The sequence below is a fragment of the Streptomyces aurantiacus genome (assembly GCF_001418335.1).
Classification (GTDB): domain Bacteria; phylum Actinomycetota; class Actinomycetes; order Streptomycetales; family Streptomycetaceae; genus Streptomyces; species Streptomyces aurantiacus.
Genome location: NZ_LIPP01000022.1, coordinates 1 through 57,671 on the forward strand (window position 1 = coordinate 1; position 57,671 = coordinate 57,671).

Below are 57,671 nucleotides of genomic sequence, written 5' to 3' on the forward strand. Positions count from 1 at the left end.
GAGTCCGGGAAGTCCGCGAGTCCCCCGACGTGGTCCGCGTCGAAGTGGGTGACCACGATGTGCGTGACGTCCTCCGCCCGGAAGCCGAGCTGCCGGATCTGGTGCAGCGCGGTCTCCCGGAGGTCGAGAGCCGGGCGGAGGACGTCACGCACATCGTGGTCACCCACTTCGACGCGGACCACGTCGGGGGACTCGCGGACTTCCCGGACGCGCGGGTCCACGTCACGGCAGCGGAAGCACGCGGGGCCCTGTCACCGGCCACACGACTGGAGAAGGGCCGGTACCGGCGCACACAACTGTCGCATCATCCCAAGCTGGTCCGGCACGACCCGACGGGAGAACAGTGGCGGGGATTCGCCGCCGCCGAGCAACTCACCGAGATCGACGACGGCTTGGTGCTGGTGCCGATGCCCGGCCACACCAGAGGCCATGCCGCCGTCGCGGTCGACGCCGGCGACCACTGGGTCCTGCACTGCGGAGACGCGTTCTACCACCCGGGCACACTCGACCGTGCGACGCACGTCCCGGCCTCGCTGCGCATCCAGGAACGCCTCGTGGCCCACGACATCAAGGCCCTGAGAGCCAACCAGGACCGCCTCGCCGAACTCCGTGAAGGCGACCAGGCACACCTGATGGTGGTGTGCGCCCACGATCCTGCTCTGTTCGAGGCTGCCCGTGCACGCGGCGAGTCGGCTCGCTGAGGGCGGGGAAAGGGGAAAAGGGAAAGGGGAGTACTCACCTCTTTCCACTCTCAACGTATAGCGCACCAGGGGCCTTGCGGCAAGGCCCCTGGTGTACCGCAGAATCTCCCACCGAGGTCAGGACCTGCGGAAACGGGAGTACGGAATGCGTGTGTTGCTGTCGGTCTATGATTCGCGCGGAGGCGTCGAACCGCTGGTGGGTCTCGCGGTGCGGCTGCGGGAACTCGGCGCGGAGGTGCGGGTGTGCGCGCCGCCGGACGAGGAGTTCGCGAAGCGGCTGGCCGGGGTCGGCGTGGAGATGGTGGCGACCGGCCGGTCGGTGCGTCAGCTGGTCACCGGGAAGGTCCCGCCGTCACCGGAGGGAGTACCCCGGCGTGCGGCCGAGCTGGTCGCCGCGTTCTACGACAAGGTCACCGCGGCGGCGGCGGAGGGTGGGTGCGACGTGCTCGTCGCGACAGGCCTCGTACCGGCCGTGGCAGGCGTGAAGGCGGCGGCCGAGAAACTGGGCATCCGTTACGTGTACGCGAGCTACCAGCCGGTCAGCCTGCCGTCGCCGCACCACCCGCCGATCCCACGGCCGGGCCGGCCGCTCCCGCCGGACGTGACCGACAACCGCGTGCTGTGGGACGGGGACGCCCAGGACGCGCAGGCGATCTTCGGCGAGGCGGTCAACACCCACCGCGTGTCGGTCGGCCTGCCACCGGTGGACAACGTCCGCGACCACGTCTTCACCGACCGCCCGTGGCTGGCCACGGACCCGGTCCTGGCCCCGTGGCAGCAGCCGGCGGATCTTGAGGTGGTGCAGACCGGCGCGTGGCTCGTGCCGGACGAACGCCCGCTCCCCGCCGAGCTGTCGACCTTCCTGGACGCCGGCACGCCACCGGTGTACGTGGGCTTCGGCAGCATTCCCCTGCGTGATCCGCAGGACGTCGCCCGGATGGCCATCGAGGCGGTCCGCGCGCGGGGCCGCCGTGTGGTCGTCTCCCACGGCTGGGCCGACCTGGCCCCGATCGACGACCAGGACGACTGCTTCGTCGTGGGCGAGGTCAACCATCAGGCACTGTTCAGACGCGTGGCCGCCGTCGTCCACCACGGCGGCGCGGGCACGACGACGACGGCCACCTGGGCCGGCGCGCCCCAGGTGGTGCTGCCCCAGGGCGGCGACCAGCCGTACTTCGCCGGCCGGGTGGCCGACCTGGGCATCGGCGCCGCGCACTACAGTCCGACGCCGACCGTCGACTCGCTGTCGGCCGTCCTCAAGACGGCCCTGACCTCCGAGGTCCGCGCCCGAGCCACCGCCGTGGCCGGCGCGTTCCGTGCCGACGGGGCGACGGTGGCCGCCGAACTGCTGCTGGCCGCCGACAGCCAGGACAGGCCGCCCGTGTCCGTGTGAGCCGGGCCGGTCGCCCACCGGTGACGTCCTGCCGTTACTGTCACTGACATGGAGCCCGTCATGACCACACCGCGCGACCTGTTGATCAGCACCATGGACGTCGAGGCCGGTCGTCCCGTCGAGCAGGGCGACCTGTCGCTGGCCCTCGCGGGAGCCGAGCTGATCGACCTCCGGGACGCCCAGGCCATCACCCTGGACGGCGACCGCATCGTGCCCGGCGCACAACAGGCCCTGGGTGACCGTCTGTTGGACGAGGCGGCGTCTTCGGTCACCCGTCAGGAGCCGTACGAGTCTGTCGAGGACTGGCTGTGGCGCCGGGGCCAGGGCCTGGCCGCGGCCTACCTCGCTGCCCTGGACGCGGAAGGACAGACCACCCGGCCACGCCACCAGTGGATCCCGTTCCGGGGCGACGCGGCGGCTTTGGCCGACTCACCGGCCCGCCGTCACGCAGCCGACCGCCGGACGTCGGGCGAGCCCGTCCTCGCCTTCCTCACGGCCGCCGTGGGCATCCACGACGAGCCGGCCGAGGAGGCCGCGGACCTCGTCGACGACGCGGTCGTGACCGTACTGGCCGCCGTCAACGACGCGGTGAGGGAACTGGAAGCCGTCCGGCAGCGCCGAAGCATCGAGAACGCGGCCTTCGACAACGTCTGGCGCGGCCTGTAGGGAAGTCAGGCCGGCCAACGAGCCAACGAGCCGTGTGGTCCAACGGCCGTGCCTGTGGCTCGGGTTGTTGTGTCCTGGCGGTGGACATGCCCTCCGTGCGGCTCATTCCACGGGCCGCGCGGAGGGTCCCGGGCGAGTGCGTGCCTCCCTGGGAGTGAGTGGGCCATGACCGTCGGCGCAGACGACCACCGTGCGGAGGGGTTCGCCGCAGTCCTTGTGGAGGACGTCGAGTGGTGGGCCCTCCGGGTCGGCGGTGTACGCGTCTCCCCATTCCTTGAGGGCGAGCATGACGGGCCACAGGGCCCAGCCCTTGTCCGTGAGCCGGTACTCGTGCCGGGTGCGCCGACCGGACTCCTGGTAGGGGACGGTACCGAGAATCCCAGCTCCGACCAGCTTGCGCAGCCGGTCCGAAAGCACCGCGTCCGAGAGTCCGATGTGCCGCCGGAAGTCGTCGAAGCGCCGAACTCCGTTCATGGCGTCCCGGAGCACCAGGAGAGACCACTTCTCGCCGACCACGTCCAGTGTTCGCTGGACGGTGCAGTTCTCGGTGCTGACCTCAACCCACTCCATGTGACGACCCTAGGGCAGCGTGGCCATTGACAGCCAGACGCGGGACTGGCTAACTTCGGATTTCATAGTCAACGGGGCGAGGAGAAGCCATGGACAGGTCGCGGACGTTCACCTGGGAAGATCCGACCGTGTCGGCGGGTGCCGTAGGCAAGGGCACCGGCCTGGACTTCCTGCGCGACATCGTCGCCGGACGCCTTCCTGCGCCGCCCATCTCCGAGACCCTGGGCTTCACCTTGGAGGAGGTCGAGCACGGACGGGCCGTGTTCGCCCTGGCTCCGGGCGAGGAGCACTACAACCCGATCGGAAGCGTCCACGGCGGTGTCTACGCCACGCTCCTCGACTCGGCGGCCGGCTGTGCCGTTCAGTCGGTGCTGCCCCAGGGCATGGCGTACACCTCGCTCGACCTCACCCTGAAGTTCCTGCGCCCGATCACGGTGGACACGGGCAAGGTCCGCGCCGTCGGCACCGTCCTGAACAGTGGCCGCCGCACCGCCCTCGCGCAGGCCGAACTCCTTGACTCCGCCGACCGGTTGCTCGCCCACGCCACCAGCAGCTGCCTGCTCTTCCCGCTGCCTGCGGCGAGCTGAACCTGTGCCGTGGCGGGATGTCCCACGCCAGTCCGGTCGAACTGTCCTGTCTGATCCGTCCGGCCGGTCGCTGTGGGCCTCGCCGGCCCGATCGTGAAGAGAGTCGCCGGACGGATGAGTTGACGTTACGGCGTGACATCAAGGATGATGTCACGACGAGACGACGAGACGACGAGACGACGAACGGGAGAGAGGGTGCGGCACGCGCTCGCCCAGGGGTCCGGCGCTTGACGTTCGACCCGATCGGCCCCGCCTGCCGACAGTCAACCGTCATCGCGAAACCCTTCCGTTCGCCCGGTTCTTCGATGCCGATGTCTACCCGACCACGCCCCCGGACGCCGCGGAGCTCGCGCACCGTGAGTGTCTGTGAGTGTCTGTGAGTGTTTCTCCGTGTCCTGACTGACGCAGCGTCAAAAGAGTGCACGGGATAGCGAGTTGTCGACGCCCCGCGAAGGCCGCGCACCGGCCGGCGGGCACCGCCCCGCACCCCGCCCGTACGTCTACACTCTCGGCCCATGATCTCTTTGGACGACCCCCGTTGGCCCGCCCTCGACCACCGAGGCTGGTCAAAAGGGCGGGGCGTGCCGGACGCCCCCTTCATCCCGGACGAGTTGCGGCAACTGGTTGCCGATCCCACGAACGGCGAGCGGTTCACCGACCTGTGGCCGTACCTGTGTTCCGAGGGCACCGCCTGGCCGGCTGCCTACGCCGCCGTTCCTCACCTCGTCACCATCGCGCGCGGCCTCCCCGCGGCCGCGTCCGAGCGTGACGACTACCTCTACGTCGTCGGCCTCGTGGCCATCTGCTCCGGCGAACTCGGAGAGGCCCCGGCCGGCATACCCGACGACATCGCGGACGCCTACCGTCAAGCCCTCCCCGAGGCCCTGACGCTCCTGGCGGAAACGCTGGCCACGGGGGAGCACGACCAGATCTCGACCCGCTACCTGCTCGCCGCCGTGTCGGCCCTCAAGGGCCATCTCGAATTCGCCGAGATACTCAACGAGCTCGACGTCTACGCCGAGTGCCAGTCCTGCGGTGAACCCATGCTCGAACTCCCCGAATAGCCGGGTCGGGTGAGCCGTCCGCTCGTCCGCCCGTCCGACGACCCGCTGCTCCGTGAGGACTGGGTGAAAACTCGGATGCGGGCGGCGCCGGCTCACCCGTAGGCTCCCGTCCGACGGTCGGAGAAGGCATTCCTGGCGTCGACGGTCAGCCAGCCAGTGAGTCAGTGAGTGAGTCAGTCAGTGGATCGGAGCTGCGTGGGGTATGGGTTGTCAACTGTTCGCGCTCTGCTTCGACGCGAGCCGGCCCCTGGGCCTCGCGCGGTTCTGGTCCGGTGTCCTGGGCTGGGAGTTGGTCGACCATCCGCAGGACGGCGTCGCGCTGCTGCCCAGCGATGACACCGGATTCCGCCTCCGCTTCCTGCCGAGCCAGGAACAGAAGGCCGGCCAGAACCGGATGCACTTCGATCTGACGAGTACGTCTCTGGAGGATCAGCGGCAGACGGTGGCCAGGGCGCTGGAGCTCGGCGCACAGCACATCGACATCGGCCAACTCCCGGAAGAGGGTCATGTGGTGCTCGCCGATCCCGAAGGCAATGAGTTCTGCGTCATCGGGCCGGACAACAAGTTCCTCGCCGACTGCGGCTTCATCGGGGCGCTGGCCTGCGACGGTTCGCAGGACGTCGGGTACTTCTGGAGCGAGGCGCTCGGGTTTCCGTTGGTCTGGGACCAGGACGAGGAGACCGCGATCCGCTCCCCGCACGGCGGTCCGAAGATCACGTGGGGTGGTCCACCGCTGATGCCGCAGGCAGGCAGGGACCGGCTGCGTTTCGATGTCGCTCCGCCTGTCCATGGCGACCAGCAGGCAGAGGTCGACCGTCTGCTCTCCCTCGGGGCGACGCTCATCGACACCGGCCAGGACGGGACCGGGCACGACGGGGCCGGACAGGTGGCGATGGCCGACCCGGACGGCAACGAGTTCCGCGTGCTGACACCCCGGTAGCGCGCCGCCAGGGGCGCGCAGGCGGACAGGTGGGCGACAGGTAGGTAGGCCGGCGCGGGTCAGGCGGGGCGCCTGGCCGAGCCGCGGCTTCGTGACCTCCGGTCAGTGCTGTAGATCGCCGGCAAGCCGTGGGGCCGGCCGTTCAGTCGGTCCGACCCATCGGTCGACACAACACTTAGCCCTTGCGCTAACCATTGCCGCCCGGCAATACTTAGCCCCATGGCACAGTATTCGGCGCAACTGGACGGCGTGTTCGTCGCCCTCGCCGACCCGACCCGGCGCGCCGTCGTCCGGCGCCTCGGCCGTGGTCCCACGAGCGTGGGCGACCTCGCCCGCGACTTTCCGATGACCCTCCCTTCGTTCATGAAGCACGTGCGGACGCTCGAAACGCACGGGCTCATCCGTACGGTCAAGTCCGGCCGGGTGCGCACCTGCGTGCTCAACCGCGAGCGGCTGGCCGTCGTCGACGACTGGCTCGCGGAGCAGCGCCGCATATGGGAGCAGCGCACCGACCGCCTCGAACAGTTCGTCACCGGCCCGGAGGAGAACAGACAGTGAATCCCGACCTCGACCTCGGTTTGGAGCGGATCATCCGCGCCCCGCGCGCGACCGTGTGGCGCGCCTGGACCGACCCGTCCCGGCTTGAGCAGTGGTGGGTCCCGGCGCCGTCCCGCTGCCAGGTGGACCGCCTGGAACTGCGCCCCGGCGGAGCGTTCGTGACGCGGCTGAGCGACGACGGGACCGAGTTCGTCCCGCACCTGGACGCCTGCTTCCTCGCTGTCGACGAACTCCATCGCATCGTGTTCACCAACGCGATCGACAGCACATGGCGTCCCGCGCGTCCCGCCCCGGTCTCGATGACCGCGACGATCACGCTGCACGATCACCCGGACGGTACGGACTACCGGATGGTCGTCCGGCACGGCGACCCGGAGTCCCGCGACCGTCACGACAAGCTCGGCTTCGCCGACGGCTGGGGTTCGGTCGCCGGCCAGCTGGCCGCGTTCGCCGAGAGGACGGACCCGCGATGAAGATCAGCCTCACCGAGTTCGTGACGCTCGACGGCGTCAGCCAGGGCCCCGGCTCGCCGGACGAGGACACCAGTGACGGGTTCGGTCGCGGCGGCTGGCTCGTGCCCCACATCGACGAGGTGTTCGTCCGGCGCGCCTCCGACTGGCTCGACCTCGCCGACGGCCTGCTGCTCGGGCGGCGCACCTACGAGGCGTTCGCGCGCGACTGGCCGAAGATCACCGACCCGGCCGATCCCTTCACCGGGCGGATGAACGCGCTGCCGAAGTACGTCGTGTCGAACACCCTCACCGAGGGGACCTGGCACCCCACGACCGTCCTCAACGGCGACCCGGTCCGGACCGTCGCGGAGCTCAAGGCACGACCGGGACGGGAACTGCAGATCCACGGCAGCGCCCGCCTGGGCGAAGCCCTGCTGGTGGCGGGCCTGGTCGACACGCTCCGCCTCGTGGTCGCGCCCACGGTGCTCCGTACCGGCCGACGCCTCATGACGGACACGGGTGTTTCCTCCGGTCTGCGGCTGCTCCACCACGAAGCGACGCCGAACGGCCTGCTGCTTCTCGAATACGAGACAACAGGCCAAGCACCCGTGGCCGACTACCAGGGCGTCACCGACTTCGTCTAGAGCTCGACGGGCCCGGGCGGAGCCTGGCCAGTGGTCCAGGACAGGCAGGAGTTGTCCGGGCTGGTCGTAGACGTGGCCGGATGGCGTGCCGGACAGGGGGGTGCATGGCGGGATCCGCCGTTGTCCCCGGTGTCATGGCCGCAGCAAGATGATGCCCATGGGGACTCAGGGGGAGTTATCGCCGTACGAAGCCCGGAACGCCGCGGGTTTCATCGCGTTGCTGCAACAGCTCAAGGAGCGTTCGGGGCTGACGTATCGCCAGTTGGAGGAGCGGGCAGCCCGAAGCGGTGATGTCCTGGCGCGCAGCACGCTGGCCGACATCCTGCGCCGGACGAGCCTGCCGCGGCCTGACGTGCTGGCCGCGTTCGTGCGCGCCTGCGGGGACGGCCGGCGGGTCGACGCCTGGCTGGATGCCAGGGCGCGGATCGCCGCGGATGCCGCTGCCGAGCCCGAGGGGGTGTTCGACGCGGCGGCCGACACCGTGTCCGACGTGGTGCCCGGCGCGGCGGCCGGTGCCGTGTCCGACACCGGGTCCGACGCCGATGCTCGCCCGCGGGCCGCCGTTTCGACCAGAACATGGCTCCGCTGGACCAAGGGCCGTACGGTCGCGCTCGCGGCCTCGGCCCCGCTGCTCGCTCTGGTCGCCTGGGGCCTGCTCCCGGACAGTTCCGGCGGGGCCGGTGCTGTCGTGAGTCCCGCCGACGGCTGGGTCACCATCCGCCCCGCCCGTACGTCCGACCTCTGTCTGACCGACGGACGCGACCGGGGCGGTGTCTACGGCAGCGCCGTCGCCGTCCAGCTTGCCTGCGCCCGAGCGACCGTGCCGCGTACCTTTCTCGAACCGGCCGGCGAGGGTCTCTACCGCATCCAGTGGCATCACCCCCAGCTGGGAAAGGGATGCCTGACGGTCATGAGTACCGGCAAGGTGAAGGGCATGCTCGAACCACGGGACGACTGCGACCAGGCCACCCTGTTCCAGTTCGAAGCCACCGGCGCCGACAGCACGGGGGGCTTCCGGCTGCGCCCGGCCACCAGCAGCCGGTGCGTCGGCATCGCGGGCAACGACACGGCCGAGGGTGCCGAGGCAGTCGAAGAACGGTGCACCGGTGCGGCCGATCAACGGTTCCTCGTCCGGGCGGGCTGAGGGCCCTCACCGCGGCCGACCACGGAGGCGTGCCGCCGGACGTACCCGTCTGCGCCGGTCATCTCGCCCTGGGTTCCGGGCCCGCCAGAATCCTGGCCTCGATCCGCTCGTAGTCCTTCTGCCGCTGCCGTGCCTCCCGGCGCCCCGAGAGCAACGTGCCGAGCCAGCCGAACGCGAAGCCCAACGGGATGGACACCGCACCGGTCGTGGTGAACGGGAACCAGTTGAAGTCGGCCTGGGGAAAGGCCGCCGTGGGCGTCCCGGACACCAGCCGGGTCCCCGGCATCAGTACGAGGACCGTGAGCGAGCCGCCGATGAGCGTGCTCAGCAGGCCGGTACGGGTGTAGCGGCGCCAGAAGAGGCTGTAGATCAGCGCCGGGGCGATGGCCGAGGCGGCCAGGCAGAAGGACAGCGTCGCCAGGGGCTGGAGGCTGCGGTGCTGGATGAGACCGGCGAGCACGATCGTCGGGATGCCGACGGCGAGCGCGGACACGCGTGCGACGGTCATCTCCCGCACCGGTGAGCGGGGGGTCGCGCGGCTGGCGTAGACGTCGTGGGCCAGGGAGTTGGCGCAGGCCAGGATCATGCTGGCGACCGAGGCGAGCAGGGTGAGGAAGATCGCCGCCGTGACCGTGGTGAACAGGAACGTCTCGGGGCGTGAGACATGCGTGCCGAAGACCGCCCGCGAGCCGAGGAGATAGGCCGTGTTGCCGCGCGGGTCGGCCGCGGCGATCCCGGCCCGGCCGATGAGCGCGGTCGCACCGATCGCGACGACGGTGATGATCAGCATGAACAGTGCCACCGACGACACCGCCCAGGACATCGAGCGGCGTACCTGCCGTGCGCTGTCCGCCGTGAACATACGCATGGTGACGTGGGGCAGGCAGGCGCCGCCGAGCACGATGGCGAACTGGGTGCTGATCATGTCCGTACCGGCGTGCGGGCCTCCGGCGAACTGCAGGCCGGAGTGCAGGAACGCCGGGCCCACGCCGCTGCGTTCCGCGGCCGTGCGGAACAGTGCTCCCGGGTCCCACGAGAAGGCGCGGAGCATCAGGAAGGCGACCACGACGCCCGAGCCGAGGAGCATGACCATCTTCAGGATCTGGATGAGGGCGGTGCCCTTCATCCCGCCGATGGCCGCGTACGTGATCATCAGGCCGCCGACCCCGATGACGCACCCGGTCTTCATGGCGGAGCCGTCGAAGCCGAGGATGAAGGCGAGCAACTGACCGGTGCTGGCGAGCTGGACCAGCATCATCGGCATCAGCGAGGCGATGGTCACGACGCACGTGGTGATGCGCACGGCACGTCCGGGCATGCGCCGGGCCAGGGCGTCTCCCGGAGTGAAACGGCCGGTGTTCCGCAGGGGTTCGGCCAGCAGGAACATCAGGAGCAGCAGCGACAGAAGGGTGCTGAGAGCGAGGACGACACCGTCGTAGCCGCTCAGCGCGATGACGCCGCCGATGGTGAGGACGGTGGCCGCGGAGATGTAGTCGCCCGCGATGGCGAGGCCGTTGCGCATCGGGGACAACGAGCGGTAGCCGGTGTAGAACTCGTCGAGGTCGTCACGGTCCGGGCCCGCGACGACGCAGAGCAGCAGGGTCACGGTGACCACGGTGCAGAAGGCGACCAGCGACCACGTCTGTGCGGTGCCGCCGAAGTCCGTCATCGTCCGGGCTCCCGCTCGGCGAGCAGGGCCGTGCGCTGCCGCATCCGGCGCGCGAGCGGATCGACGTACCGGCTCGCCGTGTACTCGAAGAGCACGATCGCCAGCCAGGTGACGGGGAGTTGGACCAGTCCGAGCACCATGCCGGTGGACAGTCCGCCGGTGACGGGCTTCGTCATGAACGACGGGTCCAGGACGGAGAGGGCCAGGAAGAGGGTGAAGTAGCCGAGGACCGTGCAGGCGGCGACGCGGCGCTGTCGGCGGTAGGCGCGGCGCAGGATGCGCAGGTCTCTGTGGTGCCCGGGTGCGGGTCCGGAGGGGAGCGCCGCGTGCTCGGGTAAGGACTCCCCGGACGCGGCCCAGGCGGGCCGTGCGGTGTCGTGCCTGGCGCGGTGCGGCTGAGCGGCGTACTCGTCCGAGGGGTCGTCGGACATCCCGGTTCTCCTAGCGCGGCAGGGGTCCGGCAGATGCGCGGACCGCAGGGAGGTGGGAAGACGTGTTCGAGTTCTCGCACGTTATTCGGCTGGATCCGCGATGTGAGGGCTTTTGCGCGATCTGGCTCGTTTGTGCGTGTCGGTGGCGTCGGCCGTGGACGGTTGCTCGGTCAACCGGTGAGAGATGTGCCAGGAGGTACGGGCGAAGCCTCACGGGAGCTGTCCGGGCCTGCGAGGGCAAGGGCTTTCGGCCCCCGGGACGCTCGCGGGGCAAGGGCGTTCGGTCTCCAGGGCGCGCGCTGAGCCGCACGGCCCCGCGTCCGGCATGTTCCGGTCTCCCGCATAGGGCTCATGAGTACCCTTCCGCGGGCTCCGCGAACCCGTCGCCGGCCCTACTGCCTTGCCCGCGACGGAAGTTGACGGAAGAGGCTCGCGTGCTCCTTGTTATGGGCGGCACAGGCGGCACAGGCGGCACAGGCCACCGTCACGGGCGGGGCCAGGGCCGCCCGCCGAGCTGCTCGATGCTGGTGTTGAAACGCCTCAGATAGCCGGCGAACGCGGCGATGTCCTCGTCGGGCCAGTCGGCCATGACCCGGTCCAGGGCGCCGACGGTCCGCTCGCGCTCCTCGTCGAGAATCCGCGCCCCCTTGTCCGTGATGCGGAACTTGCGGGCCAGTCCGCCGTCGGGGTCGGCGATGCGCTCCGCGAGTCCGGCGCGCATGGCCGAGGCGGTCTGCCGGTTGAGGGTGGAGGCGTCGAGCCCGAACGCGTCGCTCAGCTCTCCGATCGACATGGGCCCCTGGACGCGAATACGGCTGAGCAACGTGTACGAGCTTCGCTCCAGGACGCTGTCCTTGCTGCGCCCGCCGTGGGCCGCCAGCGCGTGCCTGCCGAGCAGCATCTGCTCGTACTCGACCTCGTACGTCGGCTTGACCATGCGCTCCTGCCTCCCGCTTTCCCGACGGGGCCGACGCGGCTCGTTCTGCGGTGGCCCCGGCTCCATCTTCCCATGGCTATGCACTAGGCATGCGACGTGCATGATGCACAAGATATGTACACTGCATGCTCACTGGTCCGAACGAGCTGCGAATAGCCAAGCCGAGCCAAGCGGAGCCAGGCCGAGCCAGGCCGAGCCAGGCCGAGCCAGGCCGAGTCAAGACGAGCTGCGAACAGATGCGAAGAGAGGCGAGGAGTCCCGTGCCGGGAGCCCCCCGAACGTCCCCCCATACCAATGGCGTGATCGCCACGCTGGCCTTCGCCGGCACCACCGCGGCGATCATGCAGACCCTGGTCACGCCGCTCATCGCGGACCTGCCACAGATCCTGCACAGCTCGTCCTCGAACACGGCATGGGTGATCACGGTCACGCTGCTGGTGGCGGCGGTCTGTGTGCCTGTCACCGGACGCCTGGGCGACCTGCTGGGCAAGCGGCGGATGCTCCTCGCCTGCTCGGTTCCCCTCATCGTGGGTTCGGTGGTGTGCGCGCTCTCGTCGTCCGTCGTGCCGATGATCGTCGGTCGCGGTCTGCAAGGTATGGGCATGGGCATGGTGCCGCTCGGTATCGCGCTCCTGCGTGACGTGGTGCCGGCCGAGAAGCTCAGCTCGTCCATCGCGCTCGTGAGCGCGTCCATGGGCATCGGAGGCGGCCTTGGCCTGCCGATCGCCGCGGCGGTCGCCCAGTACGCGAGCTGGCGCGTGCTGTTCTGGGGCTCCGCCGTCCTGGCCGTGGCGATCGCCGTCCTGATCTGGTTCCTGATCCCGGACGTCCCCGCCGGAGCCAAGGGACAGCGCTTCGACGCGCCCGGCGCGATAGGGCTCGGCGTCGGCCTGGTCTGCCTGCTGCTCGCGGTCTCCAAGGGCGCCGAGTGGGGCTGGGGCTCGGCGACGACGCTCGGCCTGTTCACCGCCGCTGTCGTGGTGCTGCTGGCCTGGGGCGTGTGGGAGACGCGCACCCGGGACCCGCTGGTCGACCTGCGCACCACGGCCCGCCCCCGGGTCCTGCTCACCAACGTCGCCTCGCTCTTCGTCGGCTTCGGCATGTACGCCGGCATGCTGATCGTTCCCCAGCTGCTGCAGTTCCCCGAGGAGACCGGCTACGGCCTGGGCCAGTCGATGCTCGCGGCGGGCCTGTGGATGGCCCCCGGCGGCATCATGATGATGGTCGTCTCCCCGCTCGGCGGAAAGCTCACCGACGCGCGCGGCCCGAAGTTCACCCTGATCTCCGGCATCCTCGTCATCGCCGCCGGTTACGGTCTCTCGCTCGCGCTGATGGGCTCCGCCTGGGGGCTCATGGTGGTCCTCATGGTGACCAGCAGCGGAGTGGGCCTCGCCTACGGGGCGATGCCCGCACTGATCATGAGCTCGGTCCCGCTCTCCGAGACCGCCGCCGCCAACGGCTTCAACACCCTCATGCGCTCGCTCGGCACGTCCGTGGGCGCCGCCGTCGTCGGCGTGGTCCTCTCCCAGATGACCGTCACCATGGGCGGATTCAGCATCACCTCGGAGAACGGCTTCCGTACCGCACTGATCATCGGTGCCGGGGTCGCCCTGGTGGCCGCCGTCGTCGCGGCCGTCATCCCGGCCGGCCGGCCCGCCGGGGCCGACCGCACCACGACCGACCGGGCCGAGGCGTCCGAAGAGGCCGCGGTCGAAGCCTGACGCCCGCGGAGCGTGCGGCGGCCCCGGGACTCCCGCAGGAGTCCCGGGGCCGCCGTGTGTCCACGCCGCCGCGCGCACGCCGGGGTTCGGCACGCGCGTTCCTGACCGTCACCTGGACTCCCTCCGCACCTGCCATGCCCCCAAGGTTGTCCGGGGATTCACCAACAAGTGCCATATAGGTGACCAATTCGCGTGATGGCATGCAGGAGGAATATGACTGTACAAGTCTCGATTTGGTTGCGTCACAGGACGCGCAGTGACAAGCGGGGTGCGCGTACTTAGCATGAGCCTCCCGCTCACCCCCTGAAACTCCCGTGTGACGGGGCGTCATGAACCTCGGCGCCGACGGCCTCATGGTTGGTCTTCGGCGCGCGCGTCAGTCGTGCAGAAAGGTTTCTTCAGCGTCGGCTCCCGTACGGGGCCCGCGGTCCGAAAGGCATTCGGTGAACAGTTCGGTAACCCAGTTCAACTACGGAATGGTCACTCCTGTCATCGCGTTCCTGATGGCCTGCGCCGGTTCGGCACTCGGTCTGCGGTGCACGACGCGGTCGGTCCGCATGGGTATGCGCGGGCGCAGGGCCGCATGGCTCGCGCTGGGCGCGGTCTGCATCGGATCAGGCATTTGGACGATGCACTTCATCGCCATGATCGGATTCACCATCCGCGGTGCGGCGATCGAGTACGACCCGGCCTTCACGTTCCTCAGCCTGGCTGTCGCGGTGGTCGTGGTCTTCTTCGGCGTCTTCGTCGTGGGTTACCGCGGCGCCTCTCCGATCACCCTGGGCATCGCCGGGGTGATCACCGGTGCGGGCGTCGCGGCGATGCACTACATCGGGATGCACGGCATGCAGTTCGCCGGGCACACGACGTTCGATCCCGTGACCGTCGGCCTGTCGGTGCTGATAGCCGTCACGGCGGCGACCGCCGCCCTGTGGGCGGCCGTGTCCCTGCACAGCCTGGCGTCCGCGGTGGCCGCGAGCGTCATCATGGGCGTCGCCGTGACGGGCATGCACTACACCGGAATGGCCGCGATGAGCGTCCACGTCGACGCCGACTCAGCGGTCCTCGGCCAGTCCTCGCTGGATCTGCTCGTCTCCCTTCTCCCCATGGTGGGGGGACCGATTCTCGTGATGGTCCTGGCGTCCGTGATCGTCATGTTCGATCCCGACATGCTCATCGGCAGCGAACCCGTCCGAGGCCACCAGGCCCAGCACAGCCACCAGGCCCAGGAGCCGCAGCCCACCCACGCTTCGGACGAGCGACCGGCAGCGTCCTCGTCCTGGCCCCCGCTCTGACCCACGGACCTGCTGTCCGTCCCGCTGCGTCGCCGGGCTGCCGGGCCGCCGGGCGGCAGCCGCGCGTCAGAGCGGGGCGGGGCGGGGCATGGGGTCGGCTCCGGGCAGGGGACATTGTTGGGCCCTGGCTCCTCGTCGGCTCAGACGTCGGTGACGCGCAGCCCGGCGTGTGCCTTGTAGCGGCGGTTGACCGAGATCAGGTTGGCGACCAGCGACTCGACCTGGTGGGCATTGCGTAGCCGTCCCGCGAAGATGCCGCGCATGCCGGGGATGCGGCCGGCCAGCGCCTGGACGATCTCCACATCACTGCGGACGTCGCCGAGAACCATCACGTCGGTGTTGATCCCGTCGATCTCCGGGTCCTGGAGCAGGACCGCCGAAAGATGGTGAAACGCCGCCGTCACCCGCGAGTCCGGCAGGAGGGCGGCGGCCTGCTGGGCAGCGCTGCCCTCCTTCGGCTTCAGCGCGTAGGCGCCCTGCTTGTCGAAGCCCAGCGGGTTCACGCAGTCGACGACCAGCTTGCCGGTCAGCTCCTCGCGCAGGGACTCCAGGGTCGTGCCGTGGCCCTCCCACGGCACGGCGACGATCACGATGTCGCCGCGTCGCGCGCACCCGGCATTGTCGGCGCCCTCGACGCCGTACTCCAGCTCCTCGGCCGCGGCCTGGGCGCGCTCCGCCGCCCGCGAGCCGATGATCACCTTCTGGCCGGCCCGGGCGAGCCGGTAGGCGAGGCCCTTGCCCTGCGGCCCGGTCCCGCCGAGCACGCTCACGATGAGCCCGGAGACGTCGGGGAGGTCCCAGGGGCCCTTGACCGGGGCTTTCGCGGGGGACCCGGCGGGCTGCTGTGCACTGTCGATGGATGTCATGAGCCGACTTTCGGTTCGATGGCTGCCTCGCTCAGGTGAGGTCTGTCGCAGGTGTCCCAGGGAAGGTGACGGCTCGTACGGGCCGTAGTCGCCGGTCTCCCGTGAGGAGTGCAGGGAACGAGGGCCGCGTACAGCAGGGCGTGGTGTCGGCGGGGCGCCCGCACCTCACCAGGATCGACCGACTTCCCGGCGGCTGCCCTGGAGGCCGCGCGAGCAACCTCGCAGGCGGTTCGAGTGTCTCGCAGGGACGTCCCCGCGTCGTGCCATCAGCCCTGCTCGTCGACCACGAACTGGACGCTCCGCACGGACTCGATGTGGTCTTGGGGCAGGGCGAGGTGCGCAGGGTGCTTGAGGTAGGTGTAGAAGTCCTCAGTGTTCTCGAACTCGGTGACGATCGCGTAGTCGGCGTTTGTCGGACGTTCACCGAGGTCACGGCCTTGGCGGATGCGCAAGGGGAAGTCGGTCCGGTCCGGCAGTGCTGCCAGTGCGTCGCGGAACGCCTCGATCTGGGCCGCGCTCGCCGACTCCTTGAACGTGAGGGTGACGCAGTGGATCAGCATGCGGGCTCCCGCGTGGACGTGGTGACGCTCTCGGTTGGTCTGTCGGGCTGACGCCGGGTCATCGGCGAAGCCCTCTCTGCGAGTGGGCGATGGAGAGAGGCGCCGGGCCGCAGACGACAAGTCCATGAACGCAAATATGTTGAATGGCGACTGTGGGTGCCTACCGCCTGCTTCACAGTGCCCAGAGGCTTCCATTTTGTCAATGGTCACTAACTTGATCAAGCGCCCGTGGTGCATCAGGGTGCCGGAGGTGCGGTGGCGTGGCGGGTGCCCGGCCGCGGTCGGCTCCGGTGAGCTCCGGTGAGCCGACTCTGCGGTCTGCCCTCGGTCTGCCTCGGGCGGGCGTGGGGCGCGTGGGTGCGGGTGTCAGGGGCGTCTGACATGTGCGGCTTACTTGTTAGCAGTGATGGACATAGATCGAGTTGTTGCACGATCAACCCGCGCTGCCGAGGGTTGACACGCTCCTTGGAGAGTCGACGTGATGTCAGTGACCAGCAGGTTTCTAGTGGCTGCCTATCGATCCGAGGACCTTGCACCTGCTACAGATGAAGACCTTCTGGTTTCGAATAAGTTACTAGTGATTGACGTGACTGGGTCTGTCGCCTAACACTGTGACGCGCGGCACCATGATTCCGAGGGCGTGTGTCGCCCCCGACCGAGAGAGACCTGATCATGAAGCTGGGATGCTCATTCGCAACGTCGCTGGAGACCCCGGAGCACATCCGCATAGCCGAGGAACTCGGTTACGAGAGGGCGCTCTGCTATGACTCGCCGGCGCTCTACCCGGACGTCTGGATGGAGCTGAACCGGGCCGCGGAGCTCACCGACCGGATCGTGCTCGGGACGGGAGTGCTGATCCCGAGCTTGCGGCATCCGATGGTGACCGCTTCGGCGATCACGACCCTGGTGCATGCCGTGGGGGAGGAGCGCGTGATGGTGGGGATCGGCAGTGGTTTCACCGGTCGCCTGGCCATGGGGCAGCCCCCTGTGCCGTGGGCGAAGGTCAAGCACTACGCGCAGACCGTGCAAGCCCTCCTGCGTGGTGAGCAGGTCGAGTGGGAGGGGTCGATCATGCAGGTGATCCACCCCGACGAGCGTTTCGGGCCTGCGCTTCCGATCTCGGTCCCCTGGGGTGTGGCCGGAGAGGGCCCCAAGGGACTCCAGGTCGCGCGGGACCTCGGTGCTGAGCTGTTTCGGATCAGCGCTCCCGAGCCGGGGTACGGCCGACAGATGATGATGCTCATCGGAACGGTGCTCGACGAGGGCGAGGATCCCGGATCCGAGAGGGTGATCGACGCGGCTGGTCACGCTGCCGGGCTCTACCTGCACTGGGCGGTGGAGCACGGCATGGTCGACGAACTGCTCGGCGAGGGTGGCAAGGCCTGGGCGGCGGCCTACGACCACATCCCGGAAAACGTACGCCATCTCGCGATGCACGACCGCCACGTGATCGGGGTCAATGACGTCGACCGGCCCTTCATCACCGGTGAGGTGATGGCTGCCGCAGGAGTCGCGCTCGATGCGCGGAAGTGGCGGGACAGGTTCGCCGAGCTCAAGGAGGGCGGGTGCTCCTTCGTGCACTTCCAGCCCGCCGGCCACGACATCCCGCGCGAACTCGCAGCATTCGCAGCCGCCTTCAACGGCTGAACGGACCGATAAGAGGACCCCGACGACGATGAGAGACATGACGTTCCTGGAATGGCAGGAAGACGGCCCGATCGCCACTGTGTGGATGAACCGGCCACCGGTCAACGCGACCGACCAGCAGCTGTACAGCGAGCTCCGCGAGTTCTTCAGTCATGTGGCCGACTACCTGCCGCAGGCTCGGGTCGTAGTGCTCGCCGGCAGGGGCAAGCACTTCTGCGCGGGTAACGAACTCGCTGAGTTCCAGACCATGGACCCGGACAACGCGCCGGAGCGGCTGAAGCTGGCCCGAGAGGCGTTCTGGGCGATCTACGACTCACCGTTCCCGGTGATCGCAGCGGTCCAAGGGGTCGCGGTGGGGTCCGGTCTCGCGATCGCGGCCTCGTGTGATCTGGTCGTCGCGGCCGAGGGCGCGCAGTTCGCGACGCCCGAGGTCAACGTCGGTGTGCTGGGCGGCGCCAAGCACCTCTCGCGGCTGGTGCCCCAAGGCATGGTGCGGCTGATGCACTACACGGGCGACCTCTACCCGGTCGAGAAGCTGCTGCCGTACGGCGGGATCGTCGACATCGTTCCGCAGGAACAGTTGCTCGGGGCGGCGCAGGCGCTGGCGCGGTCGATCGCCCGGCACAGCCCGGTCACGCTCGAACTCGCCAAGCGCAGCCTCAACGGCATCGAATACATGGACCTGAAGCCCGGCTACGAGTTCGAGCAGGGGCTGACCCGCGAGCTGTCCGGTTACGAGGACTCCAAGGAGGCGGTCAACGCCTTCCTTGAGCGGCGCCCGCCGATCTACACGGGAAGTCGAGCGTGGCGATGACGACACAGGACGAATCCCTCGACGCGTTCCGAGCGCGGGCCAGGGCATGGCTTGCGGAGGCGGAGCCACCCGAGGCGCCGCTCGATCTCGACGCCCGGTTCACGGTCCTGCGGCAGTGGCAGAAAACCCTGTTCGAGGCCGGGTGGCTCGGCATCGCGTGGTCCGAGGAAGCGGGCGGCCAGGGGCTCACCCACATGCATCAACTGGTGTTTGTCGAGGAGCTTGTCCGAGCCAGAGCCCCACAGCCCATCGGGATCATCGGACTGGAGGTCGTGGGACCGTCGATCGACCGCTATGGAACTGACTGGCAGCGCAGGGAACTGCTCCCGCGCCTGCTGTCCGGCGACGACATCTGGTGCCAGGGCTTCTCCGAGCCGAACGCGGGCTCCGACCTGGCCTCGTTGCGGACCCGGGCCGTGGTCGACGGTGACGACTTCGTGGTGTCGGGCCAGAAGGTCTGGACGAGCTGGGCACACATGGCGCAGTGGTGCGCCCTGCTGGTCCGCACCGACACGTCAGTGCGCAAGCAGGCCGGCATCAGCTACCTGCTGGTCGACATGACCAGTCCCGGCATCACGGCCCGCCCCATCGAGCAGATGACCGGCGACCGGGAGTTCTGCGAGGTCTTCTTCGACGACGTCAGGGTGGATCGCCGGAACCTGCTGGGCGGCCTGAACGAAGGGTGGCCGATCGCCACGCACACGCTGGGCACCGAACGCGCGGGCGCGACGCTGCGACGCCGGGTGGAGTGCGAGGTGGCGCTGGACGACGCGGTCGCTCAGCTCCGGCGGCACCGCGCTGACGGTCCGAGCGGCAGTCCAGAGGCCGACCGCCGCACCCGGGCGGCCATCGGCCGCTGCCATGTCGCCTTGCGGGTCCTCGATGCCCAGACGCGACAGACCACCACCCGGCTGGTCGCCGGCGCGGGACCGAGGCCGGAGGACTCCGTCGACAAGCTGCTGCTCAACGAGATCGAGCAGATCGTCTTCTCCGAGATCGCCGACCTGCTCGGCCCCCTGCGTGCGGTACCCGGCTCGCGTCCGCGCGGGCTGCGGTCCGAACGCTGGGTCCACGAGCACCTTTTCTCGCGTGCCGCGTCCATCTACGGCGGAACCTCTCAGATCCAGCGCAACATCATCGCCGAGCGACTTCTAGGACTTCCCCGTGGCTGACAGCGATCAGGACACTGCTCAGTACGCCGCCGCCGTGGACGAGTACCTCACCCGCACCTACGAGGGAGACCGGCGCCGCGAGCTCCTCAACAGCGAGGGCTGGGACCCGGAGTTCGCGGCCGAGCTGGCCGACATGGGCTGGTACGCGCTCGCCGTGCCGGAGAGTCAGGGCGGTCTCGGCGCGCCCCTCTCGGCGCTCGGCCCGGTCTTCATGCAGCTTGGTCGGCACTTGGTCGTAGGGCCGCTGCTGGAGGACATCCTGCTCCCGGCGATGCTGCGGCGCCCGGGCGACTGGGTGTCGGCACCGGCCATCGCGGCAGCCGTTGGGACCGGAGTGCCTCTGGCGCTTGTCGACCCTGGTGTCACCGACGACTGGGCCGACGACTTCGGGTCGGTGACGCTGAACGGGCAGCAGCTCTTCGGTACGGTCAACGCCGTCCGGTTCGCCCGGCAGGCGAGCTTGTTGGTGGTGGTCGCGGATACGGGCACCGGTTCCGCGGTGTGTCTGGTCGACCCGGCAGAGCCCGGCGTGCGCATCGAGGACGTCGACAGCGCTGACCCCACGATCGAGTTCGCGCGCGTGGTCTTCGACGGTGTCCGCGCCGACGGCGTGGCCCCAGCGGGACCCGCCGACGGTGAGCTCGTCATCCGCATCCGCTCGTGGGCCAGGCTCCTCATCGCGTGCGAGCTCAGCGGGGTCGCGCAGCGCAGTCTTGAGCGCACCGTCGAACATGTCGGGCAGCGCGAGCAGTTCGGCCGGCCGATCGGGAGCTTTCAGGCAGTCAAGCACATGGCCGCCGACATGCACACGCGGTGGGCGGCCCTGCACAACCTGTGCCTGGCGACCCTCGCCGATGCCGACCGGGCGCCCGTGGCCGACCTGGAGCTCCTGGCGGCGACCGCGAAGGCTCACGCCGCCGAAACGGCGGTGCGCGTCTGCGAGGACGCGATCCAGCTGCACGGCGGCATGGGCTTCACGACCGAGAGCGACATGAGCTGGTACTACAAGCACGCGCTTGCCCTGCGTGGGTGGTACGGCGAGGAGACCGAGCTCCAACTGCGGATCGGCGCCGCCCTGTTGGAGCGCGGCTCCGCGGACCACACAGCCGACATCGACGACTCCGCACGCGACGGCGGGGACCATCCCACTGACCGAGCCTGAGAGGCAGACATGAAGGCAACGAGGCTCGATGAGGAGCGCGTCCGCCGAAACACCGAGAGGGGGTTCTGGGCGGAGAACCTGATCGACGACTACCTGGCCGACGTCGCCACCAGGACGCCGGACAAGATCGCGGTCATCGACCGCGGCCGGTCCTGGACGTATCGCGACCTGGACCGCGCTGTGAACCGCTTCGCCTCCGCGCTGAGGGCACGCGGGGTCGGGCACGGCGAAGTGGTGTCGTGGATGCTCCCGAACTGGGGCGAGGCGATCGTCGTCCACCTTGCCGCGATCCGGATCGGGGCGGTCAGCAACCCGATCATCCCGATCTACCGCCACAAGGAGACGGCGTTCATCCTGCGTCAGGCGGCGTCGAAGGTGGTCGTGGTCCCGAGCACGTTCCGTGGCTTCGACTATCCGGGCATGATCGACGAGATCCGCGCCGAGGTTCCCGAGCTGCGGACCGTCGTCGTGGTGGGCGCCGAGTCCGGCGACGCCCACGTCCGGTTCGAGGACCTGCTCGACGAGGGCCGGGCCGATCCCGTCGAGCACGGCCCGCGCGACGCGAACGACATCGTGTTGCTGCTGTACACCTCCGGCACGACCTCGGCGCCCAAGGGAGCGTTGCACAGCCACAACACGCTGGACCACGAGAACCGCAGCATCATCGACTTCTTCGGACTCTCGGCATCCGACGTCGTGTTCATGCCGTCCCCGGTCGGCCACATCATCGGGGTCCTCTACGGGATGCAACTGCCGTTCATGCTCGGCACCACCGTCGTCCTGCTCGACATCTGGCAGCCCGAGCGGGCGCTGGAACTCATCGAAAAACACGCATGCAGTTTCGTCGTGGCGGCGACGCCGTTCCTCTACGGGATTCTCCACCACCCAGGACTGTCCGACCACGACGTCAGCTCGCTGCGGGTCTTCGCGTGCGGCGGCGCCGACGTGCCTCCGGAGCTGATCCGGGCCGCGACCTCGACCCTGCGGTGCATGGTCAGCCGGGGCTACGGGTCCACCGAGTACCCCACCGCCACCGCCAGCTCCGCTTCGGACGCCGCGAGTAAGCGAGCGCTGACCGACGGTCGTGCCATCGGCGAGGCCGAGCTGCGTCTGGCGCCGGACGGTGAACTCCAGTTGCGTGGGCCGGAGTTGTTCCTCGGTTACCTCGACAGCTCCCTCAACGCCGACGCGTTCACCGATGACGGCTGGTTCCGAAGCGGCGACCTCGCCCGCATCGACTCCGACGGATACGTCGAAATCATCGGCCGGCAGAAGGACATCATCATTCGCGGCGGGGAAAACATCAGTGCCAAGGAGATCGAGGACCACCTTTTCGAGCATCCCAGGATCGCCGAAGCCGCGATCGTGGCCTCCCCGGACCCGGTGCTGGGGGAACGCGTCTGCGCGGTCGTCGTGCCCGAGTCGGGGCAGAGCGTCACGCTGTCCGACCTCGTGGAGTGGCTCACGTCCCGGCGGATGGCACGGCAGAAGATCCCCGAGAGCATGCTCCTGCTCGACGAACTTCCCCGCAACGCGAGCGGCAAGATCCAGAAGTTCAAGCTCCGTGACCTGGCGCGCGCGAGTGCCGAGTCCGGCAAAGACGAGCGCGTCGTCGGCTGACAGGCCGATCAACCCATCAACCACCGGGGTGAAATGATGAAGGTGCACACTTCCACCGCATTCGCAGCGGGTCACCAGTTCCTCGAAGGCCTGCGCTGGCACGACGGCACGCTCTGGGCCAGCGACTTCTTCAGCAAGAAGGTACTGACCTTCGCCGCTGACGGAACGGCCACGGCGGTCACCGAGGTTGCCGGTGCTCCGTCGGGCCTGGGCTTCCTGGCCGACGGGTCGACGCTCGTGGTGTCGCAGGCCGACGCCACCATCCGACGGATCGCCGCGGACGGGGAAACGAGCACGTACGCCGACTTCAGCAGCATCGCCGGCGGACCGGGGAACGACATGCTCGTCACCTCGGACGGGCACATCTACGTCGGCAACTTCGGATTCCACCTCGGAGCTGAGGACCCGAAGCCGACAGCCCTGGCCCATATCGACCCCCAGGGCAACCTGAGCCGCGTCGACGGCGACGTGTTCTTCCCGAACGGCATGGCCGTCACTCCCGACGGGCTCCTGCTGGTTGCCGAGACGTTCCGGCACCGGATCACCGCCTTCGACATCGGACAGGACGGAGCGCTGTCGAACCAACGGGTCTGGGCCCAGTTCGAGGAGTCGTTCAACCCCGATGGCATCGCTCTCGACAACGACGGCGGTGTGTGGTTCGGCAACGCCCTTACGACGGGCGACGACAGCGGCTTCTACCGCGTGGTCCAGGGCGGCGAGATCACCGACAAAGTGCCGGTTTCCGGAGCCCAGGCGATCGCGTGCGCCTTCGGCGGCGACGACCTCGGCACGCTCTACATGAGCTGCAACTCCACCACGCTGGAGGAGTTCGTCCAGGGGCGTTCGAGCGCGATGATCGCGACCGCCGAGGTCGGGCGCGCGGGGGTGCCAGGCGCGTCCGGCACCTGACCCCTTCCGCCTGCGGCGCAGCTCTCCGCCAGGTCCGGGACCGCGCTGCCGGCCTGCACCTGGGCAGGCTCGCCCCCTCGATAGGATGGCGAGGCAGGCGGAGAGGAGACCACCACCATGGACGCTGCCGCTGCAAAGTCGCAGCACCCCAAGTCCCGGCCTCGCGACCGGCGAGCGGAGATCGCCAAGAACGCCAACGACCTCTTCAGCACGCGCGGCTTCCACGCCGTCCGCATGGACGACATCGCTGAGGCGAGCGGCATCACCGCGCGGGCCCTCTACCGTCACTACGAGAACAAGCAGGCTTTGCTCTCCCACGTGGTGCGTGAGGACCAGCGGCGGGTTATCGAGACGCTCACCGCTCTCACCGAGCAGGCAGCCGACGAACGCAACTTCGACGCCAGTCTCACCGCTCTGACCAATGCCGCGCTGGACAGCCGTCACCTGTCCCTGCTGTGGCAGCGCGAGGCCCGTCACCTCGACGCCGACGACTACCGGCTGGTCCGGAGTCAGACCCGGTGGATCGCCAAACAGTTCGAAGACCTTCTCATCCGCTCCGAGCGGGCGGACATCGACGAGTCCGCTGCCGACATCAGGAGCTGGGTCGTGGTCAGCATCGTCTCCGGTCCCGGCCTGTACGACACCGCACTCTCGCGCCAACGACTTGCCCAGGATCTGATCGCGGCGAGCAAGCGGGTCATCACCGCGCCCGCGGCGGTCGCGGCGCCCGCAGCGGTCGCGCCGGCCGGCGACGAGTCCGGCAGGACGCCGATCTCGCGGCGTGAGCAGCTGATCTACGCCGGAGCCAGGGCATTCCGCGAGAAGGGGTTCGGCGGCGTCAACATCGACGACATCGGCGGTCAGCTCGGCATCGTCGGCCCCGCTCTCTATCGGTACTTCGACAACAAGGCCGAGATCCTGGTCGCCGCCGTGAACAGGCTCCACGAATGGCTGGCGTTGGAGACGGCGCGAGCTTTGCGTACGCCGTGCCCCGACGAAGCGGTGCTCGCCCAGCTGATCCAGGGCTACATCCACATCGCGCTCGACGCGACCGACCTGCTGGCGGTCTCGCTCACCGAACGGCTCTACCTACCCGCCGCCGCCAGAGAGCGTTTCGACCGCGCCCAGGCCGACTACATCGCGGAGTGGCAGCGCTGGACGTCGGCCGCCCGCCCCGATCTGTCCGAAGCACGCGCGGTAGCACTGGTCAAGACGTCCAAGACCATCATCGACGACTGCGTGCGGATCCCGCACCTCCGGCACCATCAAACCCTCCCCGCAGAACTCTCGCGCGCCGCCCTCGCGACGCTCGGCGTTGAGAACACCTGATCCAGTGTCCTCCGCGTGCACCAGAGCCTGGTGGAGCAGATGCGGGCCGGCGCCGCTGTAACCCCCGCCGAACACCGTGCCTGAGCAGAAGTGTCGCCGTTAGCATTGACCGGTGATGGGCAACCTTGAGTCGTTCCAGGACGAGTTGGCGGCCAGCGGGTTTCCGCCGCTGGTCAACAAGCTGGCCGGGGCGGGCTTCCGGGGCCGGATCGCCACCCGTGACCTCGGGCCGCTGCGGCTGGTCTCCCTCGACACGCCCGAGAGCGCCTGCGTCGGGCGGGAGCGCGACGCCTCCGACGGCGAGAACCTGGCGGTCAAGGTGATGACCCGGGGCCGGACGCGGATCGAGCAAGGGCCCGGCGAGGCCGAACTCGGGCCGACCGACCTGGTACTGCTCGATCCCACTCGTACGCTCCGATTCGAGAGCACCGCCGCGGCGCACGTCACCATCCTGGTTCCGCGCCGGGAGCTTCGGATCCGGCCCGCGCAGATCGACCGGCTCATCGGCGTACGCATCGACGGCAGCCACGGCCCGGGCGCTCTCGTCTCCGTGCTGGCCCGGGAGTCGGCGTGGTCGGCGACCGAGTTCCGCGAGGCGGAGGCGCTGCGGTCGGCGGCGGCCGTCGTCGAGCTGATCGCGGTCGCCCTGGAGGCTCGGCTCGGCGACGAACAACCGGCCCCGGACGAGTGGCTGCGGAGCCGGATCGCCGGCTACATCGAGACCCGGCTGGCCGATCCCGATCTGTCCCCACCCGGCATCGCCGTCGCCCACAACATGTCCGTACGCCGGCTGCACAAGCTGTTCGAGGACCAGCCGCTCACCGTCGCAGCCCTGATCCGCCGTCGCCGCCTGGAGCGCTGCCGGGCAGAGCTGACCGGAAGCGGACGTACGGTCACCGCCGTGGCCGCCCGGTGGGGATTCTCCGATCCCACCCATTTCAGCAAGCTCTTCAAGGCGACGTACGGCTACAACGCCCGTGCACTGGTAACCAGCAACCGTGCACAGACGACCAAGACGCGCACAGCCGGCCCGGACAAGGATGGTGGTGACCAAGGCAGGCAAGAGCAACAGGAGAAGTCGTGGCGAAGGTAAACATCGTCCGCCCCGGTGAGGGCGAGATCCTCGGCAGCGGGGCACAGCAGATCCGCATCCTGGAGAACGGCGAGCACACCGACCACCGGCTGGGGTTCGCCGAGGTCACCATTCCGCCGGGCACCCCGAGCCCGTTGCAGCACCGCCACGCCCAGCATGACGAGGGCTTCTACGTGCTGGCGGGAACTTTCCGGTTCACCGTCGGCGAGGACCAGTACGACGCCGGGCCGGGCACCTGGGTCATCGTGCCGACCGGGGCGCCGCACACGTTCGCCAACGTCGGCGACGAGAACGCGGTCATGCTGAACACCTTCACGCCGGACCTGTATGTGCAGTACTTCCGCGACTTCAAGGCCATGATCGATTCCGGGCAGCCGGTCAACGCCGAGACCATGCAACCGCTCTGGAAGAACTACGCCACCGAGATCTCGAACGAATACGCCTCGTGAAGCGCCTTCAATACGCGCAGCTTCCACAGGATCGCGTTGATCACCTGGCGGTGATCACGCCATCGCCTGCCGCGGGTGGCGACCGGCGGTAGCAGCGGCTTGATCCGTTCCCGACACGAGACGCCCTACGCGTGCGCGCTCAGAGCGATGTACTTCTCCTCCAGGAACTCCAGGATGCCGTCCGAGCCGCCCTCCCGGCCGAGTCCGCTCTGCTTCACCCCGCCGAAGGGCGCCGCCGGATCGCTCACGACCCCGCGGTTGACCGCGACCATGCCCGCGTCCAGCCGGCCGGCCACCGCCATGGCTTCACGCTCCTCGCCGAACACGTACGCCATCAGGCCGTAGACGGTGTCGTTCGCCATCCGCACCGCCTCGTCGACGTCGTCGTACCGCACGACCGCCACCACCGGGCCGAAGATCTCCGTCCTGGTGATGCCCGAACCGTGCCGCACGTCCGTCAGGAGTGTCACGTCGTAGAAGGCGCCCTGCTCGGCGGACTTGCCGCCGTGGACGAGGGTGGCTCCCTCCGAGACGGCGGTCTCGACGAGCGCCGCGACCTTGTCGCGCTCGGCGATCGAGACGAGTGCTCCGACCTGTCGTGAGCGGTCGAGGCCGGGACCGACGGACAGCGCGGCCAGCTCGGCGGTCAGCCGCTCCACGAACTCGTCGTGCCGCGAGCTGTGCACGTAGACGCGGTTGGCTGCCGTGCACGCCGCGCCGCCGTTACGCATCTTCGCGAGCAACGTCCCCTCGACGGTCACGTCCATGTCGGCGCCGGGGAGTACGACGAGCGGCGCGTTCCCGCCGAGTTCCATCGAGGCGCTGACCACGCTGTCGGCGCAGACGTGCAGCAGATCGCGCCCGACCTCGGTCGATCCGGTGAACGACAGCTTCCGTACCTCCGGCCTGTTGATCATCTTGGCCACGGGCGCGGCCGTCGGCACCGGCGTCACCAGGTTGACCACGCCGCTGGGCACCCCGACACGGCGCAGCACCTCGACCATGTACGCCGCCGTCAGCGGGGTCTCCCGGGCGGGCTTGAGGATCGTCGTGCAGCCGGCCGCCAGCGCGGGAGCGAGCTTGCGTGTCGCCATGGCCGCGGGGAAGTTCCACGGGGTGATCAGCAGGGACACACCGATCGGCTGCCGGTCGACGACGATGCGCTTGTCCCCGGCCGGCGAGAGGCGGTACTCCCCGGGAATCCGCACCGCCTCCTCGGCGAACCAGCGGAAGAACTCCTTGGCGTAGTTGGCCTCCCCGATCGCGTCGGACCAGGACTTCCCGTTCTCGCGCACGATGATCTCCGCGAACCGCTCGACCTCCTCGGTGAGCACGTCGTAGGCGGCACGCAGCAACTCGCCGCGCTCCCGCGGAGCGGTTGCCGCCCAAGAGGTCTGCGCCTCGGCGGCCGCGTCGACTGCGGCCATGCAGTCGTCCTCGGTGGCGGCGGCGAAGCGGGTGATGACGGACAGGTCGCATGGATCGATCACGTCGAAACGCTCACCCCCACCGCCCGGACGCCACACGCCGTCGATGAAGAGGTCGGCGAGAAGGGTCATGAGTCGCTCCGTTCCGTGCGAGACGTGCGAGACGTGCGAGACGTGAGAGAGCCGGCGTGGGCCTGTTCGAGGATGTCGAGCAGCAGAGCCGGCGGTGCGGGTATCGGCGCTATCGCGACCAGCCGTGCCGAACGCGACGCCAGTTCGGCGAGCTGAGGCAGTTGCCGCCGGGAGATCCCGATCTCCTCCAGTGACGCCGGTACGCCGATCGCGCGGCCCAGGGCGGCGATCGACGAGATGGCGTCCCGGGCCCTGGCGTCGGGGGTGCTCGCCGTGGACCCCAGTGCGCCGCCGACCACGGCGATCCGTTCGACGGCCCCGGCGTCGGCGAGGCACGCCTGCAGCACGTACGGGAGGAGCATTCCGGTGCCGAGCCCGTGCGGCGTCTTGGTGGCCGCGCCGATCGGGTACTGGAGGGCGTGCGAGAGGTGGGTGCCGGTGGCACCGAACGAGATGCCGGCGAGGAGGCTGCCGAGGGCGACCTCCTGCCGGGCACGGCGGTTGCCGGGATCGTCGACCGCCACCGCCAGCGAGGTGCCGAGAAGCTCCACCGCACGCGGCGCCATGACGTCGGAGAAGACGTTCCTGCCGGTGAAGACGGGAAGGGTGGAGCCCCACGACGGTTCGGGCTCGACCGCGGTGAACGATTCCACCGCGTGCACCAGGGCGTCGATACCCGCGAACGCGGTCACGCTCCGGGGCGCGCCCATGGTGAACTCGGGGTCGACGATCGCCGTGGTGGGAATCAGGTACGGGCTGGAGATCCCCACCTTCGTCTCGCGTTCCGGGTCGGACACCACGGCGACGGGGGTCACCTCGGAACCGGTTCCGGCGGTGGTGGGGACGGCGACGAGCGGCAGCGACGGGCCGGGGACCAGGTTCTCCCCGTAGTACCGGCTCAGCGGCCCGCCGTGCGTGGCGAGCAGCCCGACCAGCTTCGCCGCGTCCAGCGCGCTTCCCCCGCCGACGGCGAGGACGACGTCGGGTCCGTATCTGCGCGCGAACGCCGCGGCGGCGTCCAGCGACGCGATCGGGAGCTCGGGCAGGATGTCGCTGTACACGGCGACGTCGAACCCGTCGGCCTTCAGCCCCGCGATCGTCTCGCCGAAGATCGGGGCATCGTTCAGGAACGGGTCGACGATCGCGAGGACCCGGCGGCCGGACAGGCGCAGTACCTCGCCCAGTTGCGCCCGCGCCCCGAAGCCGAAGTGGATGCGCGTCGGAAGCCGGAGTGTTCCGGCCGTGCCGTACGTCATGGTTCTCCTGTTCGTGCGATGCCTGGGGTGCTTGCTTGTGCATGCGGGGATGCGGGGATGCGGTGGAGGCGCCGGCGGTCGGCTGTACGAGTGCCGGAGCGGCTGCGGCCGGCGCCCTACTTGAGCGCGAGCGCGTTCGGCGGCGAGCCCACTCCGCCGACCAGGTTCAGCGGCTTGCACGTCAGGAAGAACTCGTAGACGCCGTCGGCGGCACAGTCGGCGGCGAGGTCGTCGAGCTTCCACAGCTCGCCCAGCGCCATGCCGAGCAGCGCGATGAGCGGACGGTGCAGCATCCCGCTGTGATCCACGCCCCGCTCCGGGGGCCGGTCGCCGGCGGACCGGAAGTCGGACTCGGTCACGGGATCGGCCTCGACCGCCGGATTGTCGCCGGCGACGAGCGCGATCTCGTGGTCCCAGAGCCAGCGCACGACCGACTCCCGCTGGGCCAGGCCCGGCGACTTGTTGCGCTTGTTGAACTCGACGCGTTCCTCGGCCGACTTGGCCGTGTAGTTCTCGGCCCACCCGGTGCGCAGCAGCAGCATGTCTCCGCCTCGCCAGGTGACGCCCTGCGACCGCGCCACCGCCTCGATGGTCACGTCGTCGAGCGCGATCGTCTGCTCGCAGTCGTACGGCCTGCCCTCCCGTGCGAAGAAGCGCGGGACGTCGAGCAGAACGCCACGCCCTGCGATGCCCGACCTGGCCCAGTTGTGGATGCCGAGCGACGTGGAGTTCTCGTCGTTGCCGGACGCCGGGAGCCCTCCGTAGAAGCCGTGCTCCGGATGCCCGATGTGCCGCAGCGAGTCGAGCTGCGAGGTGGACTGCAGATAGAACGAGTCGAGCCAGTCGTCGCGGTGGAACTCGTTGTTGGCGAAGATGTGGTGCTCGGTACGGGGCCTGGTCCCCGTCGGATACGGCTCGAAGGCGTTGACGGGGTAGTCGAGGCCGAACCGGCGGCCGGTGCGGACCAGGCGGGCCGCCGCGGCCACCCGCTCGGGGGTCAGGAAGTTCACGGTGCCCAGCTGGTCGTCACGTCCGAAGACGTCCCAGCTCGAACCGGCGACCTCGGCCGCGGCCAGCTCGTCATAGGTTGGCAACTGGATTCCTCTCTCGGCTGCGGCCCATTTCCTCGCTGAGTGCGGCAGCGGTGTTCGTGAGCGTGGTGAGTGTCGGTGACCCGGCCGAGAGGTCGGCCATCTGGTCGGCCCCGAGCAGTGCGACGGTCGCGCAGATGCCGTACTCGTCGAACACGGGCGCCGCCGCGGCGAACAGGCCGTCGGAGTGGCTCACGATGCTGTAGCCGGTGCGCCGGACCATGAAGACCCCGGCCTCCAGCTCGGCCCGCTTGGCGTCCGAGATGCCCTCGGTGGCCCGGGCGAACGCCTGCTCGTCCTGGAAGGCCAGGAAGACCCGCATCTGCGCCGAGGTCAGGTCGAGTTGGGTGCCGGCGTGCACCGTCACGACGACGGTGCGGCTGAGGTCCTCGTGGACGAGCGCCACGACGGGTCCGCGCGCCCCCCAGGCGGCGAGGACCGTCGTCGTCCGCACGGACGTACTGAGCTTCGCCAGGTACGGCGGCGCGATCTTGATCACACGTCGTTGCAGGGCGTGCATCCCGAGCTGCAGCATCAGACCGCCCAGGACGAAGGTGCCGCGACGGTGCCCGCGCTCCAGGATGCCGGCCGTGACGAGCGAGGTGCAGTAGCGGTAGGCCGTCGTCCGGTTCAGGCCCAGGCGCTCGGCCACATCGGCCGCGGTCAGCTCTGTCGTCTGCGGGTCGAAGAGCGCACAGATCTGGCCGACCCGCTGGACCGCCTGGATGTCGGAACCGGAAGCCTCGCCACTGGAATCAATGTTCACCATGGCTGAACTGTAGTTCACATCAAGGGATGAACTGGCGCGATGCGTGGGTGTAGGGGGCACATCTCAGCCCACCAGCCAGTTGGTGACCTTGGTCGTGACCGTGTCCCAGTTCTTCGCGTACCACTGGACATTCTGGTACACGACCTCGCCGGTGTTCACCGGTCCGCCCGCCTCGACGAGCTTGGCGTTCGCGCTCAGCTGCGGCTTGGCCTTGCGGTTGACCGGCACGGTCCCGAGGAGCTCGGAGATCTTCGCCGACGCCGCCGGCTGCGCCACCGACTCCAGGAACTTCTCCGCGGTGGCCTTGTGCTTCGAACCGCGCGGCACGGCCAGTCCGTTGACCGACGCCACACTCATGTCCCACACCATCTTGACGTTCTTCTTCTCGTCGAGCAGCGCGATCATCCGCGAGTCGGGCGCCAGGAACAGGTCGACCTGGCCGGAGGCCGCCGCCTGCTGGATCGCGCCCACGTTCGGCGCGAAATAGGTGTCCTTGCGGATGGTGGACCACTTCTTCAGGGCGCGGTCGATGTCGAGCGGGTAGAGCTTGTCCGGCGCGACACCGTCCGCGAGCAGCGCGAACTCCAGGAGCCCGTTCTGCGGGTTGCTCAGGACGCCGCGCTTGCCGGGGAACTTCTTGGTGTCGAAGAAGTCCTTGAGCGTCCTGGGTGCCTTCGCCGCGTCGGAGTAGGCGTCGGCGTTGTAGCCGAAGATGTTCGCGTTCGTGAAGTTGCCGACGTAGCACTCGCCGACTCCGTCGGCGACCAGGTCCTTGGGGTCGAGCTTGGGCACACTCAGCTTCTCGAAGAGCTTCCCGCAGTGCTGCTCCGCCGCCGCGGGCGCCACCGAGACGACGTCCCACTTGACGGCACCGCCCAGTACCTGGGCCTTCACCTGGGCGACGTCGGCCGGCGACGAGTTGATGAAGGTCACGTCGGGGTTCGCGGCGGTGAAGGGCTTCTGGTGAGCCTTGATCATCGCTTCCTGGCCGGAGCCGCCGTACGCGACGTAGGTGAGCTTCTCCGGGCCGCCGTCCGACCCCGTCCCGTCACTGGACCCGCAGCCGGCGAGTAGTGTCGCCACCGCGGTGAAACTGACGCCCACAAGGGCGGTTCTCGATCTGGACAGCATGGTCTTACCTCTCCTGAAGGGCTTGTCGGATCACGTCGATCCGGTGATGTTCACTATCCGACTATCAGCACCGTGATACGAACACGACGGTCAAGGGGTGCTGATCCCTGCCGGGTCGGCCTGCTTGCCGGCCGGGCGGGTGTGCCGTGAGGTGGTCGGTGCGGGGCCGGTGCGGGGTCAGGCCGCGACGATCCGCTGGGCGCGCGGCCACCACCAGATGACGACGGTGTCGCCGATGGCGTACTCGCCGCGGAGCGCGCTGGTACGCGCGCGGCCGGGGAGCCCGCCGGCACCCATGGCGAGCAGCAGTGTGCGGTACGAGCCCATGTACTCGACGTCGCGCACCGTCGCCCGTACGGCGTTGGCACCCGAGGGCACGGCGTCGCGGCTGCCCGCGACCTCGACGTCCTCGGGCCGCACGACGATCGCGCTGCTCGCGCGCACGCCGGGATGCGCGGCGACGGTGCCGGGCTCGACGATCCAGCTCTCGCCGTCCTGGGCGACCTTCTCGTCGAGTGCGGCCTGCCCCAGCTCGAAGACGTTCGAGTCGCCGAGGAACCGTGCGGTGAACAGGGTCTCGGGCTCGGTGTACAGCTGCTGCGGTGTGCCGATCTGTTCGATGTGGCCGTTGTTGAACAGCGCGATCCGGTCGGAGAGGTTCATCGCCTCCTCCTGGTCGTGCGTCACGAAGACGAACGTCGATCCCACCTCGCGATGGATCCGCCGGATCTCCACCTGCAGCGCCGACCGCAGGTTGCGGTCGAGCGCGCCCAGCGGCTCGTCCAGCAGGAGCGCCTTGGGCTCGAAGACGATCGCACGGGCCAGCGCGACGCGTTGCTGCTGCCCACCGGAGAGCTGCGAGGGATAGTCGCCGTCGCGCCCTGTCAGCTGCACGAGTTCGAGTACGTCCGCGACCTTGCGGGCGATCTCCTCCTTGCCGGCCTTGCGTTCGCGCAGCGGGTAGGCGACGTTCTGCGCGACCGACATGTGCGGGAACAGCGCGTAGTTCTGGAACAGCATGCCGAGGTTCCGCCGGTGCGGCGGCACGTTGCCCACATCGGCCCCGTTGAGCGAGATGGTGCCCGCGGTGAGTGTTTCGAACCCGGCGACGAGGTTGAGGGTGGTCGTCTTGCCCGAGCCGCTCGGTCCGAGCAGCGTCATGAACTCGCCGGGTTCGATCGTCAGTGAGATGTCGTCGACCGCGGGCGAGGCGAGCCCGTAGTCCTTGGTGACGCCGGCCAGCCGGATCTCGGTGCCGAGTCCGGTCCCGGACGACGGCTCGGTGGCCTTCACCGTGGTCTCACGTGTCATCGGCATGGCTCTCCTGTCGGCGGCCACGCCGGCCGCGACGCAGTTGGGGCAGGATGAAGATGATGGTCACGGCCGCGACCATCAGGCTCGACGCCGCGGAGATCGTCGGGTCGATCTCGACGGTGACGCTGTTGTACATCTGCACGGGCATGGTCTGGAAGGTCGGGGACCGCAGGAACAGCGCGATGACGACCTCGTCGAACGAGACGATGAACGCGAAGATCGCGCCCGTCAGGATGCCGCGGCTGATCAGCGGCATCGTCACGCGGACGAACGACCGCAGGGGCGAGGCGCCGAGCGACGCGGAGGCCTTCAGCAGTTGCGGGTCGAACCCGCCGAGCGCCCCGGTGACGGAGACGATCATGTACGGCACGGCGATCGCGGTGTGGGCCAGTACGTATCCGGTCACCGTGCCGGTGAGCTGCCAGCGGAGGAAGGAGATGTACACCGCGACCGCCACGACGATCGCAGGGGCGACGATCGGCACCATCAGCAAGGTGCGGACGAACTGGGCCGTCCGTCCCTGGAGTCTGGACAGTGCGACGGCGGCCGCGGTGCCCACCACCGTGGCCAGCACCGCGGTGAGCGTGGCGACCAGGAACGAGTTGCCCAGGGCGTCGAGCCAGACCGGATTGGTGAAGAAGTTCTCGTACAGCCGCCACGAGAACCCCTTCGGGGGGAACTGGAACGTCGTCGCGTCGCTGAAGCTCATCGGGATGACGACCAGGGTCGGCAGGACGAAGAAGGCGACGACGAGCCCGCCGAGCACCTTGAGCCACCACGGGATCGGGTCGACCTTCGTGTAGCGCCGACGAGAGAGCGCCGGGCCGGTGTCCACCTGGACCGTCTTCACTTGGCCGATTTTCGTCGGGCTGGTCACGGGCGGTCCTTCGGTCGACTCGTCGCGACCACACCGATCGCGGACACGGTGCCGCCCACCCGGTTCGCCCATGCGACGAGCACGAGGGTGACGATCAGTACGACGATGCCGAGCGCCCCCGCGGCGGGGAAGTCGAGCAGGAGGGTCGTCCGCTGGGCGAGCAGTTGGGCGACGAGCGACTCCTGCGGCGATCCGAGCAGCGCCGGCGTCACGTAGAACCCGAGGCTGAGGGTGAACACCAGGACCACGCCGGCCATCACCCCGCCCCGGGACAGCGGCCAGAAGACCTTCCAGAACGCCGCGGTCGGAGACGATCCGAGCCCCCTCGCGGCGAGCAGCAGTCTCCGGTCGATGGAGCCGAGGGTGCTGAACAGCGGCAGCACCATGAACGGGAGCATCACCTGCGTCATGGCGATCGTCACGCCGGCGGTCGTGCCGTACAGGACGACGTGGTCGGCCCCGAGCAGTTCGAACAGGCTCTGCACCGGCCCGCCGTCCTGGAGGATGATCACCCACGCGAAGTTGCGTGCCATCACCGAGGTCCAGAAGGGGATCAGGACGATCACCAGGAGGATGCCGCGGGCGCGCGGGCCCACCCGGGTCATCAGATACGCGTAGGGATACCCGAGCAGCAGCGCGATGGCCGTCACGGTCGCGGCGGTCAGCGCCGTGCGCCCGAGCACCGTCATGGTCACGCCGTCGGTGAAGAGGTTGCTGTAGTTCTTGAGCGTCCAGGCGGGGGTCGAGACGCTGTCGACGAGGGTCTTGCCCAGCGGCACCAGCAGAATGCCGGTGAGCAGGGCCAGTGCCGGTACCAGGGGGAACCAACGCGACCACTTGATATTGACCGAGGACATCCTCGTCCCCTTCCAGCTTGTGCGGCGCGGTCAGCGGGCCGGGTAGTCGGTTTCGTTGAGGATCCAGCCGGGGCGGGCGGAGAAGTCCTGGCGCGGCGGCGAGAAGATGTCGATCAGTTGCTGGTGGGAGCCGACGCCCTGGGTCGTGTGGACGGCGGGCGGCGGGATGACGGTGATCGACGGCGATCCGACCCGGCCGTGCTCCTCGGGCCGCCACTGGGTCGAGTCGGGGCCCCACGGGTACTGGATGTGGTGGATGAACTCACCCTTGACCGCCAGGGACAGCTGCTCGAAGTCGTCGTGGGAGTGCGGGGAGAGCTTGATGGGGTTGCGCGGGGTGGGCTCCTCGGCGAGGAAGTTCACCATGAGGTTGGTGGTGCGGAAGATCCGGCCGAACCGCCCCTCGCTGATGGGTGTGTCAGCGAGCCGGTAGACGCGCAGCCGGAAGCCGCCCACCGGGTCCGGCCACGGTACGAGCGGAGCGCAGCGTGGGTCCGGTCCGGCGTACACGTCGGAGTTGACCGCCGTGCCGCCCAGATCCTCGGCTACGGCGGAGAACAGCCGGATGACGGGCCCGTCGGTCAGCGCCTCGATGGCACTGTCACCCGGTGGCACCACGACGAACGCCTCCTCGGCCACCTCCTGTCGGTCACCGCCGGCGGTGACCCGGAGCGAGGCGCTGCCGGAGTGCATGAGTACGGCGTACTCGTCGGGCTGCCCCTCGCGGGAGAAACGGTCGCCCGCGACCGCGTCGGTCCACACGAGCACGACGTTCTGGCCGCGTGTCACCCAGGTGCGGCTGCCGGCGGGGCTGACCGCGGTGGGCGCGAGTTCGGTGAACTCCAGGTACTGGGCCCTTGAGATCGGAGTGGCCGGATCGATCGTCACCTGCGTGGGTGGGACGCTCGCCAGTTGCGACCGGATGTCGTCCTTGGCGTAGCTGGTCATCTCGATGCCTCTCGTATCGGTTGCAGCGTGCTGTCGTGCGCGCCCTTGAGGGCCAGCATCCGGCGGACGTCGGCCGGTGTCGCGATCTGTTTGCCCAGGTCGGTGAGGGTCTCCCGGACCTTACGGACCTGTTGGGCATTGCTGGTCGCCTTGGCGCCCTTGCCGATGTAGAGGTTGTCCTCAAGACCCACGCGTACGTGACCGCCCAGCCATGCGCTGTGGGTGCAGAACTGCATCTGGTGGCGCCCCGCGGCGAAGGCGGAGAAGTGGTAGTCGTCGCCGAAGAGCTTGTCGGCGATGGCGACCATGTGCGTGAGGTTGGCGTGATCGGCCCCGATTCCGCCGAGCACCCCGAAGACGCCCTGGATGAGGAACGGCGGTTCGGCCAGCCCTCGTTCGGCGAAGTGGGCGAGGGTGTACAGGTGCCCGATGTCGTAGCACTCGTACTCGAACCTGGTCCCGCCCCGTTCGCCCAGTTCCCGCAGCGCGTACTCGATCTGCTCGAAGGAGTTGATGAACGGGCTGCGGTAGGTGTTCCGCACATAGGGCTCCTCCCACGAGTGTTTCCAGTGGGTGACCCGGTCGGCGATGCCGGAGTAGACGAAGTTCATCGACCCCATGTTGAGCGAGGCAAGTTCGGGGCTGAACCGTGTCGCCGCGGCGAGGCGTTCCTCGATCGTCATCGACGACGCGCCGCCGGTCGTGATGTTGATGACCGCGTCGCTCCGGGCGACGATCGGCGGGATGATCTCCTCGAACACGCTCGGTTCGAAGGCGGGCCGGCCGTCCTCGGGATGCCTGGCGTGCAGATGGATGACGGCCGCCCCGGCCTCCGCGGCGGCGAGGGCCTCCGTGACGATCTCCTGGGGCGTGATCGGAAGGTGGTCGCTCTGCGACGGCACGTGGACCGAGCCCGTCACCGCGACGCTGATGATCACTGGGTCGGCGTTGATCACGACGGGCTGTCCTCCAGACCCAGCAGGAACGCGGGGTTGGCCGCGATCATCGTGCGGATGTCCTTCTCGGCCACACCGTGGTCGAGCAGTGCTCCGACGAGGTAGATGTAACCGTCGACGGGCAGCGGGTTGCCCTTCTGGCCGAGGTCCGAGGAGATGACGGTCCGCTCGGGACCGACCCGGTCGATCCAGTCCACCAGCCGCTGTACGGGCCATCCCACGGCGGTCACCTCGGGGTGGTACATGGCGATCTCGTGCTCGATGTAGGCGCCGAAACCCAGCAGTTCCTCGATGTCGCTCTCGGAGGCGCCCACGATGAAGTCGGGGTGCTGGACGAGCAGGCGCCGCACTCCCTTGCTCTCGGCGACCGAGAAGAGGGCCTTCATCGACTCGGTGTCCAGGTGCCCGCCGGTGAGCAGGGTGCCGGTCTCCGCGACGAGACCGACGACCGCGGCCGTGTCCGCCGAGACCTCCCCCGACGCGTCGAAGATCGACACTTCCTTCTCCAGCAGGTCGATGGCCGCACTGGGGAAGCCGCCGGCGGCGGCGTGGCTGTGGTGGTCGATGTGCTGCCGGGCACACGTGGTCGGCGCCCAGACGCAGCGTCCGCCCATGCGCAGGCTCATCGCCACGGCCGACGGGTTGACGCCACCGACCTCCGTGTTGAGCGCGACTCCTCCGTACACCGGGGTGGGGGCGTCCGCGAGCCATGTCTCCATGGCGAGCAGGTCCATCACCGTGTTGTGGTGATGCGACTTGACGAGGATCGCCCGCATACCGATCCGCGCTCCGTCATGGGCGGCCTCGACGTGGTTCAGCCGTCGCGGGAAGGGGCTGGGACCCGAGTGGCAGTGCAGGTCCACCGCACCGGTCAGGGCCGACAGGACGGCCGGGGGGACCGGCCGCGTGTCTTCGGCTGTAGGCATGAAGCTCCTTCGTTTGTTACGTATCTTGAACAGGATGTTCATCGTACGGATGGCGCATGTCTCTGTCTATGGCTTGAACTCGATCTATCGGTGTCCAATGTGACGATTTGGGCATAAGGCCAGGTCGCTGGATCCTTGTGATGTGCGCGATCCGAATACATCAAAGCGCATTATGAACGCAATGGAGCCTTCCTCGCCACGGTGCGGGCAACGCGAAGCGCCCGCCCTTGTGGAAAGGGCGGGCGCGGAACACGAGTGTCTCTCGTGTGTCTCCGGTGCTTGGCTCAGCGGTTCATACGGGCCGCCGACGCCGAGTTGGGTGTGCCGGTGATGGTGAACTGTGAGCCCGGCTCGATCAGTACGCTCCCTTCGGCCGAGTCGGTGATCGTGACGTTCGTCAGGGTCGCGCTGCCGCGGGCCCCGCTCATCGCGAGGATGCCGGAGCCGTTGTTCGACCCGTCGATCTTCACGTCGGTGATCTTCACGCCCGGCATCGCGCCGCCACCCGTCTTGAACTGGATGCCGTCGTACGTCGAGTCGTGGATCTCGGTGTCACGGATGGTCACGCCGGGGATGTCCTGGCCCTGCGCGAAGAGGGTGATGGCGCCGAACTCCTGGTCCTCGTTCCAGAACGCGCCACCTGTCCGGTGCAGGGCGTTGCCCGCGATGAGGGTCTGCCCGGAGAACGGGAGCGGGTCGTGGTCGGTGGCCAGCATGATGCCGGGGTAGTTCATCGTGTCGGCGACGACGTTGTTCTCGATGGTGTTGCCGTAACCGCCGTACACCGCGATGCCGTTGGCCCGCCACGGCAACTGGATCGTGTTGTTGCGGAAGTGGTTGTCGTGGCCGACGTCCACCGAGGTGTCCTTCACGTACTTGCTGGCCCAGACGGCGAGCGCGTCGTCACCGGTGTTGCGGAAGGACGAGTTGTACACGGTGGAGTTGCGGGTGCCGTTGGCGAAGTTGATGCCGTCGGCGTAGGTGTTGCGGATACGTACGCCGGTGAACTCCAACTGGTCGCCGGGACCCCACAGTTCGGGGATGTTGGAGTAGTCGCGGCCGGCCCACACACCGACGTTGGCGTGCTCGATCCACACGTTGGTGATCTTCGTGCCCTTGCCGAAGCGGCCGTTGAGACCCACGCCGCCCTCGGCGTTGCCGTCGCCGCCGCGGATGGTGCCCGAGCCGAAGATGGCGATGTCGGAGATCTGGGTGTTGTGGTCGATGTCGAAGCCGAAGTTGCCCTCGTGCGGGTGGTTGATGCCTCCGGCCTGGTGGGGCGGGGTGAGTGTGTAGAGCTGGGAGTGCCACATGCCGGCGCCCCGGATGGTGACGTCCCGGATGCCGACCTGGTTGAACTCGCCGCGGTTCAGCGGGTCGTCGGTGAGGATCTTCTGTTCCTGGCGCCACTGCCCGGAGGGGATCCAGACGCAGGAGATCTGGCCGTTCTGGTCGGCCGTGACCGCCCGCTGGAGGGCGTCGGTGTCGTCGATCCCGTCGTTCGGGACGGCGCCGTACTCGGTGATGGAGGTGCAGTTGGCCGGCTTGTCGGCCGCGGGTGCGACCTGCTCCAGGTCGACCAGGTCGATGATGTAGAACGCGGCCCTGTCGCCCTCGTCCCGCTGCAGGCGGAACTTGGTGCCTGCCGGGTAGCTCCGGGTCAGCAGCGCGTGCGACTCGTCGAACAGGCGCCGGGCGTCACCGCCGGGTGTGTTGGTCAGTCCCTCGGGCTGGTCGGTGTTCCCGTACAGCCAGCTGTGCTTCGACGACAGGTTCAGCTTCTGCACGAAGGTGTCGTCGGCGTACAGACTGATCGTGGCCTCCGCTCCGCCGCCGTTCGCGGCGTCCGGGACGGAGTTGCGCACCACGATCGAGTTGGAGGGTGAGGTCGAGGTGAACTCGACGAACTGGCCGGCGGAATTGAGCCGGACGGATTCGCGGCCCGAGGACTCGGTGGCGAAGTTGGTGTGCCCGAAGGTCCGCTTGGCGTCGGTGGTCAGGAGGGTGCCCTGGTAGCGGCCGTCCTCCGCCTCCAGCTCGGTGTACGGGACGGCGGCGCCGCGGCCGACGACGAGGGACTTGGCCAGCACGTTGTTGTTCTCGTTCGTCTCACTGACGACGCCGGTGGCGTCGGCGGTCGCGGTGAGGGTGGCCCCGCCGCCGGTCGCCGTCCAGGTCCCGCTGATCGCCACGTCGACCGTGGCTCCGGACGCCACCTGCCCGGTCGTGCCGTTGAGTGTGGTGGAGCCGGCCTGCAGTCTCGTCACCGAGCCGGCCGCCGCCGCGGTGGTGCCGCGGTTGTGCACGGCGACGGTGAAGGAGACGGGCGAGCCGACGGCCGGGTTGGCCGGGTTGGTGGTGATGCCGCCGACTTCGAGGTCCGGGCCTGGGGCCTGGCTGACGACCAGCCGGTTCGCGGCGGTGCGGCTGTTGTTGGTGTCGTCGAGCTCGGCGACCGTGCCGCGCGGGTCGACCGCGGCGGAGATGGTGTAGTCACCGGCCGGGCGGGTGCCCGCGGCGACGGCCACGGTGGTGGACGCGCCCGGTTCGAGCGCGGGTACGGTTCCGCTGCCGGCGACCGTTCCCTCCACACTGGCTTCGACGGTCGTGGCGGCCGAGCGCGCGGTGCCCGCGTTGCGGACGGTGGCGTTCACGGTCACCGCGTCCCGCTCGGACGGGGCGGCGGGTGTCCAGTCAAGGCCTGTGACGGTCAGGTCGGGTGCGGGTGCGGCGGTCCCGACGACCTGGAACTCGGCGACCTGGCCGCCGGGCGCCCCGGTGTTGGAGAAGAACCGGAGCCGGACGTCCGACCAGCGGCCGGTGACGGGGATGGTCACCGAGTTGTCGTCCCGGGAGGGGCTGAACGCGTAGTCGGCGCGGTCGCGCAGCGAGGTGAATCCGCTCGCCGAGTTCGCCCGGCCAAGGACCTGGATGCTCTGGGTCCTGGCCGCCCACACCTGGTCCGGGTTGAGCTTGACCACCACGGCGTCCACGTCGGCGTCGGCGCCGAGCTCGACGGTCAGGTCGGAGGGATGCCCTGCCGCCTCCCAGTAGGTGGAGGTGGAGTCGTCGGTGGCGTTCGCGGCGACGAAGTTCTGGACCGACGAGGTGGCCTCGACCGGCTTGTTGCGCGCCAGGTTGGTGCCGTCGGGCACCGGTGTGGTGCCGTCGTCGTCGCCGTTCACCTCCAGCTCGGAGAGCTGAGCGGCGTTCCAGCCGGTGTTCCCGGTGATGTTCACGCGGACGTAGCGTGCCTCGGCCGGGGAGGCGAGGTCCACCGGGACGGTGTTGGCCCGCGCGGGGTCGAACGCCTGGCCGGTGGAGGCCGCGAGAGTACGGAAGTCGGAGCCGTCGGTGCTGCCTTGGAGGGAGAGGGTCTGGTTACGGCTCTCCCAGGCGGCGGGCAGTTTGAGTACCACCTGGTCGACGGTGCGGGTCGCGCCGAGGTCGACCTGGACCCACTGCGGGAAGGACCCGGCGGGCCCTTCCCAGTAGGACGCCTGGGCGCCGTCGGTGACGTTCCCGGCGGTGTAGGAGCCGTTCGAGCCGCCCGCCGTGGCCGGACGTCCGAGGGCGAGGTTGACGTCGGCCGCCGCCTTCGACCGCGCGGTGTCGTCCGGGGCGGTGGCCGCGTGGGCGCTCGACGTGAAGGCCAGCGGTATCAGCCCCGTCGTCATGAGCGCGGCTATGGCGGCGCCGGTCAGTGACCGGCGGCCGAGGTGTCTCCATCTCATGGGGTCCTCTGTTCCGTTGTTCTGTGGGGGAGCGGGAGTGCGGCGGACAGGCCGGGCACGCCGGGCGGGCACGGGAGTGCGAAGAGGGAGAGGAGCGGCCGTTGAGGCATGCGCCGAACTTGCCCACAAATTGAGCAGTCCAGTCGATTCTTTGCGGAAACTACGCCCACAGGTTTCTAGCCCGTCTCCGCTTTGTCAACGGTCCGGGTACGACCGATAGTTGAAGTGAAAGCGACTTGCGTCGCTTGCGGTCTGACTTGCGTTTTTCCGACAGTCCGCGCGAAAGTCGCTGGCCCGGTGGCTCAGCTGGCGTGGGAGCCGGGCGGAGCCGCGTTTTAGGCGTGTTCACGCCATAGACGTACCGTCAGACGTCTGCAACTCTCTGATCGATCGTCGCAAAAGACAGCTACTCCGCCGCACATTGAAGCGCGATGTGTCGACCCCCTGGTTACCGACCCCCCACGCACACCCATCCACCCAGCCGCCCCGGGACCGCCCACATCCGGACCGGGACGGAGATCGGGGACACATGAGACCGCAACGCCGCAGATGGCGGTGGACAGCCGCCGTCCTCACGACCGCTCTGCTCCTGCTGGGCCTGCCGTCGCTGACCGCCGCCGCGACGGCGGCAGCCGGGCCCGACCTCGCCGCCGGACGGCCCGCCACCGCGGGCAGCTCGCACGCCGACTACGCCGCCCGCAACATCACCGACGGCGATCAGGGAACGTACTGGCAGAGCGCCGGGAGCAGCCTTCCCCAGTGGGTCCAGACGGACCTGGGCGCCACCGCCCGCGTGGACGAGGTGGTGCTGAGACTGCCGGCCGGCTGGGAGAGCCGCAGCCAGACCCTGTCCGTCCAGGGCAGCGCGGACGGCACGAGCTTCACCACGCTGAAGACCTCCGCGTCCTACACCTTCAGCCCCGGCAGCGCCAACACCGTGACCGTGAACTTCCCCGCCGCACAAGCACGTCACGTACGGATCGAGATCACCGCCAACACCGGGTGGCAGGCCGCCCAGCTCGCCGAGCTGGAGGTCCGCGAGGCCGGTGACTCCTCGGCCAACCTGGCCCGCGGCCGGACGCTCACCGCGGCCAGTCACCAGGAGACCTATGTGCCGGCCAACGCGGCCGACGGCAACAAGGCCAGCTACTGGGAGAGCCGCAACAACGACCTGCCGCAGTGGATCCAGGCCGACCTGGCCTCCTCCCTGCGGGTCGACCGGGTGGTGCTGCGCCTGCCCGACGGCTGGGGAGCCCGCAGCCAGACCCTGAAGATCCAGGGCAGCGCCAACGGCACCGGCTTCTCCGACCTGACCGCCGCCAAGGCCTACGCGTTCGCCCCGGGCGACGGCAACTCGGTGACGATCTCCTTCGACGCGACCACCACCCGGTACGTACGGGTCCTGGTGACCGCCAACACCGCGCAGCCCGCGGCCCAGTTGTCCGAACTGGAGGTCTACGGCCCGGCGACCGGCGACACCGAGGCGCCGAGCGCCCCGGCGGACCTGGCCCTCACCGAGCCCGCCACCGGTCAGATCAGGCTGACCTGGAAGGCGTCCGACGACAACACCGGTGTCACCGGCTACGACGTGTACGCCGACAACGAACTGCTCACCACCGTCGCGGGCACGGTCACCACGTACACCGACAACCGGCCCGCCAGTGCCACGGTCTCCTACTTCGTGCGCGCCAAGGACGCCGCGGGGAACGCCTCAGGGAACAGCAACACCGTCACCCGCCGCGGTGAGACAGGTGACACCCAGGCACCCACGGCACCCGCGAACCTGGCCCTCACCGAACCGGCCGCCGGACAGATCAGGCTCGCCTGGAACGCATCGAGCGACAACACCGGCGTGAGCGGCTACGAGGTGTACGCCAACAACAACCTGCTCACCACCGTCGGCGGCACGGTCACCACGTACACCGACAACCGCTCCGCGAGTGCCACGGTCTCCTACTTCGTGCGCGCCAAGGACGCTGCGGGGAACGTGTCCGGCGACAGCAACACCGTGACCCGCAACGGCACTTCGGGGCCCGGATCCAACCTGGCGGTCGGCAAGCCGATCGCGGCCTCCTCGACCGTGCACACCTTCGTCGCCGAGAACGCCAACGACAACAGCACAGCCACCTACTGGGAGGGCTCCGGCCACCCCGCCACCCTCACCGTGAAGCTCGGTGCGAACGCCGACGTCTCCTCGCTCGTCCTCAAGCTCAACCCGGACAGCGCCTGGGGCGCCAGGACCCAGAACATCCAGGTCCTCGGCCGGGAACAGGACGCCACCGGCTACAGCAACCTGGTCGCCGCGAAGGACTACGCGTTCAACCCGGCCGGCGGCAACACCGTGACCGTGCCCGTCACCGCGCGCGTGGCCGACGTACAGCTGCGCTTCACGTCCAACACGGGCGCCCCGGCCGGGCAGCTCGCCGAGTTCCAGGTGATCGGCACCGCCGCACCCAACCCCGACCTGGAGGTCACCGAGCTGAGCGCCGCGCCGGCCGCACCGGTCGAGTCCGACGAGATCACCCTCACCGCCACCGTCCGCAACAGCGGCGAGAGCGCCGCACCCGCCAGCGCCGTCGCACTGCGCCTGGGCGGCAGCAAGGTCGCCACCGCGGCCGTCGGCACCCTCGCGGCCGGAGCGCAGCGCACCGTCAGCGCGTCCATCGGCGCACGGGACGCGGGCACCTACCAGCTCAGTGCGGTCGCCGACGACGCCGGCGCGGTCATCGAGCAGAACGAGACCAACAACACCTACACCAGCCCCACTTCACTCGTCGTACGCCCGGTCAGCAGTTCCGACCTCGTGCCGGTGCTGACCACCTCCCCGTCCGGCCCGGCGGACGGCGACACCGTCACCTTCAAGGTCGCCGTGCGCAACCAGGGCACCACCGCCTCGGAGGGCGGCGGGCACGGCATCACCGTCGCGCTGGTCGACTCCAAGGGCGCCACCGTACGGACCCTGACCGGCTCCCACGACGGCACGATCGCCGCCGGCGCCACCACCGGCGCCGTCACGGTGGGCACCTGGACCGCCGCCAACGGCTCGTACACGGTACGCACCACCGTCGCCGCCGACGCCAACGAACTGCCGGTCAAACGGGAGAACAACACCGCCACCCAGCCCCTGTTCGTCGGACGCGGCGCCAACATGCCCTACGACATGTACGAGGCGGAGGACGGCACGACCGGCGGCGGCGCGGCCACCGTGGGACCCAACCGGACCGTCGGCGACCTCGCGGGCGAGGCGTCGGGCCGCAAGGCGGTCACCCTCAACAGCACCGGCCAGTACGTGGAGTTCACCACCAAGGCGGCCACCAACACACTGGTCACCCGCTTCTCCGTGCCGGACGCCGCGGGCGGCGGCGGGATCGACACGACCCTCAACGTCTACGTCAACGGCACCTTCCGCAAGGCGCTGCCGCTCACCTCGAAGTACGCCTGGCTGTACGGCGCCGAGTCGGGTCCCGGCAACTCCCCGTCCGCGGGGGCGCCGCGCCACATCTACGACGAGGCGCACCTGATGCTGGGCGAGACCGTCCCGGAGGGGGCGAAGATCCGGCTGCAGAAGGACACGGCCAACACCTCCACGTACGCGATCGACTTCGTCAGCCTGGAACAGGTCGCGCCGGTCGCCAACCCGGACCCGGCCGCGTACGCCGTCCCGGCCGGCTTCAGCCACCAGGACGTGCAGAACGCCCTGGACCGCGTCCGTATGGACACCACGGGCAAGCTCACCGGTGTCTACCTGCCGCCGGGCGACTACGAGACGTCGAGCAAGTTCCAGGTGTACGGCAAGGCCGTGCAGGTGGTCGGCGCCGGGCCCTGGTACACGCAGTTCCACGCTCCGTCGGGCCAGGACAACACCGACATCGGCTTCCGGGCCGAGAACTCCGCGAAGGGCTCCTCGTTCCGCAACTTCGCCTACTTCGGCAACTACACCTCCCGCATCGACGGCCCCGGCAAGGTGTTCGACTTCGCCAATGTGTCGGACATGGTCATCGACAACACCTGGACCGAGCACATGATCTGCCTCTACTGGGGAGCCAACACCGACCGTGTGACGATCAGCGACGCGCGCATCCGCAACACGTTCGCCGACGGCATCAACATGACCAACGGCTCGACGGACAACCGCGTGGTCAACAACGAGTCCCGGGCCTCCGGCGACGACAGCTTCGCGCTGTTCTCCGCGATCGACGCGGGCGGCGCCGACATGAAGGACAACCTCTATGAGAACCTGACCTCGATTCTCACCTGGCGGGCCGCGGGCGTCGCCGTCTACGGCGGCTACGACAACACCTTCCGCAACATCCACATCGCCGACACCCTGGTCTACTCGGGCATCACGATCAGTTCTCTGGACTTCGGCTATCCGATGAACGGGTTCGGCACCTCTCCCACGACCGTCGAGAACGTCTCGGTGGTCCGCTCCGGCGGCCATTTCTGGGGCAACCAGACCTTCCCCGGCATCTGGCTGTTCTCCGCCTCGAAGGTCTTCCAGGGCATCCGCGTCAACGACGTGGACATCGTGGATCCCACATACAGCGGGATCATGTTCCAGACCCAGTACGACAGCGGTGGGCGGCCGATCAACCCGATCAAGGACACCGTCCTCACGGACATCTCGATCTCGGGCGCCCGCAAGAGCGGGGACGCCTACGACGCGAAGTCCGGCTTCGGACTGTGGGCCAACGAGCTGCCGGAAGCGGGTCAGGGGCTGGCGGTCGGTGAGGTCACCTTCAACGGCCTGCGCTTCGACGGCAACGCCGTGGACATCCGCAACACCACCTCCACCTTCAAGATCAACATCAATCCCTGACGTGGACCGACGAGCGGACTGAAGGGAGACGACAAGGTTGGCGCAAGCCGCTTGCGCGGCTTGCGCTAGCCTTGCGCTCATGACGCGACGACTTGCTCAGGTAGCCAAGAAGGTAGGAGTCAGCGAGGCCACGGTCAGCCGGGTCCTCAACGGCAAGCCCGGAGTCTCGGACGCCACCCGGCAGTCCGTGCTCACCGCGCTGGACGTCCTCGGCTACGAGCGTCCCACCCAGCTGCGCGGCGAGCGCGCGCGGCTGGTCGGCCTGGTCCTGCCCGAACTGCAGAACCCGATCTTCCCCCTGTTCGCGGAGGTCATCGGCGGTGCGCTGGCCCAGCAGGGGCTTACCCCGGTGCTGTGCACCCAGACCAAGGGCGGTGTCTCCGAGGCGGACTACGTCGAGCTGCTGCTCCAACAGCACGTGTCCGGCGTGGTGTTCGCGGGCGGCGGCCTGTTCGCGCAGGCGGACGCGCCGCACGACCACTACCGGCAGCTCGCCGAACGGCGCATCCCGGTCGTGCTGATCAACGCCCCCATCGAGGGGCTCGACTTCCCCTGTGTCTCCTGCGACGACGCCGTCGCGGTCGAGCAGGCGTGGCGCCACCTCACCCTCCTGGGGCACGAGCGCATCGGCGTGGTCCTCGGCCCCGGCGACCACATCCCCTCACGGCGCAAGCTGGCCGCCGCCCGGGCCGCCGCCGAGGCGGCCGGCAGGCCCCTGCCCGACGCGTACGTGGAGCGGTCGATGTTCTCCCTGGAGGGCGGCCAGGCGGCGACGAACCGCCTGCTGGCACGCGGTGTCACCGGTGTCATCTGCGCCAGCGATCCGCTCGCGCTCGGCGCCATCCGCGCCGCCCGCAGGCGTGGCCTCGCGGTGCCCGAGCAGGTCTCCGTCGTCGGCTACGACGACTCCGCCTTCATGAACTGCACCGAGCCCCCGCTGACCACGGTGCGCCAGCCCGTCGAAGCCATGGGGCGCGCCGCCGTGGACCTGCTGTGCGCGCAGATCCAGGGCAGCGAGGTCCAGCCCGGCGAGCTCCTGTTCGAGCCGGAGCTGGTGGTCCGGGGCTCGACGACGCAGGCCCCGCGGGGATAGCCGCGGGCTCCGACTTGCGTTCGTACCCCTCCCGGAGATCATGCCTATACGTCCTTCTGTCAAACATTTACGAAAGCTGCGCGAGATATTGCGGTCATCTGTTCGTGGTGGTTGAGTGTGCGGCGCCCCACATCGCACCGGCGATGAGGGCGCCTTCCACGTTCATGCCCGAAGGGGACCACCCATGAGTAGAGCTCGGTTCCGCCGCACCCGCCGCGCCGGCGCGGTCACCCTCGCCTCCGCGCTCACGCTGACGGCACTCGCCGCCTGCGGTACGAGCAGCAGCGACGACGGCGACGGCGACAACGGCTCAGGCAACAGCGCGAAAGCCGATCCCGCCGCACCGCTGGACCCGAAGACCAAGGTGTCCATCACCATCGACTGCATGCCCCCCGCGGCGAAGGCGGCCGAGCTCAAGCAGTGGAACGAGGACGTCAAGGAGTTCAACAAGACGTACCCGAACGTCACCGTCAAGGGGCGCTCCACGCCGGGACAGTGCCTGGAGCCGCCGCGCTTCACCGCGATGCTCAAGGCGAAGTCCCAACCCGACGTGTTCTACACCTACTTCACCGACCTGCCCCAGGTCCTCGACAACGACGGCGCCCAGGACATCACCGCGTACGTCAACGACAAGAGCGTCCCGCTGCTGAAGGACATCGACCCCGACGTCCTCGGCTCCCTGAAGAAGGACGGCAAGCTCTACGGCCTGCCCACCAGCAACTACCGTATGGGCCTGCTCATCAACCGCAAGCTCTTCAAGGAGGCCGGCCTCGACCCGGACGCCCCGCCGAAGACCTGGGACGACGTCCGCACCGCGGCCAAGAAGATCGCGGACCTCGGCGATGGTGTGTCGGGCTTCGGCGAGTACAGCGCGGCCAACACCGGCGGCTGGCACTTCACCGCGCAGATGTACAGCCTCGGCGGCGACGTCGTCGACGCGAGCGGCAAGAAGGCCGCCTTCAACAGCGACATCGGCAAGCAGGTCGCCGAGAACATCCACGCCATGCGCTGGGACGACGACTCCATGGGCAAGACCCAGCTGCTGAAGTGGGGCGACCTCCAGAAGCAGATCGCCACCGACAAGCTGGGCATGTTCCTCGCCGCGCCCGACGACGTCACGTACATGGTCCAGCAACTCGGCGCCAAGTACGACAACTTCGGAATGGGCCCGATCCCCGGCGGTGAGAACACCCTCGCCGGCGGCAACAACTACATGATCAAGCAGGGCATCTCGGCCGACAAGGTCAAGGCCGCCGTCGCCTGGCTGAACTTCAAGTTCACCACGGTCGGCAAGGGACAGTACGACTGGAAGCGTCACAAGGCGGACGACCTGCCCGTGGGGCTCCCGCAGCCGAACCTGTGGCTGAACGGCTCCAAGACCAAGGACGACGCCGCCCGCAAGGAGTTCGCCACCATGCCGGTGGAGAACTTCAAGGCGTTCACCGACAACCCGGTCCCGGGCAAGGCCGAACCGCCGAAGGCCCAGGAGATCTACAAGGTCCTCGACAACGTCATGTCGGGCATCCTCACCAACAAGGACGCCGACATCGACAAGCTCCTGACCACCGCCGAGTCCCAGGTGAACCAGGTTCTCGCCACCCAGTGACCAAGCAGCGGCCGGGCGGTGCCACCACCGCCCGGCCGCCCGCGCGCCACCGTTGTCGGGCGGCCCCCTGGAGCCCGGCCTCCCACGGCATCGTGCCCGGACCCGATCCGTCCGACGGCACCGCAGCACGTCAAGGAGCGAGACATGTCGGCCCCCACCCTCACCAAGGACCCGGCGGTCAAGGACCGCCGCCCCCGCAGGCCCCGCGCCGGCGCCCCGCACCTGACCGACGGCGGCTTCGGCAAGAGCCTGCGACGCAACCTCACCGCCCACGGCTTCCTCATCGGCGCGGTGATCTGCTTCGCCTTCTTCTCCTGGTACCCGATCGTCCGGGAGTTCCTCCTCGCCTTCCAGAAGACCGAGGACGGCGACGTCAGCTGGGTCGGCTGGGACAACTTCGTCACCGTCTGGAACGACCCGGCCTTCGGCCAGGCCTGGCGCAACACCCTGTGGTTCACCGTCCTCGCGCTGCTCCTCGGCTTCGTCGTACCGTTCGTCACCGCCCTGGTCATCAACGAATTCCGGCACGGCCAGGGCTACTTGAGACTGCTGGTCTACCTGCCGGTGATGCTCCCGCCGACCGCGTCGGTCCTGCTCTTCAAGTACCTGTACGACCCCGGGTACGGCATGTTCAACGAGGTGCTCGGCGTCTTCGGCGTCCCCGCCCAGCAGTGGCTCCAGGACCCCGACACCGCCATGCTCTCCGTGGTCGTCGCCTCGACCTGGATGAACATGGGCGGCGCGACCCTGATCTACCTCGCCGCACTCCAGGGCGTACCGGGCGAACTGTACGAGGCGGCGGAGCTCGACGGCGCGGGCCTGCTGCGCAAGGTGTGGCACGTCACCGTGCCGCAGACCAGGCTCATCCTGCTGCTGATGCTCCTCATGCAGATCATCGCCACCATGCAGGTCTTCATCGAGCCGTTCCTGCTCACCGGCGGCGCGGGACCCGAGGGGTCCACCACCACCGTCGTGTACCTCATCTACCAGTACGCCTTCAACTTCAACAACTACGGCGCCGCGGCGGCGCTCGGCCTGCTCCTGCTCGTACTGCTGGCCGGCTTCTCGGCCGCGTACACCAGATTCAACCGCGACGAGCAGGACTAGGACCGGGGGAGACGCAGACATGTCCACTCGCACGCTCATCTCACCCGCCCAACTGGCCCGCCCGCGCGGCAAGCGCCTGTACTGGGTGTGCTTCGCGGTCGTCGTCGTGCTGTTCACGCTGGCCTTCCTCGGCCCGCTGTACTGGATGGTGTCCAGCGGGCTCAAGACCACCCAGGAAGCCGTCCAGACCCCGCCCACCTGGGTGCCGGGATCCGTCCATCCGGACAACTACCAGCGCGCCTGGGAGGTGATGGACCTGGCCAAGCTCCTGCTCAACACCCTCTACTACGCCTTCGGCGCGCTCGCCTTCCAGCTGGTGTTCGACGTGGCCGCCGCCTACTCGCTGTCCAAGCTGCGGCCCGTACTCGGCAAGGTGATCCTGGGCCTGATGCTCGCCACCCTGATGATCCCGGCGACCGTCCTCGTCGTACCGCAGTACCTCACCGCCCTTGACATGCCGATCGTCCAGCGCAACCTGCTGAACTCGCCCTGGGCGATCTGGCTCCCCTCGGTCACCAACGCCTTCAACATCTTCCTGCTCAAGCGGTTCTTCGACTCGATCCCCAAGGAACTGCTCGACGCGGCGTCGATGGACGGCGCGGGCCCGCTGCGCGTCCTGTGGTCCATCGTGCTGCCGGTCTCCCGGCCCATCCTCGGCGTCGTGTCCATCTTCGCCGTCGTCGGCGTCTGGAAGGACTTCCTCTGGCCGATGCTGGTCCTGCCCGACCCGTCGAAGCAGACCCTCGCCGTCGGCATCTACTCACTCGCCACCAGCGTGCCCGAGAACGTGCTGATCGCCTCACTGACCATCGCGTCCCTGCCCACGCTCATCCTGTTCCTCGTCTTCCAGCGCAACATCATGAGCGGACTGACGGCGGGCGGCCTCAAGGGCTGACCGAGCACGTGCACCGATCCCCACCGATCCTCCGCCGCCGCCCCGTTCCCGACGCCTCGCTGTCCGGGGCGGCGGCGGAGAACCACCCCTGCCCCGAAAGGACCGACACGTGGCAGCCCCTCAGCCCGGTACGACCCCCGGCCACACCGACGACTGGTGGCGCGGTGCCGCCATCTACCAGGTGTACCCGCGCAGCTTCGCCGACGGCGACGGCGACGGCACCGGGGACCTCGCGGGCGTACGGTCGAGATTGCCCTACCTCGCCGAACTGGGCGTCGACGCGATCTGGTTCACCCCCTGGTACCTGTCCCCGCTCGCCGACGGCGGCTACGACGTCGCCGACTACCGCACCATCGACCCCGCCTTCGGCGACCTGGACGAGGCCGAGCGGCTGATCGTCGAGGCCCGCGAGCTGGGCATCCGCACCATCGTGGACATCGTGCCCAACCATGTCTCCGACCAGCACGCCTGGTTCCGCGCCGCGCTCGCCGCGGGCCCCGGCAGCCCCGAGCGCAAGCTCTTCCACTTCCGCCCCGGCCGCGGCGAACACGGCGAACTCCCGCCCAACGACTGGCCGTCCCAGTTCTCCGGCCGGACCTGGACCCGGGTCGAGGACGGCGAGTGGTACCTGCACCTGTTCACTCCGGAGCAGCCCGACCTCAACTGGGCCCACCCCGCCGTGCGGGAGGAACACGAGGAGGTGCTGCGGTTCTGGTTCGAGCGCGGGGTGGCCGGCGTACGCATCGACTCCGCGGCCCTGCCCGCCAAGGACCCCGACCTGCCCGACTTCGTGGAGGGCCGCGACCCCCACCCGTACATCGACCGCGACGACCTGCACGAGATCTACCGCTCCTGGCGCCGGATCGCCGACGAGTACGACGGCGTCTTCGTCGGCGAGGTGTGGCTGCCGGACTCCGAACGCTTCGCCCGCTACCTGCGCCCCGACGAACTGCACACCGCGTTCAACTTCTCGTTCCTGTCGTGCCCGTGGGACGCGGTCCGGCTGCGCGCCGCCATCGACGACACCCTCGCCGAGCACGCGCCGGTCGGCGCCCCCGCCACCTGGGTGCTGTGCAACCACGACGTCACCCGCACGGCCACCCGCTACGGCAGGCAGGACACAGGGTTCGACTTCGCCACCAAGACCTTCGGCACCCCGGCCGACCTGCGGCTCGGCACCCGGCGCGCCCGCGCCGCCGCCCTCCTGACCCTCGCCCTGCCCGGCTCCGTCTACATCTACCAGGGCGAGGAACTGGGCCTGCCCGAGGCGGAGATCCCCCGGGACCGCATCCAGGACCCGATGCACTTCCGCTCCGGCGGCACCGACCCGGGCCGCGACGGCTGCCGTGTCCCGCTGCCGTGGACGGCCGACGCCCCGTACGCCGGTTTCGGCTCCCGCACCGAACCCTGGCTGCCGCAGCCCGAGGGCTGGTCCGCCTACGCCGCCGACCGCCAGGCCGCCGACCCCGGCTCCATGCTGAACCTCTACCGCGCCGCACTGGAGCTGCGCCGCGCCGACCCGGCCCTCGGCGACGGCCCCCTGCGCTGGCTGTCCTCCTCCGATGGTTCCGATGGTTCTGATGGTTCCGACGGCGTCCTCACCTTCCGCCGCTCCCCGGACCTGATCTGCGTGGCGAACCTGGCCGACACCCCGGCCGCCCTGCCGGCCCACACGCAGATCCTGCTCTCCAGCGGCCCACTGGACACCGACGGGAGGCTGCCCTCCGACACGGCGGTATGGCTGCGCGCTCAGAAGTGAGTGGCGACGCCGAAGACCCGCCGGAGCTGAGCCATGTCGTGAAGGTCGCGGTCGGCGGGTTCGTACCCCTGGTGGAAGTAGACCTGCTGCTCGGCGGAAAGGCACGGGACTGAGGTCCCCCGGATCGTGCCGCTCACGAAGCACGCGGCGGGGTAGACGAACGGGCGGTGCGGGTCGAGGGAGGCCTGCACCGCTGACCCGTCCGCCGCGAAGGCCAGCGGGTGGAGGTCGATCTCGCGGCCGTGCGGGTCGGCGACCACGAACCGCACGGGGCGCCGGTCGAGCGTCTCGACGAACCCGGCGGCCGTCAGCGCCGCCACGACGGCCGGCTCCTGGTCCTGTCGGTGCATCAGATCCAGGTCGCGGTGCGGCCGGGTCTGCTCCCCGACCAGCGAGTCGATGCCCCAGCCGCCGCCGACCCAGACGTCTGCGTCCCGCAGTATGCCGAGAATGAAAAGCACGTCGTCGCAGGTCATCACGCGAGCACGGTAGCGGCCGGGCCGGGGTGACGCGACGGGGTTTTCGTCTGCCGGCCGTATGTGGCTGGTCGCGCAGTTCCCCGCGCCCCTTTCAGGGGCGCGGGGAACTGCGCAATCTTTTGGGCCAGCCCCCACCGGCCCGCAGCCAACGAAACCGCGGCCGACTAGTTTCCACCTGACTCGTTCTCCACGGACTCCCGCAGCCGGCGGCTGGCCATCCGCATGTGTTCCGCCATGGCCCGGTCCGCGGCCTCGGGGTCGTGGGCGCGGACGGCCTGGAGGATCGCGTCGTGTTCGCACAGGGTGCCGCTGACCGTGCCCTCGATGTCGCTGACGCGTTCCATCCACACCTGCAGCAGCGCGCGGATGCTGTGCAGGATGTCGCTGAGCACGCTGTTGCGCGCGATGCGGGCCATCTCCAGGTGGAAGTCGATGTCGGCGTCGATGAACGCCTTGGCGTCGCCGCCGGCCGCGCGCATCTGCCGCAGGTGCTCCTCCAGGAGTGTCAGGTCCTCGTCCGTCGCGCGTTCCGCGGCCAGCCGCGCGGACACCGCTTCCAGGTAGGTGCGCACCTCCACCAGGTCCTGCGTACGCCGCTGCCCAAGCATCAGGCCCCAGTTGATCGCCCGGGGCAGGAACTCCGAGGTCCCCTCGCGCACGTACGAGCCGGAGCCGGGGCGGATCTCGATGATGCCGAGCACGTCCAGGGCGGACAGGGCGCCGCGGACGCTGGAGCGGGCGACGCCCAAAGCCTCGGCGAGCTGGCGCTCGGCGGGCAGCCGGGTGCCGGGCTTGATGTCGCCCGCCGAGAGGTGGTCGAGGAGCCGCTTGGCGACCTCGCTGACGGAGGACTCACGCACCACGGGACGCAGCAACCGCGCAAGGTCGGGGGCGGCCGCGGGGGTCTGCTCATCGGACTGACTGGTCACGGTCACCAGTCAACCAGATGCGGCGGTCAAGGAGCTGACCAGCCGGTTCTCCCGCGTCGAAGGCGGGTCTGCCGGTGGGTTTGTCGATGGGTTTGTCAAGGGTTGAGAGAGGGTCGGATGTGAGACCGTCCTCACATTGGTAAATTGGTGACCAATTTGAGTCGTCGGCATAGCGTGAAACCGTTCCGGTCGGCCGCCTGTGCGGCGAGCCGTCCGGCCTGACCCACCCCGGACGGAGCTGTCCGGGCGAGCCGAGGAGTCGCCATGGTTGCCGACGCGCCATCCGCGGCAGTCGAAAGAACTGCCATCAAGAAGGTCTCAGTCCGTCTCGTGCCGTTCGTGGCACTGATGTTCTTCGTGAACTACCTGGACCGCACAGCCGTTTCATTCGCCGAGCCGAACGGCATGGGGCAGGACCTCGCCCTCACCGCGGCACAGTTCGGCTTCGCCTCCGGGATCTTCTTCCTCGGTTACATCGTGCTGGAAGTCCCCAGCAACATGGCCCTGCACCGCTTCGGGGCCCGCCGCTGGCTGGCCCGCATCATGGTGACCTGGGGCATCGTCTCGCTCCTGTTCACCTGGGTGGACAGCACCGGCCAGCTCTACACCCTGCGCTTCCTGCTCGGCGTGGCGGAGGCGGGCTTCTTCCCGGGCGCGATCCTCTTCCTCAGCCAGTGGGTGCCCTCGCGGCACCGCACCAAGATCCTCGGGCTCTTCTATCTGGCGCAGCCGCTGACGACCGTACTCGGCGCCCCGCTGGCCGGCTGGCTCATCGGCAGGCACGGACTGTTCGGCCTTGAGGGCTGGCGCGTGATGTTCCTGTTCGTCTCCATCCCCGCCATCGTTCTGGGCGTCGTCGCGTGGTTCTACCTCATCGACCGGCCCGCCGACGCCAAGTGGCTCACGCCCGCCGAGCGCGCGTGGCTGACCGACGAACTCGCCGCGGAGAACGCGCAGAAGACGGGTCACGAGAGCAAGCACGCCAAGGGCGACCTCCGGACGGCCTTCAGCAGCGGCCGCGTCTGGGTCCTGGCCATGGTCTACTTCGGCTTCGTCTACGGCCTGTACGCCCTGGCCTTCTTCCTGCCGACGATCATCAACGGCTTCCAGGAGCAGTACGGCACCACCTTCAGCGTGATGGACAAGGCCTGGATCACCGCGATCCCCTACCTGCCCGCCGCGATCGTCCTGTTCTTCTGGACGCGCCACGCCACCCGGCACGGCACCCGCGTCTGGCACGTGGCAGGACCGGCCGTGGTCGGCGGTGTCTCCATCCCGCTCGCCCTCTACATGGGCTCCCCGACGGCCACGGTCGCCGTGATCACCGTGACCGCGTGTGCCATCTTCGCGGCCCTGCCCGTCTTCTGGTCCCTGCCCTCGCGCTTCCTGACCGGAGCCGCGGCAGCCGCCGGCATCGCCCTGATCAACACCGCGGGGAACGTCGCCGGATTCGCGTCCAGCTACATCACCGGCTGGCTCAAGGACTGGACCGGCGACTACTACGTCCCGCTCTACCTGGTCGGCTTCTTCATGCTCCTGTCCGCCGTCCTGATGATCTGGCTGTCCGCCCGGGGTGGCACCGGTGAACCGGCCTCCGCGACAGAGCACCAGCCCGTGGAGGCCCTTCGATGACCCGGCTCTTCAACGACCCCGCGGCCTTCGCCGACGAGGCACTCGAAGGCTTCGCCGCCGCCCACCGCGGCTGGGTACGACCCGTCACGGGCGGCGTCGTCCGCGCCGCCGGCACCCCGTCGGGGCAGGTCGCCGTCGTCGTCGGCGGCGGCTCGGGCCACTACCCGGCCTTCTCCGGACTGGTCGGCCGCGGCCTGGCCCACGGCGCCGCCGTCGGCAACGTCTTCGCCTCGCCCTCCGCGCGGCAGATCCGCTCCGTGGCACGGTCCGCTCACGGCGGCGCCGGCGTCCTGCTGATGTACGGCAACTACGCGGGCGACGTACTGCACTTCGGGCAGGCCGCCGAGCGCCTGGCGGGCGACGGCATCGAGGCCCGTACGTTCGCCGTCACCGACGACATCTCCTCCGCCACGCCCCACGAGTCGGCCAAGCGCCGTGGCATCGCGGGCGACCTGCCGGTGTTCAAGGCCGCCGCCGCGGCGGCCGAGGAAGGCCTGCCACTGGCCGAGGTCCTGCGCGTGGCCGAACACGCCAACGCCCGCACCCGCTCCTTCGGCATCGCCTTCTCCGGCTGCACCCTGCCCGGCGCCGACCACCCCCTGTTCACTGTCCCCGAGGCCCGGATGGCCGTCGGCCTCGGCATCCACGGGGAGCCCGGCATCGGCGAGGAACCCCTGCCGACCGCCGACGAGGCGGCGCGACTCATGGTCGGCGCCCTGCTCAAGGAACTCCCCGAGGACGTCGCCGCGCCCGCCGGACAGCGCGCCGCCGTGATACTCAACGGCCTCGGCTCGGTCAAGTACGAGGAACTCTTCGTCGTCTACCGCAAGGTCGCCGAACTCCTCGCCGACGCGGGCGTGGACATCGTCGACCCCGAGGTGGGCGAGCTCGTCACCAGCTTCGACATGGCCGGTGTCTCCCTCACCCTGACCTGGCTAGACGACCGCCTGGAGCAGCTGTGGCGGGCACCGGCCGACACACCCGCCTACCGCAAGGGCGCCCCGGCCGCGCAGGAGCCGGCCACCGAGGCGGCCCCCGCCGCCGAGGACGCCGAGGACACGGACGACACCCGCGTCCCGGCCGCCACCGAGCAGTCCCGGGCAGCCGCCGCCACCGTCCTCGCGGCCCTGAACGCGCTCACCGACACCGTCGACACGCACGCCGACGAACTCGGCCGCATCGACGCCGTGGCAGGCGACGGCGACCACGGCATCGGCATGCGGCGCGGCACGACCGCCGCGCTGCGGGCAGCCGTCCGCGCCCATGACCTGGGCGCGGGCGCCGGGACCGTACTCGTCCACGCCGGAGACGCCTGGGCCGACCGGGCCGGCGGCACCTCCGGCGCCCTGTGGGGCACCATCCTGCGCTCCCTCGGTACGCGACTCGGCGACCAGGCCGCGCCGGACGCCGAGGCGGTCGCCCGGGGAGTCTCGGACGCCTCCGACGCCGTACGCCGCCTGGGCGGGGCCGAGGTCGGCGACAAGACGATGGTCGACGTCCTCGTGCCCTTCGCCGACGCCCTGACCGAGGCCGCGGCCGCC

At 69.3% G+C, this 57,671-nt stretch carries 50 protein-coding genes and 1 pseudogene (1 of these 51 running past the window's edge); 29 read left to right on the top strand and 22 right to left on the bottom strand.

Going from position 1 to position 57,671, the window contains the following annotated elements; translation table 11 throughout:
- Window positions 1-221 (bottom strand): MBL fold metallo-hydrolase (locus tag AOK01_RS44655; RefSeq protein WP_157871168.1); only part of this gene is annotated, 221 nt, incomplete at its 3' end.
- Here AOK01_RS44655 and AOK01_RS02820 point away from each other — a divergent pair.
- The 3 genes from AOK01_RS02820 (at window position 156) to AOK01_RS02830 (ending at window position 2,760) form a co-directional block, all read left to right on the top strand.
- Window positions 156-701, top strand: a complete 546-nt coding sequence (locus AOK01_RS02820; RefSeq protein ID WP_245702062.1) for an MBL fold metallo-hydrolase — start codon at window positions 156-158, stop codon at window positions 699-701. The two genes, AOK01_RS44655 and AOK01_RS02820, sit on opposite strands and share 66 nt — an antisense overlap.
- A 145-nt stretch (window positions 702-846) precedes the next feature.
- On the top strand, window positions 847-2,094 hold the full coding sequence (locus tag AOK01_RS02825) for a glycosyltransferase (RefSeq protein WP_055508003.1): 1,248 nt from the start codon (window positions 847-849) through the stop codon (window positions 2,092-2,094).
- Between the two features lie 60 nt (window positions 2,095-2,154).
- Window positions 2,155-2,760, top strand: a complete 606-nt coding sequence (locus AOK01_RS02830; protein ID WP_055508005.1) for a GPP34 family phosphoprotein — start codon at window positions 2,155-2,157, stop codon at window positions 2,758-2,760.
- A 102-nt stretch (window positions 2,761-2,862) separates the two neighbouring features.
- Here the strand turns inward: AOK01_RS02830 and AOK01_RS02835 are convergent, their stop codons facing one another.
- Window positions 2,863-3,330, bottom strand: a complete 468-nt coding sequence (locus AOK01_RS02835) for a winged helix-turn-helix transcriptional regulator (protein ID WP_055508008.1) — start codon at window positions 3,328-3,330, stop codon at window positions 2,863-2,865.
- Window positions 3,331-3,419: 89 nt separating this feature from the next.
- Here AOK01_RS02835 and AOK01_RS02840 point away from each other — a divergent pair, with 89 nt between their 5' ends.
- The 7 genes from AOK01_RS02840 (at window position 3,420) to AOK01_RS02870 (ending at window position 8,719) form a co-directional block, all read left to right on the top strand.
- Window positions 3,420-3,917 (top strand): PaaI family thioesterase, encoded by a 498-nt coding sequence (locus tag AOK01_RS02840; protein ID WP_055508009.1) that lies wholly within the window; start codon window positions 3,420-3,422, stop codon window positions 3,915-3,917.
- Between the two features lie 515 nt (window positions 3,918-4,432).
- Window positions 4,433-4,981, top strand: coding sequence for a hypothetical protein (locus tag AOK01_RS02845; protein WP_157871170.1), 549 nt, complete (start codon window positions 4,433-4,435; stop codon window positions 4,979-4,981).
- Window positions 4,982-5,183: 202 nt separating this feature from the next.
- The gene (locus tag AOK01_RS02850; protein WP_055508013.1) at window positions 5,184-5,921 is read left to right on the top strand and encodes a VOC family protein; all 738 of its coding nucleotides are present in this window, start codon (window positions 5,184-5,186) and stop codon (window positions 5,919-5,921) included.
- A gap of 219 nt (window positions 5,922-6,140) precedes the next feature.
- Window positions 6,141-6,479 carry an ArsR/SmtB family transcription factor gene (locus AOK01_RS02855; protein ID WP_055508016.1) on the top strand — a complete coding sequence of 113 codons (339 nt, stop codon included), beginning with the start codon at window positions 6,141-6,143 and terminating at the stop codon, window positions 6,477-6,479.
- A complete protein-coding gene (locus AOK01_RS02860; protein WP_055508018.1) occupies window positions 6,476-6,952 on the top strand; it encodes an SRPBCC domain-containing protein in 477 nt (158 codons plus the stop codon). Before AOK01_RS02855 ends, AOK01_RS02860 begins: the two co-directional genes overlap by 4 nt.
- Window positions 6,949-7,575 (top strand): dihydrofolate reductase family protein, encoded by a 627-nt coding sequence (locus AOK01_RS02865; protein ID WP_055508020.1) that lies wholly within the window; start codon window positions 6,949-6,951, stop codon window positions 7,573-7,575. The genes AOK01_RS02860 and AOK01_RS02865 overlap by 4 nt, the downstream gene beginning before the upstream one ends.
- A 157-nt stretch (window positions 7,576-7,732) precedes the next feature.
- A complete protein-coding gene (locus tag AOK01_RS02870) occupies window positions 7,733-8,719 on the top strand; it encodes an XRE family transcriptional regulator (RefSeq protein WP_107099715.1) in 987 nt (328 codons plus the stop codon).
- A 58-nt stretch (window positions 8,720-8,777) separates the two neighbouring features.
- Here the strand turns inward: AOK01_RS02870 and AOK01_RS02875 are convergent, their stop codons facing one another.
- The 3 genes from AOK01_RS02875 to AOK01_RS02885 form a co-directional block, all read right to left on the bottom strand.
- Window positions 8,778-10,388: a sodium/solute symporter gene (locus AOK01_RS02875; protein WP_055508022.1), complete on the bottom strand. Its 1,611-nt coding sequence runs from the start codon at window positions 10,386-10,388 to the stop codon at window positions 8,778-8,780.
- Window positions 10,385-10,819, bottom strand: coding sequence for a DUF485 domain-containing protein (locus tag AOK01_RS02880; RefSeq protein WP_055508024.1), 435 nt, complete (start codon window positions 10,817-10,819; stop codon window positions 10,385-10,387). Before AOK01_RS02880 ends, AOK01_RS02875 begins: the two co-directional genes overlap by 4 nt.
- 484 nt (window positions 10,820-11,303) lie before the next feature.
- Window positions 11,304-11,756: a MarR family winged helix-turn-helix transcriptional regulator gene (locus AOK01_RS02885; protein ID WP_055508025.1), complete on the bottom strand. Its 453-nt coding sequence runs from the start codon at window positions 11,754-11,756 to the stop codon at window positions 11,304-11,306.
- Window positions 11,757-11,992: 236 nt separating this feature from the next.
- On the opposite strand from AOK01_RS02885, the gene AOK01_RS02890 reads away from it, so the two are divergent.
- Together AOK01_RS02890 and AOK01_RS02895 are read left to right on the top strand one after the other, a co-directional pair.
- Complete coding sequence (locus AOK01_RS02890; protein ID WP_055508027.1) at window positions 11,993-13,477, top strand: MFS transporter; 1,485 nt, start codon at window positions 11,993-11,995, stop codon at window positions 13,475-13,477.
- Between the two features lie 443 nt (window positions 13,478-13,920).
- Complete coding sequence (locus AOK01_RS02895; protein ID WP_079103121.1) at window positions 13,921-14,772, top strand: MHYT domain-containing protein; 852 nt, start codon at window positions 13,921-13,923, stop codon at window positions 14,770-14,772.
- A gap of 140 nt (window positions 14,773-14,912) precedes the next feature.
- Here the strand turns inward: AOK01_RS02895 and npdG are convergent, their stop codons facing one another.
- Together npdG and AOK01_RS43325 are read right to left on the bottom strand one after the other, a co-directional pair.
- The gene (npdG, locus tag AOK01_RS02900; RefSeq protein ID WP_055508030.1) at window positions 14,913-15,638 is read right to left on the bottom strand and encodes an NADPH-dependent F420 reductase; all 726 of its coding nucleotides are present in this window, start codon (window positions 15,636-15,638) and stop codon (window positions 14,913-14,915) included.
- A gap of 266 nt (window positions 15,639-15,904) precedes the next feature.
- Entirely contained in the window at window positions 15,905-16,198 is a 294-nt protein-coding gene (locus AOK01_RS43325; protein ID WP_055508032.1) for a Dabb family protein, read from the bottom strand.
- Between the two features lie 672 nt (window positions 16,199-16,870).
- Between AOK01_RS43325 and AOK01_RS02910 the strand changes: the two genes are divergently transcribed.
- The 9 genes from AOK01_RS02910 to AOK01_RS02950 all read left to right on the top strand — a co-directional run bounded on the left by AOK01_RS02910 (window position 16,871) and on the right by AOK01_RS02950 (window position 26,393).
- Window positions 16,871-17,845, top strand: a complete 975-nt coding sequence (locus tag AOK01_RS02910; RefSeq protein ID WP_063792703.1) for an LLM class flavin-dependent oxidoreductase — start codon at window positions 16,871-16,873, stop codon at window positions 17,843-17,845.
- A gap of 37 nt (window positions 17,846-17,882) precedes the next feature.
- A complete protein-coding gene (locus AOK01_RS02915) occupies window positions 17,883-18,659 on the top strand; it encodes an enoyl-CoA hydratase-related protein (RefSeq protein WP_213862042.1) in 777 nt (258 codons plus the stop codon).
- A complete protein-coding gene (locus AOK01_RS02920) occupies window positions 18,656-19,831 on the top strand; it encodes an acyl-CoA dehydrogenase family protein (protein ID WP_055508085.1) in 1,176 nt (391 codons plus the stop codon). Before AOK01_RS02915 ends, AOK01_RS02920 begins: the two co-directional genes overlap by 4 nt.
- Window positions 19,824-20,993: an acyl-CoA dehydrogenase family protein gene (locus AOK01_RS02925; RefSeq protein WP_055508039.1), complete on the top strand. Its 1,170-nt coding sequence runs from the start codon at window positions 19,824-19,826 to the stop codon at window positions 20,991-20,993. Before AOK01_RS02920 ends, AOK01_RS02925 begins: the two co-directional genes overlap by 8 nt.
- A gap of 9 nt (window positions 20,994-21,002) precedes the next feature.
- On the top strand, window positions 21,003-22,613 hold the full coding sequence (locus tag AOK01_RS02930) for an AMP-binding protein (RefSeq protein ID WP_055508041.1): 1,611 nt from the start codon (window positions 21,003-21,005) through the stop codon (window positions 22,611-22,613).
- Between the two features lie 42 nt (window positions 22,614-22,655).
- Window positions 22,656-23,522 carry an SMP-30/gluconolactonase/LRE family protein gene (locus tag AOK01_RS02935; RefSeq protein ID WP_213862044.1) on the top strand — a complete coding sequence of 289 codons (867 nt, stop codon included), beginning with the start codon at window positions 22,656-22,658 and terminating at the stop codon, window positions 23,520-23,522.
- Between the two features lie 117 nt (window positions 23,523-23,639).
- Window positions 23,640-24,851, top strand: a complete 1,212-nt coding sequence (locus tag AOK01_RS02940) for a TetR/AcrR family transcriptional regulator (protein WP_055508043.1) — start codon at window positions 23,640-23,642, stop codon at window positions 24,849-24,851.
- 115 nt (window positions 24,852-24,966) lie between these two features.
- On the top strand, window positions 24,967-25,944 hold the full coding sequence (locus AOK01_RS02945; protein ID WP_055508044.1) for a helix-turn-helix domain-containing protein: 978 nt from the start codon (window positions 24,967-24,969) through the stop codon (window positions 25,942-25,944).
- Window positions 25,932-26,393 (top strand): cupin domain-containing protein, encoded by a 462-nt coding sequence (locus AOK01_RS02950; RefSeq protein ID WP_024494953.1) that lies wholly within the window; start codon window positions 25,932-25,934, stop codon window positions 26,391-26,393. Before AOK01_RS02945 ends, AOK01_RS02950 begins: the two co-directional genes overlap by 13 nt.
- A gap of 14 nt (window positions 26,394-26,407) precedes the next feature.
- Here AOK01_RS02950 and AOK01_RS44300 read toward each other — a convergent pair.
- The 13 genes and pseudogenes from AOK01_RS44300 to AOK01_RS03010 form a co-directional block, all read right to left on the bottom strand.
- A pseudogene (locus AOK01_RS44300) lies at window positions 26,408-26,497 on the bottom strand (IS5/IS1182 family transposase); the annotation flags it as partial.
- A 21-nt stretch (window positions 26,498-26,518) separates the two neighbouring features.
- Window positions 26,519-27,952, bottom strand: a complete 1,434-nt coding sequence (locus AOK01_RS02955; protein WP_055508046.1) for an NAD-dependent succinate-semialdehyde dehydrogenase — start codon at window positions 27,950-27,952, stop codon at window positions 26,519-26,521.
- Complete coding sequence (locus AOK01_RS02960) at window positions 27,949-29,208, bottom strand: iron-containing alcohol dehydrogenase (protein WP_055508048.1); 1,260 nt, start codon at window positions 29,206-29,208, stop codon at window positions 27,949-27,951. The genes AOK01_RS02955 and AOK01_RS02960 overlap by 4 nt, the downstream gene beginning before the upstream one ends.
- A gap of 116 nt (window positions 29,209-29,324) precedes the next feature.
- Window positions 29,325-30,302 carry a cyclase family protein gene (locus AOK01_RS02965; protein WP_055508050.1) on the bottom strand — a complete coding sequence of 326 codons (978 nt, stop codon included), beginning with the start codon at window positions 30,300-30,302 and terminating at the stop codon, window positions 29,325-29,327.
- On the bottom strand, window positions 30,289-31,068 hold the full coding sequence (locus AOK01_RS02970; RefSeq protein WP_055508052.1) for an IclR family transcriptional regulator: 780 nt from the start codon (window positions 31,066-31,068) through the stop codon (window positions 30,289-30,291). Before AOK01_RS02970 ends, AOK01_RS02965 begins: the two co-directional genes overlap by 14 nt.
- A 63-nt stretch (window positions 31,069-31,131) precedes the next feature.
- On the bottom strand, window positions 31,132-32,151 hold the full coding sequence (locus AOK01_RS02975; RefSeq protein ID WP_157871171.1) for an extracellular solute-binding protein: 1,020 nt from the start codon (window positions 32,149-32,151) through the stop codon (window positions 31,132-31,134).
- Window positions 32,152-32,376: 225 nt separating this feature from the next.
- Window positions 32,377-33,510 carry an ABC transporter ATP-binding protein gene (locus tag AOK01_RS02980; protein WP_079103126.1) on the bottom strand — a complete coding sequence of 378 codons (1,134 nt, stop codon included), beginning with the start codon at window positions 33,508-33,510 and terminating at the stop codon, window positions 32,377-32,379.
- A complete protein-coding gene (locus AOK01_RS02985) occupies window positions 33,500-34,390 on the bottom strand; it encodes an ABC transporter permease (protein ID WP_157871172.1) in 891 nt (296 codons plus the stop codon). Before AOK01_RS02985 ends, AOK01_RS02980 begins: the two co-directional genes overlap by 11 nt.
- Window positions 34,387-35,247 (bottom strand): ABC transporter permease, encoded by an 861-nt coding sequence (locus AOK01_RS02990; protein ID WP_055508056.1) that lies wholly within the window; start codon window positions 35,245-35,247, stop codon window positions 34,387-34,389. The genes AOK01_RS02985 and AOK01_RS02990 overlap by 4 nt, the downstream gene beginning before the upstream one ends.
- Window positions 35,248-35,277: 30 nt before the next feature.
- On the bottom strand, window positions 35,278-36,195 hold the full coding sequence (locus tag AOK01_RS02995; RefSeq protein WP_055508058.1) for a cupin domain-containing protein: 918 nt from the start codon (window positions 36,193-36,195) through the stop codon (window positions 35,278-35,280).
- Window positions 36,192-37,151 (bottom strand): 3,5-dioxohexanoate:acetyl-CoA acetone transferase, encoded by a 960-nt coding sequence (kce, locus tag AOK01_RS03000; protein ID WP_055508060.1) that lies wholly within the window; start codon window positions 37,149-37,151, stop codon window positions 36,192-36,194. Before kce ends, AOK01_RS02995 begins: the two co-directional genes overlap by 4 nt.
- Complete coding sequence (locus tag AOK01_RS03005) at window positions 37,148-38,077, bottom strand: DUF6282 family protein (protein ID WP_055508061.1); 930 nt, start codon at window positions 38,075-38,077, stop codon at window positions 37,148-37,150. The genes kce and AOK01_RS03005 overlap by 4 nt, the downstream gene beginning before the upstream one ends.
- Window positions 38,078-38,361: 284 nt before the next feature.
- On the bottom strand, window positions 38,362-41,811 hold the full coding sequence (locus tag AOK01_RS03010) for a CARDB domain-containing protein (protein ID WP_055508063.1): 3,450 nt from the start codon (window positions 41,809-41,811) through the stop codon (window positions 38,362-38,364).
- 529 nt (window positions 41,812-42,340) lie between these two features.
- Here AOK01_RS03010 and AOK01_RS03015 point away from each other — a divergent pair.
- From AOK01_RS03015 to AOK01_RS03040, 6 genes are all read left to right on the top strand, one after another.
- Window positions 42,341-46,630, top strand: coding sequence for a discoidin domain-containing protein (locus AOK01_RS03015; RefSeq protein WP_107099716.1), 4,290 nt, complete (start codon window positions 42,341-42,343; stop codon window positions 46,628-46,630).
- Window positions 46,631-46,709: 79 nt separating this feature from the next.
- On the top strand, window positions 46,710-47,723 hold the full coding sequence (locus AOK01_RS03020; protein ID WP_055508065.1) for a LacI family DNA-binding transcriptional regulator: 1,014 nt from the start codon (window positions 46,710-46,712) through the stop codon (window positions 47,721-47,723).
- A 184-nt stretch (window positions 47,724-47,907) separates the two neighbouring features.
- Entirely contained in the window at window positions 47,908-49,329 is a 1,422-nt protein-coding gene (locus AOK01_RS03025) for an ABC transporter substrate-binding protein (protein WP_055508067.1), read from the top strand.
- Window positions 49,330-49,473: 144 nt separating this feature from the next.
- Window positions 49,474-50,436 (top strand): carbohydrate ABC transporter permease, encoded by a 963-nt coding sequence (locus AOK01_RS03030; RefSeq protein ID WP_055508069.1) that lies wholly within the window; start codon window positions 49,474-49,476, stop codon window positions 50,434-50,436.
- Window positions 50,437-50,455: 19 nt separating this feature from the next.
- Complete coding sequence (locus AOK01_RS03035) at window positions 50,456-51,331, top strand: carbohydrate ABC transporter permease (RefSeq protein ID WP_055508070.1); 876 nt, start codon at window positions 50,456-50,458, stop codon at window positions 51,329-51,331.
- 109 nt (window positions 51,332-51,440) lie between these two features.
- The gene (locus AOK01_RS03040) at window positions 51,441-53,090 is read left to right on the top strand and encodes a glycoside hydrolase family 13 protein (protein ID WP_055508072.1); all 1,650 of its coding nucleotides are present in this window, start codon (window positions 51,441-51,443) and stop codon (window positions 53,088-53,090) included.
- Here the strand turns inward: AOK01_RS03040 and AOK01_RS03045 are convergent.
- Both AOK01_RS03045 and AOK01_RS03050 read right to left on the bottom strand, forming a co-directional pair.
- Window positions 53,081-53,566 (bottom strand): nucleotidyltransferase domain-containing protein, encoded by a 486-nt coding sequence (locus AOK01_RS03045; protein ID WP_213862046.1) that lies wholly within the window; start codon window positions 53,564-53,566, stop codon window positions 53,081-53,083. The genes AOK01_RS03040 and AOK01_RS03045 overlap by 10 nt on opposite strands.
- A gap of 167 nt (window positions 53,567-53,733) precedes the next feature.
- Window positions 53,734-54,504 carry a FadR/GntR family transcriptional regulator gene (locus AOK01_RS03050; protein WP_055508077.1) on the bottom strand — a complete coding sequence of 257 codons (771 nt, stop codon included), beginning with the start codon at window positions 54,502-54,504 and terminating at the stop codon, window positions 53,734-53,736.
- A gap of 258 nt (window positions 54,505-54,762) precedes the next feature.
- Between AOK01_RS03050 and AOK01_RS03055 the strand changes: the two genes are divergently transcribed.
- Both AOK01_RS03055 and AOK01_RS03060 read left to right on the top strand, forming a co-directional pair.
- Window positions 54,763-56,130: an MFS transporter gene (locus AOK01_RS03055; protein WP_055508079.1), complete on the top strand. Its 1,368-nt coding sequence runs from the start codon at window positions 54,763-54,765 to the stop codon at window positions 56,128-56,130.
- Window positions 56,127-57,671, top strand: the 5' portion of a protein-coding gene (locus tag AOK01_RS03060; RefSeq protein WP_055508081.1) for a dihydroxyacetone kinase family protein. It continues 210 nt past the right edge of the window; the window shows 1,545 of its 1,755 coding nt (coding positions 1-1,545); the start codon lies at window positions 56,127-56,129; its stop codon lies beyond the right edge, outside the window. Before AOK01_RS03055 ends, AOK01_RS03060 begins: the two co-directional genes overlap by 4 nt.

Coding starts and splice junctions, on each gene's coding strand:
- AOK01_RS02825 (WP_055508003.1), top strand. CDS start 847: ATGCGTGTGTTGCTGTCGGTCTATGATTCGCGCGGAGGCGTCGAACCG.
- AOK01_RS02830 (WP_055508005.1), top strand. CDS start 2,155: ATGACCACACCGCGCGACCTGTTGATCAGCACCATGGACGTCGAGGCC.
- AOK01_RS02835 (WP_055508008.1), bottom strand. CDS start 3,330: ATGGAGTGGGTTGAGGTCAGCACCGAGAACTGCACCGTCCAGCGAACA.
- AOK01_RS02840 (WP_055508009.1), top strand. CDS start 3,420: ATGGACAGGTCGCGGACGTTCACCTGGGAAGATCCGACCGTGTCGGCG.
- AOK01_RS02845 (WP_157871170.1), top strand. CDS start 4,433: ATGATCTCTTTGGACGACCCCCGTTGGCCCGCCCTCGACCACCGAGGC.
- AOK01_RS02850 (WP_055508013.1), top strand. CDS start 5,184: ATGGGTTGTCAACTGTTCGCGCTCTGCTTCGACGCGAGCCGGCCCCTG.
- AOK01_RS02855 (WP_055508016.1), top strand. CDS start 6,141: ATGGCACAGTATTCGGCGCAACTGGACGGCGTGTTCGTCGCCCTCGCC.
- AOK01_RS02865 (WP_055508020.1), top strand. CDS start 6,949: ATGAAGATCAGCCTCACCGAGTTCGTGACGCTCGACGGCGTCAGCCAG.
- AOK01_RS02870 (WP_107099715.1), top strand. CDS start 7,733: ATGGGGACTCAGGGGGAGTTATCGCCGTACGAAGCCCGGAACGCCGCG.
- AOK01_RS02875 (WP_055508022.1), bottom strand. CDS start 10,388: ATGACGGACTTCGGCGGCACCGCACAGACGTGGTCGCTGGTCGCCTTC.
- AOK01_RS02880 (WP_055508024.1), bottom strand. CDS start 10,819: ATGTCCGACGACCCCTCGGACGAGTACGCCGCTCAGCCGCACCGCGCC.
- AOK01_RS02885 (WP_055508025.1), bottom strand. CDS start 11,756: ATGGTCAAGCCGACGTACGAGGTCGAGTACGAGCAGATGCTGCTCGGC.
- AOK01_RS02890 (WP_055508027.1), top strand. CDS start 11,993: ATGCGAAGAGAGGCGAGGAGTCCCGTGCCGGGAGCCCCCCGAACGTCC.
- npdG (WP_055508030.1), bottom strand. CDS start 15,638: ATGACATCCATCGACAGTGCACAGCAGCCCGCCGGGTCCCCCGCGAAA.
- AOK01_RS43325 (WP_055508032.1), bottom strand. CDS start 16,198: ATGCTGATCCACTGCGTCACCCTCACGTTCAAGGAGTCGGCGAGCGCG.
- AOK01_RS02910 (WP_063792703.1), top strand. CDS start 16,871: ATGAAGCTGGGATGCTCATTCGCAACGTCGCTGGAGACCCCGGAGCAC.
- AOK01_RS02915 (WP_213862042.1), top strand. CDS start 17,883: ATGACGTTCCTGGAATGGCAGGAAGACGGCCCGATCGCCACTGTGTGG.
- AOK01_RS02920 (WP_055508085.1), top strand. CDS start 18,656: ATGACGACACAGGACGAATCCCTCGACGCGTTCCGAGCGCGGGCCAGG.
- AOK01_RS02930 (WP_055508041.1), top strand. CDS start 21,003: ATGAAGGCAACGAGGCTCGATGAGGAGCGCGTCCGCCGAAACACCGAG.
- AOK01_RS02940 (WP_055508043.1), top strand. CDS start 23,640: ATGGACGCTGCCGCTGCAAAGTCGCAGCACCCCAAGTCCCGGCCTCGC.
- AOK01_RS02945 (WP_055508044.1), top strand. CDS start 24,967: ATGGGCAACCTTGAGTCGTTCCAGGACGAGTTGGCGGCCAGCGGGTTT.
- AOK01_RS02955 (WP_055508046.1), bottom strand. CDS start 27,952: ATGACCCTTCTCGCCGACCTCTTCATCGACGGCGTGTGGCGTCCGGGC.
- AOK01_RS02960 (WP_055508048.1), bottom strand. CDS start 29,208: ATGACGTACGGCACGGCCGGAACACTCCGGCTTCCGACGCGCATCCAC.
- AOK01_RS02970 (WP_055508052.1), bottom strand. CDS start 31,068: ATGGTGAACATTGATTCCAGTGGCGAGGCTTCCGGTTCCGACATCCAG.
- AOK01_RS02980 (WP_079103126.1), bottom strand. CDS start 33,510: ATGACACGTGAGACCACGGTGAAGGCCACCGAGCCGTCGTCCGGGACC.
- AOK01_RS02990 (WP_055508056.1), bottom strand. CDS start 35,247: ATGTCCTCGGTCAATATCAAGTGGTCGCGTTGGTTCCCCCTGGTACCG.
- AOK01_RS02995 (WP_055508058.1), bottom strand. CDS start 36,195: ATGACCAGCTACGCCAAGGACGACATCCGGTCGCAACTGGCGAGCGTC.
- AOK01_RS03005 (WP_055508061.1), bottom strand. CDS start 38,077: ATGCCTACAGCCGAAGACACGCGGCCGGTCCCCCCGGCCGTCCTGTCG.
- AOK01_RS03010 (WP_055508063.1), bottom strand. CDS start 41,811: ATGAGATGGAGACACCTCGGCCGCCGGTCACTGACCGGCGCCGCCATA.
- AOK01_RS03015 (WP_107099716.1), top strand. CDS start 42,341: ATGAGACCGCAACGCCGCAGATGGCGGTGGACAGCCGCCGTCCTCACG.
- AOK01_RS03020 (WP_055508065.1), top strand. CDS start 46,710: ATGACGCGACGACTTGCTCAGGTAGCCAAGAAGGTAGGAGTCAGCGAG.
- AOK01_RS03025 (WP_055508067.1), top strand. CDS start 47,908: ATGAGTAGAGCTCGGTTCCGCCGCACCCGCCGCGCCGGCGCGGTCACC.
- AOK01_RS03030 (WP_055508069.1), top strand. CDS start 49,474: ATGTCGGCCCCCACCCTCACCAAGGACCCGGCGGTCAAGGACCGCCGC.
- AOK01_RS03035 (WP_055508070.1), top strand. CDS start 50,456: ATGTCCACTCGCACGCTCATCTCACCCGCCCAACTGGCCCGCCCGCGC.
- AOK01_RS03045 (WP_213862046.1), bottom strand. CDS start 53,566: ATGACCTGCGACGACGTGCTTTTCATTCTCGGCATACTGCGGGACGCA.
- AOK01_RS03055 (WP_055508079.1), top strand. CDS start 54,763: ATGGTTGCCGACGCGCCATCCGCGGCAGTCGAAAGAACTGCCATCAAG.